At 63.1% G+C, this 52,480-nt stretch carries 68 protein-coding genes, 3 pseudogenes and 1 riboswitch (1 of these 72 only partly in view); of the genes and pseudogenes, 45 read left to right on the top strand and 26 right to left on the bottom strand.

Annotated elements, in window-relative coordinates; translation table 11 throughout:
- Positions 1-284 carry the beginning of an aspartate aminotransferase family protein gene (locus LB553_RS11870; protein ID WP_224513370.1) on the bottom strand. 1,036 nt of this gene lie to the left of the window's left edge, so 284 of the gene's 1,320 nt are visible here — the first part of the coding sequence; it begins with the start codon at positions 282-284; its stop codon lies beyond the left edge, outside the window.
- Between the two features lie 445 nt (positions 285-729).
- Here LB553_RS11870 and LB553_RS11865 point away from each other — a divergent pair, with 445 nt between their 5' ends.
- A complete protein-coding gene (locus tag LB553_RS11865) occupies positions 730-1,716 on the top strand; it encodes a hypothetical protein (protein WP_224513368.1) in 987 nt (328 codons plus the stop codon).
- A gap of 890 nt (positions 1,717-2,606) precedes the next feature.
- Here LB553_RS11865 and LB553_RS11855 read toward each other — a convergent pair.
- On the bottom strand, positions 2,607-3,587 hold the full coding sequence (locus LB553_RS11855; protein ID WP_224513366.1) for a GlxA family transcriptional regulator: 981 nt from the start codon (positions 3,585-3,587) through the stop codon (positions 2,607-2,609).
- 113 nt (positions 3,588-3,700) lie between these two features.
- On the bottom strand, positions 3,701-4,048 hold the full coding sequence (locus LB553_RS11850; RefSeq protein WP_224513365.1) for a VanZ family protein: 348 nt from the start codon (positions 4,046-4,048) through the stop codon (positions 3,701-3,703).
- A gap of 491 nt (positions 4,049-4,539) precedes the next feature.
- Here LB553_RS11850 and LB553_RS11845 point away from each other — a divergent pair, with 491 nt between their 5' ends.
- The 4 genes from LB553_RS11845 (at position 4,540) to LB553_RS11830 (ending at position 8,561) form a co-directional block, all read left to right on the top strand.
- Positions 4,540-5,400: an FAD binding domain-containing protein gene (locus LB553_RS11845; RefSeq protein WP_224513364.1), complete on the top strand. Its 861-nt coding sequence runs from the start codon at positions 4,540-4,542 to the stop codon at positions 5,398-5,400.
- Positions 5,400-5,876, top strand: a complete 477-nt coding sequence (locus tag LB553_RS11840) for a (2Fe-2S)-binding protein (RefSeq protein ID WP_224513363.1) — start codon at positions 5,400-5,402, stop codon at positions 5,874-5,876. Before LB553_RS11845 ends, LB553_RS11840 begins: the two co-directional genes overlap by 1 nt.
- A gap of 2 nt (positions 5,877-5,878) precedes the next feature.
- Positions 5,879-8,143 carry a xanthine dehydrogenase family protein molybdopterin-binding subunit gene (locus LB553_RS11835; protein WP_224513362.1) on the top strand — a complete coding sequence of 755 codons (2,265 nt, stop codon included), beginning with the start codon at positions 5,879-5,881 and terminating at the stop codon, positions 8,141-8,143.
- A 172-nt stretch (positions 8,144-8,315) separates the two neighbouring features.
- Positions 8,316-8,561, top strand: coding sequence for a MoaD/ThiS family protein (locus LB553_RS11830; RefSeq protein WP_224513361.1), 246 nt, complete (start codon positions 8,316-8,318; stop codon positions 8,559-8,561).
- A gap of 356 nt (positions 8,562-8,917) precedes the next feature.
- Here the strand turns inward: LB553_RS11830 and LB553_RS30510 are convergent, their stop codons facing one another.
- From LB553_RS30510 to LB553_RS11820, 3 genes are all read right to left on the bottom strand, one after another.
- Complete coding sequence (locus LB553_RS30510) at positions 8,918-9,049, bottom strand: hypothetical protein (protein WP_263484016.1); 132 nt, start codon at positions 9,047-9,049, stop codon at positions 8,918-8,920.
- A 217-nt stretch (positions 9,050-9,266) separates the two neighbouring features.
- Positions 9,267-9,491, bottom strand: coding sequence for a hypothetical protein (locus LB553_RS11825; protein WP_224513360.1), 225 nt, complete (start codon positions 9,489-9,491; stop codon positions 9,267-9,269).
- Entirely contained in the window at positions 9,488-9,823 is a 336-nt protein-coding gene (locus LB553_RS11820) for a hypothetical protein (protein ID WP_224513358.1), read from the bottom strand. The genes LB553_RS11825 and LB553_RS11820 overlap by 4 nt, the downstream gene beginning before the upstream one ends.
- A gap of 285 nt (positions 9,824-10,108) precedes the next feature.
- Here LB553_RS11820 and LB553_RS11815 point away from each other — a divergent pair, with 285 nt between their 5' ends.
- From LB553_RS11815 to LB553_RS11790, 6 genes are all read left to right on the top strand, one after another.
- Positions 10,109-10,273, top strand: a complete 165-nt coding sequence (locus LB553_RS11815; protein WP_224513357.1) for a hypothetical protein — start codon at positions 10,109-10,111, stop codon at positions 10,271-10,273.
- A 280-nt stretch (positions 10,274-10,553) separates the two neighbouring features.
- Entirely contained in the window at positions 10,554-10,742 is a 189-nt protein-coding gene (locus LB553_RS11810) for a hypothetical protein (protein WP_224513355.1), read from the top strand.
- A 151-nt stretch (positions 10,743-10,893) separates the two neighbouring features.
- A complete protein-coding gene (locus LB553_RS11805; RefSeq protein ID WP_224513354.1) occupies positions 10,894-11,544 on the top strand; it encodes a hypothetical protein in 651 nt (216 codons plus the stop codon).
- Positions 11,545-12,118: 574 nt separating this feature from the next.
- Positions 12,119-12,517 (top strand): hypothetical protein, encoded by a 399-nt coding sequence (locus tag LB553_RS11800; RefSeq protein ID WP_224513352.1) that lies wholly within the window; start codon positions 12,119-12,121, stop codon positions 12,515-12,517.
- Positions 12,518-12,579: 62 nt separating this feature from the next.
- Positions 12,580-12,816, top strand: coding sequence for a hypothetical protein (locus LB553_RS11795; protein ID WP_224513349.1), 237 nt, complete (start codon positions 12,580-12,582; stop codon positions 12,814-12,816).
- 223 nt (positions 12,817-13,039) lie between these two features.
- Positions 13,040-13,315, top strand: coding sequence for a DUF6894 family protein (locus LB553_RS11790; protein ID WP_224513347.1), 276 nt, complete (start codon positions 13,040-13,042; stop codon positions 13,313-13,315).
- A gap of 160 nt (positions 13,316-13,475) precedes the next feature.
- Here LB553_RS11790 and LB553_RS11785 read toward each other — a convergent pair whose 3' ends face one another.
- The 3 genes from LB553_RS11785 to LB553_RS11775 all read right to left on the bottom strand — a co-directional run bounded on the left by LB553_RS11785 (position 13,476) and on the right by LB553_RS11775 (position 18,241).
- Entirely contained in the window at positions 13,476-13,883 is a 408-nt protein-coding gene (locus LB553_RS11785; RefSeq protein WP_224513345.1) for a DOPA 4,5-dioxygenase family protein, read from the bottom strand.
- Between the two features lie 120 nt (positions 13,884-14,003).
- Positions 14,004-16,148 carry an ABC transporter ATP-binding protein/permease gene (locus tag LB553_RS11780; protein WP_224513343.1) on the bottom strand — a complete coding sequence of 715 codons (2,145 nt, stop codon included), beginning with the start codon at positions 16,146-16,148 and terminating at the stop codon, positions 14,004-14,006.
- Between the two features lie 116 nt (positions 16,149-16,264).
- On the bottom strand, positions 16,265-18,241 hold the full coding sequence (locus tag LB553_RS11775) for a putative bifunctional diguanylate cyclase/phosphodiesterase (RefSeq protein WP_224513341.1): 1,977 nt from the start codon (positions 18,239-18,241) through the stop codon (positions 16,265-16,267).
- A gap of 357 nt (positions 18,242-18,598) precedes the next feature.
- On the opposite strand from LB553_RS11775, the gene LB553_RS11770 reads away from it, so the two are divergent.
- The 4 genes from LB553_RS11770 (at position 18,599) to LB553_RS11755 (ending at position 20,913) form a co-directional block, all read left to right on the top strand.
- The gene (locus LB553_RS11770) at positions 18,599-19,747 is read left to right on the top strand and encodes an amidohydrolase (protein ID WP_224513339.1); all 1,149 of its coding nucleotides are present in this window, start codon (positions 18,599-18,601) and stop codon (positions 19,745-19,747) included.
- A 39-nt stretch (positions 19,748-19,786) separates the two neighbouring features.
- Positions 19,787-20,350, top strand: a complete 564-nt coding sequence (locus tag LB553_RS11765; protein ID WP_224513336.1) for a DNA-3-methyladenine glycosylase — start codon at positions 19,787-19,789, stop codon at positions 20,348-20,350.
- Positions 20,351-20,435: 85 nt separating this feature from the next.
- Positions 20,436-20,726, top strand: coding sequence for a DUF2934 domain-containing protein (locus LB553_RS11760; RefSeq protein ID WP_224513334.1), 291 nt, complete (start codon positions 20,436-20,438; stop codon positions 20,724-20,726).
- Positions 20,683-20,913, top strand: a complete 231-nt coding sequence (locus LB553_RS11755) for a hypothetical protein (RefSeq protein ID WP_224513332.1) — start codon at positions 20,683-20,685, stop codon at positions 20,911-20,913. The genes LB553_RS11760 and LB553_RS11755 overlap by 44 nt, the downstream gene beginning before the upstream one ends.
- A gap of 55 nt (positions 20,914-20,968) precedes the next feature.
- Here LB553_RS11755 and LB553_RS11750 read toward each other — a convergent pair whose 3' ends face one another.
- Positions 20,969-21,283 (bottom strand): EthD family reductase, encoded by a 315-nt coding sequence (locus LB553_RS11750; RefSeq protein ID WP_224513330.1) that lies wholly within the window; start codon positions 21,281-21,283, stop codon positions 20,969-20,971.
- 201 nt (positions 21,284-21,484) lie between these two features.
- On the opposite strand from LB553_RS11750, the gene LB553_RS11745 reads away from it, so the two are divergent.
- A complete protein-coding gene (locus LB553_RS11745; protein ID WP_224513327.1) occupies positions 21,485-21,844 on the top strand; it encodes a hypothetical protein in 360 nt (119 codons plus the stop codon).
- A 34-nt stretch (positions 21,845-21,878) separates the two neighbouring features.
- On the opposite strand, the gene LB553_RS11740 is transcribed toward LB553_RS11745, so the two are convergent.
- Together LB553_RS11740 and LB553_RS11735 are read right to left on the bottom strand one after the other, a co-directional pair.
- Positions 21,879-22,478, bottom strand: coding sequence for a dihydrofolate reductase family protein (locus tag LB553_RS11740; RefSeq protein ID WP_224513325.1), 600 nt, complete (start codon positions 22,476-22,478; stop codon positions 21,879-21,881).
- A gap of 1 nt (position 22,479) precedes the next feature.
- Positions 22,480-23,010 (bottom strand): cupin, encoded by a 531-nt coding sequence (locus tag LB553_RS11735; protein ID WP_224513323.1) that lies wholly within the window; start codon positions 23,008-23,010, stop codon positions 22,480-22,482.
- A gap of 80 nt (positions 23,011-23,090) precedes the next feature.
- Here LB553_RS11735 and LB553_RS11730 point away from each other — a divergent pair, with 80 nt between their 5' ends.
- A complete protein-coding gene (locus tag LB553_RS11730; RefSeq protein WP_224513321.1) occupies positions 23,091-23,657 on the top strand; it encodes a hypothetical protein in 567 nt (188 codons plus the stop codon).
- Positions 23,658-23,681: 24 nt separating this feature from the next.
- Here the strand turns inward: LB553_RS11730 and LB553_RS11725 are convergent.
- Positions 23,682-23,927, bottom strand: a pseudogene (locus tag LB553_RS11725) (IMP dehydrogenase); the annotation flags it as partial.
- 106 nt (positions 23,928-24,033) lie between these two features.
- On the opposite strand from LB553_RS11725, the gene LB553_RS11720 reads away from it, so the two are divergent.
- The 3 genes from LB553_RS11720 to LB553_RS11710 are packed head-to-tail and all read left to right on the top strand — an operon-like array spanning position 24,034 to position 27,184.
- A complete protein-coding gene (locus LB553_RS11720) occupies positions 24,034-24,861 on the top strand; it encodes a transporter substrate-binding domain-containing protein (protein ID WP_224513320.1) in 828 nt (275 codons plus the stop codon).
- A gap of 51 nt (positions 24,862-24,912) precedes the next feature.
- Positions 24,913-26,193, top strand: coding sequence for an NAD(P)/FAD-dependent oxidoreductase (locus LB553_RS11715; RefSeq protein ID WP_224513319.1), 1,281 nt, complete (start codon positions 24,913-24,915; stop codon positions 26,191-26,193).
- Positions 26,194-26,212: 19 nt separating this feature from the next.
- Entirely contained in the window at positions 26,213-27,184 is a 972-nt protein-coding gene (locus LB553_RS11710; protein ID WP_224513318.1) for an amino acid ABC transporter permease, read from the top strand.
- Positions 27,185-27,187: 3 nt separating this feature from the next.
- Here the strand turns inward: LB553_RS11710 and LB553_RS11705 are convergent.
- Both LB553_RS11705 and LB553_RS11700 read right to left on the bottom strand, forming a co-directional pair.
- Positions 27,188-28,000, bottom strand: a pseudogene (locus LB553_RS11705) (PfkB family carbohydrate kinase).
- A 38-nt stretch (positions 28,001-28,038) separates the two neighbouring features.
- A complete protein-coding gene (locus LB553_RS11700) occupies positions 28,039-29,052 on the bottom strand; it encodes an SIS domain-containing protein (protein WP_224513317.1) in 1,014 nt (337 codons plus the stop codon).
- 185 nt (positions 29,053-29,237) lie between these two features.
- Between LB553_RS11700 and LB553_RS11695 the strand changes: the two genes are divergently transcribed.
- A complete protein-coding gene (locus LB553_RS11695) occupies positions 29,238-29,969 on the top strand; it encodes a GntR family transcriptional regulator (RefSeq protein ID WP_318011495.1) in 732 nt (243 codons plus the stop codon).
- 37 nt (positions 29,970-30,006) lie between these two features.
- On the opposite strand, the gene LB553_RS11690 is transcribed toward LB553_RS11695, so the two are convergent.
- On the bottom strand, positions 30,007-30,372 hold the full coding sequence (locus LB553_RS11690) for a hypothetical protein (RefSeq protein WP_224513315.1): 366 nt from the start codon (positions 30,370-30,372) through the stop codon (positions 30,007-30,009).
- A 431-nt stretch (positions 30,373-30,803) separates the two neighbouring features.
- Between LB553_RS11690 and LB553_RS11685 the strand changes: the two genes are divergently transcribed.
- On the top strand, positions 30,804-31,001 hold the full coding sequence (locus LB553_RS11685) for a hypothetical protein (RefSeq protein WP_224513314.1): 198 nt from the start codon (positions 30,804-30,806) through the stop codon (positions 30,999-31,001).
- 160 nt (positions 31,002-31,161) lie between these two features.
- Here the strand turns inward: LB553_RS11685 and LB553_RS11680 are convergent, their stop codons facing one another.
- Together LB553_RS11680 and LB553_RS11675 are read right to left on the bottom strand one after the other, a co-directional pair.
- Positions 31,162-31,356 carry a hypothetical protein gene (locus LB553_RS11680; RefSeq protein ID WP_224513312.1) on the bottom strand — a complete coding sequence of 65 codons (195 nt, stop codon included), beginning with the start codon at positions 31,354-31,356 and terminating at the stop codon, positions 31,162-31,164.
- Entirely contained in the window at positions 31,337-31,690 is a 354-nt protein-coding gene (locus tag LB553_RS11675; RefSeq protein ID WP_224513310.1) for a hypothetical protein, read from the bottom strand. The genes LB553_RS11680 and LB553_RS11675 overlap by 20 nt, the downstream gene beginning before the upstream one ends.
- A gap of 418 nt (positions 31,691-32,108) precedes the next feature.
- On the opposite strand from LB553_RS11675, the gene LB553_RS11670 reads away from it, so the two are divergent.
- From LB553_RS11670 to LB553_RS11605, 14 genes and pseudogenes are all read left to right on the top strand, one after another.
- On the top strand, positions 32,109-33,233 hold the full coding sequence (locus LB553_RS11670; protein ID WP_224513308.1) for a phospholipase D-like domain-containing protein: 1,125 nt from the start codon (positions 32,109-32,111) through the stop codon (positions 33,231-33,233).
- A gap of 208 nt (positions 33,234-33,441) precedes the next feature.
- Positions 33,442-33,645 carry a hypothetical protein gene (locus LB553_RS11665; protein ID WP_224513306.1) on the top strand — a complete coding sequence of 68 codons (204 nt, stop codon included), beginning with the start codon at positions 33,442-33,444 and terminating at the stop codon, positions 33,643-33,645.
- A gap of 85 nt (positions 33,646-33,730) precedes the next feature.
- Positions 33,731-33,931: a hypothetical protein gene (locus tag LB553_RS11660; RefSeq protein WP_224513305.1), complete on the top strand. Its 201-nt coding sequence runs from the start codon at positions 33,731-33,733 to the stop codon at positions 33,929-33,931.
- A gap of 140 nt (positions 33,932-34,071) precedes the next feature.
- Positions 34,072-34,299 (top strand): hypothetical protein, encoded by a 228-nt coding sequence (locus LB553_RS11655; protein WP_201415403.1) that lies wholly within the window; start codon positions 34,072-34,074, stop codon positions 34,297-34,299.
- Between the two features lie 199 nt (positions 34,300-34,498).
- Entirely contained in the window at positions 34,499-34,801 is a 303-nt protein-coding gene (locus LB553_RS11650; protein ID WP_224513302.1) for a DUF982 domain-containing protein, read from the top strand.
- Between the two features lie 22 nt (positions 34,802-34,823).
- Positions 34,824-35,108: a DUF982 domain-containing protein gene (locus LB553_RS11645; protein WP_224513300.1), complete on the top strand. Its 285-nt coding sequence runs from the start codon at positions 34,824-34,826 to the stop codon at positions 35,106-35,108.
- A 163-nt stretch (positions 35,109-35,271) separates the two neighbouring features.
- Entirely contained in the window at positions 35,272-36,273 is a 1,002-nt protein-coding gene (locus tag LB553_RS11640) for a L,D-transpeptidase family protein (protein ID WP_224513298.1), read from the top strand.
- Between the two features lie 148 nt (positions 36,274-36,421).
- Positions 36,422-38,857: a GcvT family protein gene (locus LB553_RS11635; protein WP_224513296.1), complete on the top strand. Its 2,436-nt coding sequence runs from the start codon at positions 36,422-36,424 to the stop codon at positions 38,855-38,857.
- A 54-nt stretch (positions 38,858-38,911) separates the two neighbouring features.
- Entirely contained in the window at positions 38,912-40,021 is a 1,110-nt protein-coding gene (locus tag LB553_RS11630) for a mandelate racemase/muconate lactonizing enzyme family protein (RefSeq protein WP_224513293.1), read from the top strand.
- Between the two features lie 111 nt (positions 40,022-40,132).
- A complete protein-coding gene (locus tag LB553_RS11625; protein ID WP_224513291.1) occupies positions 40,133-40,456 on the top strand; it encodes a DUF2934 domain-containing protein in 324 nt (107 codons plus the stop codon).
- A 102-nt stretch (positions 40,457-40,558) separates the two neighbouring features.
- Complete coding sequence (locus tag LB553_RS11620; protein ID WP_224513288.1) at positions 40,559-40,876, top strand: ArsR/SmtB family transcription factor; 318 nt, start codon at positions 40,559-40,561, stop codon at positions 40,874-40,876.
- Positions 40,873-41,358: an SRPBCC family protein gene (locus LB553_RS11615; protein ID WP_224513286.1), complete on the top strand. Its 486-nt coding sequence runs from the start codon at positions 40,873-40,875 to the stop codon at positions 41,356-41,358. The genes LB553_RS11620 and LB553_RS11615 overlap by 4 nt, the downstream gene beginning before the upstream one ends.
- Before the next feature lie 68 nt (positions 41,359-41,426).
- Positions 41,427-41,753 (top strand): annotated as a pseudogene (locus LB553_RS11610) (MAPEG family protein); the annotation flags it as partial.
- A 168-nt stretch (positions 41,754-41,921) separates the two neighbouring features.
- Entirely contained in the window at positions 41,922-42,206 is a 285-nt protein-coding gene (locus LB553_RS11605) for a PRC-barrel domain containing protein (protein ID WP_224513509.1), read from the top strand.
- On the opposite strand, the gene LB553_RS11600 is transcribed toward LB553_RS11605, so the two are convergent.
- The 4 genes from LB553_RS11600 to LB553_RS11585 form a co-directional block, all read right to left on the bottom strand.
- On the bottom strand, positions 42,173-42,319 hold the full coding sequence (locus LB553_RS11600; RefSeq protein ID WP_224513284.1) for a hypothetical protein: 147 nt from the start codon (positions 42,317-42,319) through the stop codon (positions 42,173-42,175). The two genes, LB553_RS11605 and LB553_RS11600, sit on opposite strands and share 34 nt — an antisense overlap.
- Before the next feature lie 80 nt (positions 42,320-42,399).
- Positions 42,400-42,621 carry a hypothetical protein gene (locus LB553_RS11595; protein WP_224513282.1) on the bottom strand — a complete coding sequence of 74 codons (222 nt, stop codon included), beginning with the start codon at positions 42,619-42,621 and terminating at the stop codon, positions 42,400-42,402.
- Between the two features lie 362 nt (positions 42,622-42,983).
- Positions 42,984-43,256 (bottom strand): PilZ domain-containing protein, encoded by a 273-nt coding sequence (locus LB553_RS11590; RefSeq protein ID WP_224513281.1) that lies wholly within the window; start codon positions 43,254-43,256, stop codon positions 42,984-42,986.
- A gap of 134 nt (positions 43,257-43,390) precedes the next feature.
- The gene (locus LB553_RS11585; RefSeq protein ID WP_224513278.1) at positions 43,391-43,966 is read right to left on the bottom strand and encodes a histidine phosphatase family protein; all 576 of its coding nucleotides are present in this window, start codon (positions 43,964-43,966) and stop codon (positions 43,391-43,393) included.
- A gap of 85 nt (positions 43,967-44,051) precedes the next feature.
- A riboswitch (adenosylcobalamin (AdoCbl) riboswitch) is annotated at positions 44,052-44,195 on the top strand.
- On the opposite strand from LB553_RS11585, the gene LB553_RS11580 reads away from it, so the two are divergent.
- From LB553_RS11580 to LB553_RS11560, 5 genes are all read left to right on the top strand, one after another.
- Entirely contained in the window at positions 44,196-44,405 is a 210-nt protein-coding gene (locus LB553_RS11580; RefSeq protein ID WP_224513276.1) for a CbtB domain-containing protein, read from the top strand.
- Between the two features lie 159 nt (positions 44,406-44,564).
- Positions 44,565-45,305 (top strand): CbtA family protein, encoded by a 741-nt coding sequence (locus tag LB553_RS11575; protein ID WP_224513275.1) that lies wholly within the window; start codon positions 44,565-44,567, stop codon positions 45,303-45,305.
- Between the two features lie 150 nt (positions 45,306-45,455).
- A complete protein-coding gene (locus LB553_RS11570; protein WP_224513273.1) occupies positions 45,456-46,031 on the top strand; it encodes a hypothetical protein in 576 nt (191 codons plus the stop codon).
- 113 nt (positions 46,032-46,144) lie between these two features.
- A complete protein-coding gene (locus tag LB553_RS11565; protein WP_224513271.1) occupies positions 46,145-47,050 on the top strand; it encodes a DUF1259 domain-containing protein in 906 nt (301 codons plus the stop codon).
- Between the two features lie 53 nt (positions 47,051-47,103).
- A complete protein-coding gene (locus LB553_RS11560; protein WP_224513507.1) occupies positions 47,104-48,315 on the top strand; it encodes an MFS transporter in 1,212 nt (403 codons plus the stop codon).
- 97 nt (positions 48,316-48,412) lie between these two features.
- Here LB553_RS11560 and LB553_RS11555 read toward each other — a convergent pair whose 3' ends face one another.
- Both LB553_RS11555 and LB553_RS11550 read right to left on the bottom strand, forming a co-directional pair.
- Positions 48,413-48,595, bottom strand: coding sequence for a hypothetical protein (locus tag LB553_RS11555; RefSeq protein WP_224513269.1), 183 nt, complete (start codon positions 48,593-48,595; stop codon positions 48,413-48,415).
- A 484-nt stretch (positions 48,596-49,079) separates the two neighbouring features.
- On the bottom strand, positions 49,080-49,904 hold the full coding sequence (locus LB553_RS11550; protein ID WP_224513267.1) for a Ku protein: 825 nt from the start codon (positions 49,902-49,904) through the stop codon (positions 49,080-49,082).
- A gap of 362 nt (positions 49,905-50,266) precedes the next feature.
- Here LB553_RS11550 and LB553_RS11545 point away from each other — a divergent pair, with 362 nt between their 5' ends.
- A complete protein-coding gene (locus LB553_RS11545; protein WP_224513265.1) occupies positions 50,267-50,602 on the top strand; it encodes a hypothetical protein in 336 nt (111 codons plus the stop codon).
- A gap of 58 nt (positions 50,603-50,660) precedes the next feature.
- Here LB553_RS11545 and LB553_RS11540 read toward each other — a convergent pair whose 3' ends face one another.
- Entirely contained in the window at positions 50,661-50,810 is a 150-nt protein-coding gene (locus tag LB553_RS11540) for a hypothetical protein (protein ID WP_112100506.1), read from the bottom strand.
- Between the two features lie 246 nt (positions 50,811-51,056).
- Between LB553_RS11540 and LB553_RS11535 the strand changes: the two genes are divergently transcribed.
- The 3 genes from LB553_RS11535 (at position 51,057) to LB553_RS11525 (ending at position 51,984) form a co-directional block, all read left to right on the top strand.
- Positions 51,057-51,239, top strand: a complete 183-nt coding sequence (locus LB553_RS11535; protein ID WP_224513262.1) for a hypothetical protein — start codon at positions 51,057-51,059, stop codon at positions 51,237-51,239.
- A gap of 58 nt (positions 51,240-51,297) precedes the next feature.
- Positions 51,298-51,678, top strand: coding sequence for a YkvA family protein (locus tag LB553_RS11530; RefSeq protein ID WP_224513260.1), 381 nt, complete (start codon positions 51,298-51,300; stop codon positions 51,676-51,678).
- 144 nt (positions 51,679-51,822) lie between these two features.
- On the top strand, positions 51,823-51,984 hold the full coding sequence (locus LB553_RS11525; RefSeq protein WP_224513258.1) for a hypothetical protein: 162 nt from the start codon (positions 51,823-51,825) through the stop codon (positions 51,982-51,984).
- Between the two features lie 19 nt (positions 51,985-52,003).
- Here LB553_RS11525 and LB553_RS11520 read toward each other — a convergent pair whose 3' ends face one another.
- A complete protein-coding gene (locus tag LB553_RS11520) occupies positions 52,004-52,156 on the bottom strand; it encodes a hypothetical protein (protein ID WP_224513256.1) in 153 nt (50 codons plus the stop codon).
- Positions 52,157-52,480 lie beyond the last annotated feature (324 nt).

Below are 52,480 nucleotides of genomic sequence, written 5' to 3'. Positions count from 1 at the left end.
CTCAGCGTCGGAGCGCCGAAAGCGGTGCCGAAGGGCAGCTGCTCGACAACAGCCGCGGTGACATCGGGATGCGCATAGCCGTGGATCATCGCGGTGAAATTGTTGATGCAGTCGTAATAGGCATTGCCGTCGACGTCCCAGACCCTGCACCCCTCGCCGCGCGCAGCGTAGATCGGAAACGGATCGACGAAGACCGTGGTGCGCGTATTGCCGCCCGGCATCACCTTCCTGGCGCGCTCGAACAGGTTTTTCGATCCAGGCATGGCGTCGGGATAATGCGGCATGGCTCTCCGAAGGCGAATTCAACTGTTGGAACAGCGACGCGCCGCCCGTCACGAAGCTACGGTTCGTTTGCGCGCCGGCGCAATCGGCCAGACCGGTCATGCGACCCGACCAGGGGTCATTCCGGTCATCATCATTTCGCGGCCGCAGCAACCGGGCGCTTAGACTGCCCGATTGATCATCCCGCCATCGAGAAGTTCTGCTCCGAGACGATCCGTCATGACGTCTAGTCCATTTGGATGATGCGTCCTGCGCCTAAAGGCGCCTGGTATAACCAGCCGACAACTTGGCAAAATACAGGTTGTTCAAGGCTGTAGAATGACTTCAACACGGAGCGAACCGCTAAGACCGAAAATCTTAATTTTGCGCACGCGCAGCCGGTTTGACGCGCTTCTTGAGCATCGCGAGGAATGCCCAGCAGACAAAGGACCGTGGCCAGTGACATTCATGCATGAATCCTACGAGGAGTTCGAGGGCGACCCGCGCCCGGCATGGGTTCGCTTCGGCATGCGCCACTGGAGGTGGAGCGCCGTTCCCGTATGCATCCTCCTCTTGGCGCTGATATCTCCGGCAGACAATAGCGCCGAAATGCAGCGACAGATCGCGGCCACGCGAGGCGAACTGGCGTCGACAAAAGCGCAACTGGGCCAAAGCCAGCACGCCGAGCGCAGCGCAAGCGCGCAGGCAAGAGTGCTAGCCAGCACCTCCGCGGAGCAGGCAAAAGCGTTGAATGATGCGACCCAAAGCAACGAAGCCCTCAAACTCGACCTCGAAGCGGCGCAGCGCGTCATCAAGGGCTTGAAAGCAGAAGCTATTTCCTCGAACGAAGCACGTAACGCCAAGGATGCGTCCTTGGCCGAGGCAAATCAATCGCTTGCGAAAGAGCGGCGTAAGGTCGAACAATTCGAGCACGAACTCGCCATGGCCCGCCAGGCCGGCGAGGCCGATGAGAGGCGCGCGGATCTGGCTGCGGCCGAGCGAGCCACCGCCCTAAAGGACCTCCAGTTGGCGGTTGCTGCCGCAAAGCATGCCAACGAAACATTGGACCTGGAACATGCGCGCGCGGTTTCGGCCGCAAGTAATGCCGATGGCGCCCGTCGGGAAAGAGACGCTGCGAAGCAGGCATCTGTCGACTTGAGCGCAGCGTTGGAGCAAGAGCGTCAAAAGCTGACCGACATGTCCGTGTCCCTTACCGCTGCGCGAAAGGCGATCGACCTTGTCAAAGCGCAAAGCGCGCGCCGCACAGCGCAGATGGAGCGCGCACCCAGGACGCGTCCCGCCGCAGCTTCACTTGCCAGCCAGAATGGCCAGCCTGTCCGCCAAACAGGCTTGCAGAACAAAAACAGAGCGAAGGTTCCAAGATCACCGAAACGGGTTCTGGTGGCGACGACGATTAGTCTCCCCGACGCGTTGCTTCCGACTCCGCCTCGATGATGGTGGCCAGGAGTGCATTTGGATTGGCACGAACGCATGCCGCAGGAGGGTCCTGAAATGGGCAAATACCTGGCGGTCGCCTTGACGATCGCTGCCGCCACCGGACCAGCGGCGGCGCTTGATGTCGGTGGTGGCGGCAAAGCCGGCGGCCTTGGCGTTGCCGCTGGAGTGAGCGCAGGATCAAAAGGCATTTCCGCGGGCGTGGGGGCACGTGTCGGCGGCTCGGTCGGCGCAAACGTTGGGGCATCAGCGGGCGCGGGCGGCGTCGGCGTTGGCGCTTCAGTAGGCGCAGGTGGGACAAGCATTGGCGGGTCCGCGAACGCCGGCACCGGGTCAGTCGGCGCGGGCGTTTCGGCTGGTGACGCTCCGGACAACGCAAGCGCGGGCGTTTCGACAAGTACCGGCACGGCAACATCCGACACCGTAGGCACCGCGCCGCCTGACAACCCGCCCGTTTCCTCTGCCAAAAGCGCAAGAACCGCGATCAGCCTACCGTCCATTCTCAAACCTTCCAGCACAGGTGGCGGGGAGTTCGGGCGGTTTAGAGCGGGTTATCCTTTTGCGCCCCTTCTATCGCTGAAAGCGAAGCCCGGCACCCCGCGCAAAATCGTGAGCGCATGCCGCGCGGCGATCATGTCGGCGGCGATGCCGCTTGGCGCTGTGCGCGTAGACGCGGTCAGCGCCGGCCCGATGCGCCAACGCAAAGCCGGTCCGGCGGCGCCGATCGAGGTGCGAATAAACTATGCGCTTCGAGGTGGCATCCGAGTGCGACAAGCGAAAGTCCTATGTCGCCTCGGTGCGACGGGAAAGGTCATCGCTGTAACGTAGCGGCCGGCCGTCATTGGCCTGGACACCGGCGCCAGCTTTACCGAGCCGTGTACAGGGGACCGCTACTTGGCAACGTCACTTGCCAAAACCCGATTTGGGTGCCTGAGATGGGTCGGCGTGATGCCAGTCTGCTGGCGGAAGACGCGGCTGAAATGGCCGGCATTGGGGAAGCCGCAGCGATAGGCGATCTCGCCGATCGCGAGATCGCTGCCCTCCAGCAGCGACTTGGCGTAATGCACCCTCAGCGCCAGATAGGCGGCCATCGGGCCGATGCCGAGCTCGGCGCCGAACAGGCGCTCGAGTTGGCGGCGCGAACAGTTCTGCCTGGCGGCGATTTCGGCGACCGAGAGCGTCTCCTGGAGATTGCTTTCCATCAGGAGCAGCGCCCGCTTCACCGCGCGGCTGGCGGCCGCGGGAAAAAGGTCGCCGACCGGCTGAACGTCGCGGCTGGAGCGGATACGGTCGAGCACCAGGATCTTGGCGGCCTTCTCCGCCGCCTTCTGGCCGATGAATTGCGAGACGAAGTAGCCGGCAAGATCGGCGGCACCCGTACCGCCGGCACAGGTGGCGCGGCCGCGGTCGACGGAATAGAGGCTGTCGGCATGGGCGTTCACATCGGGGAACTCGGCGCGGAAATCCTTGATGTGGAACCAGCTGACCGCGGCACTATAGCCGTCGAGCAGGCCATAACGCGCCAGCACGAAGCTGCCGGTGCAGAGCGCGGTGAGCGGTACGCCCTTTTCGGCCGCGCGCAAAAGGAATGCTTCCTTTTCCGAGCTCAGCTTGCGGCTGGTGTCGAGCAGGCCGCCGACCACCACGACATTGTCGAAATCCTCCGGATTGCCCATCGCCCGCGTCGGCAGCAATTCGACGCCACAGCTGGCGCGGATCGGCAGGCCGCGCTCGCCGACGATCTCCCAATCGAACTCGATCCTGCGGCTGCGGTCACCCTCGTCGCCCGCCAGTCGCAGCGTGTCGATGAACAGCGACAGCGGCGACAAAGTGAAATCGCGCACCAAAAGAAATGCGAACTTCTTGGCCATCTTCCTCCGGGACCGTCCTCGTTCAACCGGACATTATGCGAAAATCGCTGGGCCAGGCCTTCTGAATCCGACCTTCATCCGGTCGAAACATCATCGAGCCGCGACCGCGGGGGCTAGCGCCGCTCGGCGGCCCTGCTCGTCAACGCGATGAGAATGCGCGCCAAGACAATCCCCACCACACCCGCCGCCGCCTTGACGAGGGCATCGACAACCCGCGCATGCCGGCCAGGGTCCAACAGCTGCAGGAACTCGAGGACGCCGGCCACCGCGCAAACGAACAGCACGGTCTGCGTCAAGCGGGACGGAAACCCGATCGCCAGGGTCAGCCCCAGCAGGACGTAAGCCAGCGCGCGTTCCATGTTGGCGTCGCCCAGATGCGGCCGCAACTGTATGGGCGACAACGTTGCGAAGGTGATGAGAGCCAGCAGGGCGAGTGCGGCGAGACGGGAGATGGAGGTCATGTCCGCTCTTACAGGCCGCTGGCTGTGATAACAATATCGCCGGTGCCCAGCCGTGAATTGGTCCGCGCGGGCCCGAAACCGACCTGCTCCGCAAGAGATCGGGAGCGCTGAGGTGTTCAAGCTGCCGATGCGGCTTCCCCGTCTTCGTCAATCACCTGTTCGTCGAGCGGGTGCGCAAGGCCGGGCTGCGCAATGTGTCGTTCGAGCCGGTATGGACATCGGGAACCGCGATTGCTCGAGGGGAATAACAGTTTTGCGGTTTGCGGCGGGAACGGGCAATGACCAACGCCGGCGCCGCGCCTCATCCGCCCTTCGCGCACCTTCTGCCCGCATAGTGACGAGGAGACGGGAGAAGCTGCAACACCTTGGCCCGCCCTCTGGGCGCATCTGGAACAGGGCTCTGGCCCAACCCGGACATGCACGAACGGGATGGCCATTATAACCAGAGGCTTTATAACGGTCGCTGACAAAGCGATCACCAAGGGGAGACGATGCGTTACATACGTCCGCTTTCAATAGAAGACGCCGTTGGCGAGCTCGCCAAGGCGGTAGGCCCGGCCGCGATTTTGGCCGGGGGCAGCGACCTTTTGGTCAGGATGAAGGGCGGCTTCATCGAGCCCGAGCTGATCGTCGACATCAAGGCAATCGGCGGCCTGGCCGACATCACCGAAACGGCCGACGGTTTTCGGATCGGCGCCGCGGTGCCCTGCGCGGTGCTGGGCGAGAACAAGGCGCTCAAGCAGGCATGGCCCGGCGTGGTCGAGGCGGCCAACCTGATCGGCTCCAAGCAGGTGCAGGGACGCTGCACCATCACCGGCAATCTGTGCAATGCCTCGCCCGCCGCCGACAGCGTGCCGGCGCTGGTGGCGGCCGGCGCCAAGGCGGTTGTCGCCGGACCATCGGGCAAGCGCACGATTGCCGTGGAAGCCGTGCCGACCGGACCCGGCCGCACGTCTCTGGCAAAAGGCGAGATCATCGAGGCGATCCTGCTCGACAAGCGGCCTGACCATGCTGGCGACGCCTATCTGCGCTTCATTCCGCGCACCGAAATGGACATCGCGGTGGTTAGCGCGGGCGTCAACCTGACGCTGGATGACAAGGGCGCGATCAAGACCGCCCGCGTGGCGCTGGGTGCCGCGGCGCCGACGGTGCTTCTGGTCGAGGAAGCCGGGCAAGTGCTGATCGGCTCGAAGCTTGACGAAGCGACGCTCCAGCGGCTGGCGAAGATCTGCTCCGGTGCCTGCCGCCCGATCGACGACAAGCGCGGCACCATCGAATTCAGACGGAAAGTTGCGGGCGTGCTGGCACAGAGAGCCGCAACGACCGCTTACAAGCGTGCGGGAGGCAAATAATGGCCGGTGTAGCTGTATCAACGACGATCAACGGCGATGCCGTCGAATATCTGTGCCAGCCCGACGAGACGCTGCTGGACGTGCTGCGCGATCGGCTGGGCCTGACCGGCGCCAAGGAAGGCTGCGGAACCGGCGACTGCGGCGCCTGCAGCGTCATCGTCGACGGAAGACTGGTCTGCTCCTGCCTGGTGCTTGGCGCGGAAGCCGAAGGCCGCAAGGTCGAGACGATCGAAGGCATGGCACATGGCGACCAGTTGCATCCGCTGCAACAGAAATTCCTGGAGCATGCGGCCTTGCAATGCGGCATCTGCACGCCAGGTTTCCTGATTGCGGCGAAGGACCTGCTGGAGAAGAACCCCTCGCCCACCGAGGAGGAAATCCGCTTTGGGCTCGCCGGCAATCTCTGCCGCTGCACCGGCTATGACAAGATCGTGCGCGCCGTCCAGGATGCGGCCAACGTGATGAAGGGAGCCTGATCATGAATTTCGATCCGCGCTACTCCGGACGCAATTTTTCCTCGGTCGGCACGCGGCCGATCCGCCCCGACGGCATCGACAAGGTGACCGGCCGCGCCCGCTACGGCGCCGACTTCAACATGGCCGGCCAGCTGGTGGGCCGGATCCTGCGCAGTCCGCACGCGCATGCGGTGATCAAAAGCATCGACACCTCGAAGGCGGAGAAGCTCGCCGGCGTGAAGGCGGTGATCACGGCGAAGGACCTGCCGGACCTCACCGACGGCGATGCCGCCATGTACGACATCCTCGACAATTCGATGGCGCGCAAGAAGGCCCTCTATGACGGCCATGCGGTGGCCGCGGTTGCGGCGATCGACGCCCGCACCGCCCGCCAAGCGCTGAAGCTGATCGAGGTCGAGTATGAGGTGCTGCCGCATGTCACCGATGTCGATGAGGCCGCGCAGCACCACGCGCCGCTGATCAACGATCAGGTCTTCACCGAGGGCCTCGAGGAAAAGCCCGCAAAACCCTCCAACGTCACCAAGCGCACGCAGTTCGGGCATGGCGATGTCCATAAGGGCTTTGCCCAGGCCGATTTCGTGATCGAGCGCTCGTTCAAGACCGAGCAGACGCATCAGGGCTATATCGAGCCGCATGCCTGCGTGGCGAGCGTCAACCCGGACGGCACGGCGGACCTGTGGGTCTGCACGCAAGGCCATTTCGTCTACCGCCAGCATTGCGCCCAGCTGCTGGGGCTCGAAGCCTCGAAGCTGCGCGTCACCTCCTCCGAGATCGGTGGCGGTTTTGGCGGCAAGACCCATGTCTGGGCCGAGCCGGTGGCGCTTGCCCTGTCGCGCAAGGCCGGCCGGCCGGTAAAACTGGTGATGACCCGCGACGAGGTTTTCCGCGCCTCAGGCCCGACCAGCGCCACTTCGATCGACGTCAAGATCGGCGCGAACAAGGACGGCACCATCACCGCCGCGGAAGCGACGCTGCGCTACAGCTGCGGCCCCTACCCCGGCTCGTGGGCCGAGATCGGCGCGATGACCGCGTTTGCCTGCTACAAGCTCGAGAACGTCAAGACCGTCGGCTACGAAGTGCTGGTCAACCGGCCGAAGACCGCGGCCTATCGCGCGCCCTCGGCGCCGATGGCGGCCTTTGCCGTGGAAAGCGTGGTGGACGAGCTCGCCAAGGAGCTCGGCATGGATGCGGTGGAGTTCCGCATCAAGAACGCCGCGCAGGAAGGCACGCGCTCGTCCTACGGCCCGGTCTACGGGCCGATCGGCATCGGGCCGACGCTGGAAGCGGTCAAGAGCCATCCGCATATGAAGGCGCCGCTGAAAGCCAACCAGGGACGCGGCATGGCCTGCGGCTTCTGGTTCAATTTCGGCGGCCAGACCTGCACGGACCTGAACATCGGCATGGACGGCACGGTGTCCCTGGCCGTGGGCACGGTCGATGTCGGCGGGTCCCGCGCCTCGCTGTCGCTGGTGGCGGCGGAAGAGCTCGGCATCGATTATTCCCAGGTCAAGGCGATCGTCGCCGACACGTCCTCCCTCGGCTACAACGACATGACCGACGGCAGCCGCGGCACCTTCTCCTCCTCGATGGCGACGATCTCGGCTGCGGGCAATGCGATCAAGATCCTGCGCGAGCGCGCGGCGCAGACCTGGGACATCCCGGTGGAGGACGTCGTCTGGGAAAAGGGCCATGCCATCGCCAAGGGCGAGAAATACGGCAACCTCGCGCCGCTGTCGCTGAAGGACATCGCGGCCGCTTCCGGCAAGACCGGCGGGCCGATCGCCGGCCATAGCGAGCTGGTCGCCGATGGCGCCGGCGTATCCTTCGCCACCCATATCTGCGACGTCGAGGTCGACCCCGAGACAGGCTCGACCCGTGTGATCCGCTACACGGTGGTGCAGGATGCCGGCAAGGCGGTGCACCCGACCTATGTCGAGGGCCAGTACCAGGGCGGTGCCGCGCAAGGCATCGGCTGGGCGCTCAACGAGGAGTATATATACGGCAAGGACGGGCGGCTGCAGAACCCGGGCTTCCTCGACTACCGCATCCCGGTCTGCTCCGACCTGCCGATGATCGACACGCAGATCCTGGAAATCCCCAACCCCAACCACCCCTATGGCGTGCGCGGCGTGGGCGAAACCTCGATCGTGCCGCCGCTGGCGGCCATCGCCAATGCGGTGTCGAACGCGGTCGGCGTGCGCATGACCCACATCCCGATGTCGCCGCCGCGCATTCTCGCGGCGCTCGACGCGGAACGGGAAGGCTGAGGTATATCCAAGCTAGGACAGGGTGTGTTGAGATTCAGGTCAGGCCGAGCCGAGAATGATGGCATCCGAGAACCGGAGCAGAGCGTACTTGAAGTACGTGAGCACCGGAAGCGCAGGAAGCCGTCATTCGCAGGCCGGCCTCGCCTGAATATCGACGCACGTTGAGGCGCTGATGGTCGAGGTCACCCTTTGGGGCTCGCTCAGCGCCGTCGCCGGAGGCAAGGCCAAGCACGACATCGAGGCCAAGGACATAAGGGAGCTGTTCCGCAAGCTTGCGGAACAGTATCCCGGCATCGAGCCGTGGATCGACCGCGGGATCGCGGTCGCGATTGATGGCACGATCTACCGCGATACCTGGTCGAAGGAGCTACCGCCGGGGGCGGAGATTTTCCTGCTGCCGAGATTGGCTGGCGGGTAAGCGAACCGGCTGCTGGCCACTAATGCGCCTACAGATATGGCTGGCGACCCTTCCGGCCGCTTGGGGCGGCCCTTATCGTCTAAGCCCGAAAAAGCTCAAGATGGCGAGAATGACAACGACGAGGCCGACGAGATAGATAATGCTGTGCATGGCAGGTCCTCCTGTGGAGGAGCACTCGCTAATGTTCCGCCGGATGACTGTTCCAGGCGTCCTTCGTTCGGAGGGCGATGACTTTAGCATAGGCTGATACAACAATATCAGCCGGCGCCCTGTATCTAGTCCGTGCCCCCGCCGGTCAGGCCCGGCTCGTGGGCAACCCCCGCTTCGAGCCGGGCCGCTCAAGATTGTCGGGCTGGTTATCGGTTTGGCCGGTCTTCGCGGACGACGTTGTAGAGAAGAAGCCCCGCGGTCAAAGACACGACAGCGCCCAGCATGTCGTGGCCGGTCAGCCCCGAATAATACACAAAAGCAAATGCCAATTCGGCCATGGTTCCACCTGGGTGTGCGATCCTTGCTGAGAGAACCCTTAGGGCGCGCTAATGTTCCTATGGTTCGGCGTCGATCCAGAGCATGATCCCGAACCTGGGAACCGGCTTCCGGAGAAGATCATGCTCCAACAAAGAGTTAGATCAGGATGGCGATTCAACGAAAACGTCATCCCGATCCAACGTAGCTCTCCAGGGAGTATGGACGACCATCCGACAGTTACGGTTTGCCGGGGTCCTTGGAGCCGACTATCGCCGCCAAGATCGCCTCGTATGCGCTTCCGACTTCCTCTTCGATCTCCTCCTCGGAGACACCTGCCGCCTTGGCATCGGCGAACAGCTTGGCCGTCAGCTCGGCCACCGAGACGATGTCCGCGCCTACATTGCCGCGCATCACATTATCGGTGATCCATCGGCCAAAGAACTCCGCGCCACGCTCGCTCATTCGCCCTGCTCTTTCAGGAAATGGGCCTCCCGAAGGAGCGAATCCCAGCCGGTTCCGGTTGATTCGATCAGCTCGCCGGCCTGATCCAGGGTGATGCCGGTTTCCCTTGCCAGGCGCCCCGCAAGCAATTCGAAGACAGCCTGGTCGCTCTCTCCCAAGCTGCCTTCGCGATGCTGCAGCGCCTCGAAGATCACTTCAAAAACGCTGTCGAGTTCTTCCTTGATCTCGCTGGCCGGAATGCCTTCGCGCGCGGCCGCCTTCATCATCTCGTCGGCAAGATCGCCCACCGCGAGGGGATACTCCGTCATCACGTTCGGCAGATGCTCCGCCATCCATCGGTCGAAGAAGTCGAGACCGCGCCTGCTCATGTGGCCATAAGCGCGCGAAGAACATTAGGTTCCGCTGATACGGACTGAGGTCCCATTCGCCGGCGCATTGGTCCATCGGGTGAAACCTAAGCCCTGCCATCTCATTAGGGCTGCGCTGACGAGCAATCAGTCCCTTCAATCGTCAGTTGGCTGGATCGCCCGCCACCTGCCCCCAGGTGGCGGGCGTCCGAAGAAGAACAAGGGCTGGGGCAGAGGTGGACAATGTCGATTTCCGAGGAGTTGCGGGACGTGAGTCTTCGCTATGAATGCCCAAATTGCCACCGGCCGATCATCAGGAACGGCTCGTGGTTCAAGGCGGTGAGCACCTTCCATTGCGAGGCCTGCAAGGCCAAGCTCAGGCTTGGCTATTCGGCCAAGCTGGCGCTTTTCGAACGCCACGGCAAGGCGGCGTGACCTATGCGGATGAGTTCCCGCGAACCTTTTCGCAAGGCGCGGCTTCCCTTCCGGGAGCGGCTCGAGGTGGCCGCAAACGACAACGGCGCGCTCCACCACCGCGATCTTTCCAATCTCGTCCCCGCCGATGACGGTCTTGCAAGGATCGCCACGAAAGCCGAGCGGATGGGCATTGCGGCGGCCGTGGGCATAGCGATCAGCCTTTTCATCGGGCCGGTGGTATTCACGTGCCTGATGCTGGGCGTGTGGAACGCGGCCTTGGAGAATAACGGAGACAAGCATGATCGAGACTTCCAGGACCCTGGAAACCAAGGTGGCGGGTTTGCAAGACAGGCTGAGAGAAGCCAACCTCAGCATGGATGACATGTTGGCCTTTCAAAGGGTGGCGGACGTGCTGGACAATGGCCATGGCGGCATCGACGTCGACGATTTGATCGCGCTTTCCTTTGTGGTGCCGGAGGAAGGTTGAGGGCCGGAAGGGTCTGCCTTAGCTTGCCGACATCACCCGCTGTGGCGCGCTCGGCGCCGTCGCCTGGGCAAAGCCAGGGACCATATCGAGGCAGAGACCCTGTTACGCTGCTGCTGCCAATGCAGCCCTCAGCCGCTATTCGTCGCGCCAAATGACACGCCTTTCCCATCGTTTCCTTCAGGCGCCGAAAACAGATGGTCACAAGCTCCTGCCCATAGGCATGAAAGAGTTCGGCGGACATCCACTCCCGCTTGCCGCAGACCTGACAACGTGCCTTTTCTCGCACCTGCTCGATGGCGACATTGCCGATCACCTCGCGCAACTCCATCGGTTTGTAGTGGCGTGTGATATGGCAATGGCCGCAGGAGATGCGCGCGATTTGCCGCTGGCTACGAACCAGACGGACAAGACCCTGCTTGCCGGATCGTACTCGGTTTTCCTGATCGAGGTGATGGCATGGCACACCCGCTGGTTTGCAACCCAAACGATCGCAACGAGGATTTTGTTGCGGCGCAAGATCGCGGGCTGGCGCGCAACTAGAGACTTCCGGAGAGCTGCTGAAACGCTGCACCTAAGGGTGCGAAGTCATCACCCTTGGGCAGGACTACTTTTTCAGCAAAAGCGCTTCGCGCACCAGCGACGGCAGATTGCCCACGCCGAGCAAGTCAATAAGTTCATGGGCCTGTGTATGGGTGATGCCAGTTCTGTCTACAAGCCAGTTGGCTTGCTTTTCCTTAGCAGTCTGGAACTCGCGGCCGCTCTCGCTGGACATGGCTTTCCTCCCGTCGGGGCGAAAGCCTGATCGTCTCTTCCAAGCGTCCGTTGCCAAGGATATATGCGCGGGCGACCAGATGAGCCTACGCCCTAACCAGACCCATGGCTAGGCTTCATGAATCCTCGTGGATGATGGCAGCCGAGCTCGGCAGTCAGTGGCCGTGGATAGTAACCGCCTATTCACTTACGCCTGGCGTGCCCTGCGCACACTGCCTCCTAGTGCATGAAAACCTACCAGGTCGAAGAGGTGGCCGGCGAAACGCCCGTTTCCCGCCACATCGTTATAGCCAACACGCCGTGGGAAGCGGCGATCGGAACCAAGAAAGAGGTCAGGCGCGCAGAGATGAACGGCTATGGATGCGCGTCACTGAGGAAAGCAACCGCGCGGTGTATAAGTACGCGTTCAAATAGACCTGTGGATAGTAGCCGCCTGTTCACCATGTCGAGGCATCCTAATTGAAGCTGCCCCCAACGCATCTAATTTCCCCCTGCGTCGTTTGAGACGCGCCCCGCCCAAAACTGGCGGCCGATGCTTTTATGTACAGACCCCGAATCCAGGTATGCGTCGGCCGCCGTCCTTTTTTCAACGGATGCAGCCATCAATGACTGCCAAGCCGGCCACCGGCGTGATCGTTGTGCCTCCTCGCTTGTGCGTGGTCACGCCCAAGCTCGTTGACGATCTGGCCGAGGATCTTCGCGCAGCGCTGCCCGGCTACCGGTTTCAAATCGTGCCGGACTACATAGGCCGGCAGAGCCATGAATTCTTCGTCGTGCCGGATGGCGAGATGCCGGATGAAGCGATCGAAGCGCTGGAGGCGGTTCTGGCTCGATACGGTGACAACAACGCCACGGTGCGTGGTCCCTCCTGTGCCGCTTGGCTCAAGATTCCAGAGGGCTTCCGTGCTCGCCGGTTGAGAGCCACCTGTAATCTTAGCGCGGCGAGCAAAATTGTCACAGGAATGGATGAATCCGCATGGCCCATGCGGCACAACAAATGTTAATGCCGATTGTTCCTGGCTAGAAGAGCCAATACGGGCGGACGGTTAACGTGAGCTCAGGGGCGATGAAGATGCGGCACAACGGTTCTGCCACACCGGAACAGCTTGCGATACTCACGGAAGCGCTTCAGCAACTTGGAGTCGATCTACCCTTGGACAGCCCCGAGCGCGAGACCTTGGCGACAGAGATCATGACGCTGTTTGAGAACGGAATCGAGACGCTGGACGGGATAAAGGCAGCGCTCTCAAAACGACAAAAAAGCCCGCCAGCCGGAGCCAGCGGGCCTTTGATTCTCGGATGAAATCAGGCCGGCGGCGGTGCCGACGGGGTAGCGACGATTGCGGAAAGCTTAGCTTTCCGAACCAGTGTGGGCTTTTTGTAGGTCTTCTTCATGGGTACCCCGGTTGCTCCTCAAACGAGGAGAAACTCGCCCGCGCTATTGCTGGTTGTCAAGTCGGAAGCATTCCTAAGGCAACAAAGCCGTTCCCTGAGAGTTGTTCTCCTGTTCAGCAGGCTACAGCAGCATGCCCATCTACTACTTCCACGTCGACAACGGCACATTCATCCCAGACAACGAAGGCGTCGATCTTCCGGATTTGGATGCCGCGCGGCAAGAGGCCGTGCGCGCAGCCGGCGAGATGATAAACGAGAGCAAGCAGTCCTTCTGGGAGCATATGACGCCTTGGATCATGAACGTGACAGACGGCCAAAATCGTCTCCTGTTCACGCTTAAATTCGCGGCAAAAGTCCCTTCAGGGGACGCTCTGTACATTCCGCGCAGGGCGTCTGAGCGAGGCTAGGACGGAATGTCAGAAATATCTGAGAGTGCTCCTAGTCCTCGCTCTCGTCTGAGAGTCGGGGACATCAATGCAAAGAAGTCCGTATGACGAACTTTGGGTTAGCGTTTGATTTCCCTGTGGTTGCAAGGCATCATGGCAGCCAAGCCCTGCGGAGTGCACCTCACACCCCCAGTGTAGGCTCGGTATTCACCTCCAGCGCCTCTTCGGCCACATCCTCCTCCCCCAGCACTTCCCCATGCACGCCGAGGGCCCGGCCGATCCAGATCGGGTCGATCAGGTGGTCGCGCTTGGCGTTGGTGGTGTTGGGGTGGATGAGGATGCTCAGGCCCCCATGGTTCAGCATCAGCCAGGGGACCAGCGTGGCGAAGATCTCGGTGGCGAAGGAGACCTGGTACATGGCCTGCTCATGCGGGCCGACCGGCTCGTCGCGCCAGTTGCCGAGGCGCACGCGAAAGCGCTCGGCGATGCGCTCGCGCAGCCATTCGGCCTGCCGGCGCTCGTCCTCATCGCCGTAATAGATGTGGGCGTGATAGCTGGCGATCTCCGAAAGCGGCCTGACTTCGCTCATTTCGACGCTTCCCTTCGATGATCGCGCGCCGGCCTAGTCTAGCCGAAGCACGGTCGCCTTGTCTGCAGTCGCGTTCCGGCGGCGCTCAGAAGCGCCTTCTGTTCGCCCCGGAGCGCCGCCCTACCCTTTGCCGCCATTCACGCCGCTGCCCCACAGCGCGCGCTGGATCAAGCCGCGTTTCTTCTTGCGCGACACAAGCTCCACATCGCTCACCAGCCGCGCCCCGCCCTCGCGCCTCTCCAGCGTGATCTTTCGCGTGTGGAACGCTTCCAGCTCGGCGCGGTGGGCGACGCTGATGATGGTGACCCTCGGCAGTACCTGGATCACCGTCTGCATCATCTTGTCCTGGCTCTTCTCGTCCAGCGCCGAAGTCGCCTCGTCGAGCACGACGATGTCGGGCGCATGCAGCAACAGGCGGGCAAAGGCCAGGCGCTGTTTTTCGCCGCCGGACAGCGTCTGGTCCCAGGGCGCCTCCTCCTCCAGCCGGTCCTTCAAATAGCCGAGGCCGACCTTGTCGAGGGCGGCGTCAATCTCTTTCGTCTTCCAATTGTCGGCGGCAGCGGGATAGGCGCTGGCGCGGCGCAGCGTGCCGGACGGGATATAGGGGCGCTGCGGCAGCATGAAGAGGCGCTTGCCCGGGTGAAAATCGACGCTGCCGCTGCCCCAGGGCCACAGGCCGGCGATGGCGCGCACCAGCGTCGACTTGCCGGTGCCGGATTCGCCCGAGACCAGCACGCGCTCGCCGGGCTGGATCTCCACCTCGGTCTCCTTCACAACCGAGGTGCCGTCGTCGAGCGTCACGCAAAGATTCCTGAGGCTGAGCATGGCGCCGTCCTCGGTCTCGCCGCGCTGGATGCGGCCGAGCCGGTCGTTCTTCTCAGCGCGCTCCAGCCCGTCGAGCGACATCATCAGCGAGGCAATGCGGTGGGCCGACGCATTCCAGTCGGCGAGCCGCGGATAATTGTCGACCAGCCAGCCAAAGGCGCCCTGCACGATGGCGAAGGCGGAGGCCGCCTGCATCACCTGTCCAAGGCTCATCGAGCCGTCGAGGAATTTCGGCGCGCATAGCAGCACCGGCACGACCGGTGCGAACAGGCTGGATCCTTGCGAGACCAGTGCCGTGCGCATGTGCTGGCCGGTCAGCCGCGCCCAGCGGCCGAGCACGCCGGCGAAGGTGCGGTCAATTCCGGCATTCTCCTCTTCCTCGCCGCCCAGCAGCGCGATGCTTTCGCCGTTCTCGCGCACGCGCGTCAGCACGTAGCGGAACTCGGCCTCGGCCTGGTTCTTGTCCTCGGAAAGCTGGACGAAGCGGCGGCCGATGGCGAACATCGAGGTCGAGGTGATCGCGGCATAGATGACCGCGGTGACGACGAGGAAGCCGGGCACGGTGATGGTGGAACCGTCCAGCGAAAAGCTCAGCGCGCCGCCGATGGTCCACAAGACGACGATGAAGGTCGAGGCCGACAGGAAGGCGTTGAGGACGCCGGCGACGAAATCGACGGGCGATTCAGTCGCGATGCGCAGATCCTCGGTCAGGCGGGCCTCGGGGTTTGCGTGGTCGCCCTTGACGAGGTTGAGCTGGTAGTAGCGGCCGCTGGCCAGCCAGCGCTGGATGACCGCCGTGGTCAGCCAGGAGCGCCAGCGTCGCTGCATGGTCATGCGCAGATAGACCTGGGCGACGACAAGGCTGATGCTGCCGGCGACCAGCGGCAGGAAGATGGCGCTCAACCAATAGACGGTATGGGCGTCGCGCTGCTCGATGGCGTCGAAGATCGCGCGGTTCCAGCGGTTGATGCCATATTGAAATCCGACATTGACGCAGATCAGCGTGAACAGCCCGATCGTCAGCGGCCAGGCGAGCCTGTCGCCATGCAAACCCCAATAGCCGCGCCCGCTGATCCAGAAGCGCCGCAGCAGATATTTCTTGCGCGCCCGCTCGGCCTCTTCGGGCGAAAGCGCGGGACCGGGCTCGATCGCCTCCGGCGGCGGCGATCCGGCATGGCCGATGGCCTCCGGCGCAGCATCGGTGGGCTGCTTTTCGGGCGCGTTCTTGTCGATCAAAGCCCTCTTTCGCTGGGCCTTTTCGTCTCTCGGCTTGTCTTCTTGCGCCCTGTCTTCTAGCGCCTTGTCCGGGCGTTGCTTGGGCGCGCCGCGCGGTTTCGACTGGCGCGTCTTCTCATGGCGCGCCTTCGCCGGAGGCGGCTTGCTTGCGCCGCGCTGCGTGGCGCTGTCAGCCGGTCTCGGTTTGCGCTTGGCCGGGGGCATCGCGCCACAACGGCCCAAAAATCAAAAAGTTTCATGCTGGGGGCGCCCTTCGCGGCTACCCGTCCTTCCGACGCCGGTCGCCCGCTGGGTCAATGAATGCCCTTGCCGGTGGTCGATCAGGCGGCGTTGCCGCTCTGAGGCGTGCGCCGCGGCTCGAAAAGGGCTTCGGTGGCGGAACTAGCGTCGAAGGCGAGCGCATCGCGCATGGGGAGCGCGGCCGAGAAAAGATAGCCCTGCCCAATCACGCAGCCCAGCGAGCGCAGGATCATGCGGTCGGCGTCGGTCTCGACGCCCTCGGCCATTACCTCGATACCCAGCGTCCGGCCGAGGCCGATCACCGCCCCGACCAAGGCCTGGTCCTCGACGGATTTCGCCAAGTTGCGCACGAAGTCCTTGTCGATCTTGATCTTGCGGATGCGGCTGTCCTTGAGTGAAACCAGGGTCGAGAAGCCGGTGCCGAAATCGTCGAGCACGATCGATATGCCCGCATCCGCCAGGCGCCCGACCTTTTCGTCGACCCTGTCGCGGTCCACCGGCGACTCCTCGGTGATCTCGATCTCGAGCATCGCGGCAGGCACATGCTTGGCCTTCAGGCCGTCGAGGATCATGTCGTCGACATTGCCGGCCTCGAGCTCGCGCGGCGAGAGGTTCATCGCGACGCGGACATCTTTACGCCCGTGCTTCACCAGCTCGCCGACCATGGCGCAGCAATTGAGGAAGACCGTCTCGGTCAGAAGCGAAAGCAGGCCGGTTTCGCGCGCGGCGGTGACGATCTCGGGCGGCGAGATGGCGCCATGGACACCGTGATGCCAGCGCAGCAGCGCCTCGAAACCAACGACCGCGTTGGTGTCGAGCCGCACCAGCGGCTGGAACCAGGAGCAGAGGGCGCCGGCTTCGATGGCGCCGCGCAGGTCGCGCTCGATGCAGTTCTTGCGTTCAAGCGCGGCGTCCAGACCGGCGTTGAAGAGACAATATTCGTTCCTGCCGCCGCGCTTGGCCGCGTAGAGCGCGAAATCCGCCTTGAGCAGCATCTCCGTCAATCGCGGCTTTTCCGATTGGTAGATGCCGATCGAGGCGCCGACGCGCACCGAATTCAACTGCGGATCCGGATTGGCGATGGCCGCGATGATGGCGGATGCAAGCTCGCCGGCCGCTTGCTGCGACCTGCCGGCGGAGAAAAGCAGCACGAACTCGTCGCCGCCGATGCGGGCGATCGTGGCACCTTGCGGGGCGTGGTCCTCGATCCGGCGCGCCACCTTGACCAAAAGGTCGTCGCCGATGTTGTGGCCATAGGTGTCGTTGACGGATTTGAAGCCGTCGAGGTCGATCAGCATGGCCACGAACGGGCCGTCGGAGAGCCCTAGCTTGGCGATCGCCTGCTCCAGCCCATAGCGGTTGAGCAGATTCGTCAGCGGGTCGCGCCTGGAATTGCGCTCCATCTCGGAGGCGAATTCGCGCGCCTCGTATTTGAGACGGCTCGTCTCGCGGAAGCGAGACTGCCCGAGCAGCGCACTCCTGATCATGCCGCCAAAGAAAAGCAGGATGGTGAAGGCGAGCACGTCATTTTCAATGCCGCCCTTGGCAAGCACGCAGCCGGCGGCGGTGAGGAGCGGCAGGGTGATGAAATTGATCGAAGCCGGCGCATAGCAGGTCCCGTAGGTGACCGAACCGGCCGAAATGCCGGCAAGCACGATGAGATAGAGCGGCGCCTGGCTGGTCGTGTATCCGTCGCTCAGCAGCGCCAGAAACGACCAGGCGACGCCCGAGGCAAGCGCCATCCGGCCATAAAGGGAAAGCCGGGCGTCCACCGCCCCCTGCCTGTTGTCGGCGGCTTCCGATTGGGCCACGGCAAGCACCACGCGCGCGCCGTTGATCAGCGCGATCGCCACGAACCACAGCACCGCGGCAAGGCCACCGCCGGACAAGAGCTGCACCGCCAGGATCAGCGCCGAGAGCACCGTACCGATGGGCATCGAGATGAAGACGCCCTTGCTCAGATCGGCAAGCTGGTCGCGCAGGATGCCGGCTTCCACGGCTTCGCTCCTTTCCTCGGAAGAGGGACCCGCCACCAGCCGCTCGTCATGCCTTTCCATGTCTCTAATGGGTAGGCGAGCGGAATGAAAATCGTGTTAAGGATTCCAGCGGTTTACGGCGCATTTCTCCCTTGAGTCTGGCCTATGCCGGGAGCTGGGAGAAAACCTTGCGGCGGCTCCGTATCGGGACGGGACCATCGGGCAACGGTTCTGAACATTTGCGGGGCGTTACGGGTGGACCGGACGAGCGTCGGCTTTCGTCCGATCAGCCGCGACCTGCCGCAGGTGAAGGTGGGGAGATAGCGGTATTGATTTTGCGGGGGCCGATGGCCTATCCGAATTGATCGCCATGGCACGGCGCGAGAAAAAACCTATCGTGCTTGTGTGACCGGAAAAGCCCAATCGGAGTCTCAGTCCATGACCCTGAGCAATCGAGACATCGTCGAACTCACCGAATGGCGGCGCAAGCTGCACCGGCAGCCGGAAATCTCGAATGAGGAGGAAAAGACCGCGAAAGAGGTGGTGAATTTCCTCGCCGATACCGGGCCGGACAAGGTGCTGACAGGGCTCGGCGGTCACGGCGTGGCGGCGGTCTATGACAGCGGACAGGCTGGACCGACGGTGCTGTTCCGCTCGGAGCTCGACGCGCTGCCGATCGAGGAGCTTTCGGGCGTCGAGCATGCCTCTGAGGTGCCGGGCAAGTCGCATATGTGCGGTCATGACGGACACACCGCGATCCTGGCCGCTCTCGGCCGCCAGTTCGGGCGTGACAGGCCGGCGCGCGGGCGCGTCGTCCTGATGTTCCAGCCGGCCGAGGAAACCGGCAACGGCGCGGCCGGGGTCGTCGCCGATCCGCGCTTTGCCGAGATCCAGCCGGACTTCGCGTTTTCGCTGCACAATCTGCCGGGCGTGCCGTTCGGCGAAGTGCGGCTGAAAGCCGGCACCGTCAACTGCGCCTCGCGCGGCATGCGCATCGTGCTCGAAGGCAAGACCGCGCATTCCTCGATGCCGGAGACAGGCGTATCGCCGATGCCGGCGGTGAGCGAACTGATGCCGGCGCTGCCCGCGCTCGGGCGCGGCACCTTCACTGATGAGGATTTCGGCATGGTGACCGTGACCCATTGCGCGATGGGCGAAGCCGTGTTCGGCATCGCGCCCGGCTATGCGGAAGTGTGGGCGACGCTGCGCACCCGCCGCGACGAGCGCATGGCCGAGCAGGTCGCCGCCGCGGAGGCGCTCGCCGCAAAGATCGCCGCGAAGCACGGCCTCGCGGTGCGCTTCGACTATCACGAAATCTTCGTCGCCAGCGTCAATGCGCCGGACGCGGTCGAGCATCTCAACCGCGCGCTCGACGAGGAAGGTGTTGCGCGCAGCGAGGAGGCGCTGCCGATGCGCGCCTCGGAGGATTTCGGCGTTTTCGGCCACAATGCGATGTCGGCGATGTTCTTCCTTGGGGCCGGCGAAAAGCACCCTTCCCTGCACAACCCCGATTATGACTTTCCCGACGACCTGATCCCGATCGGTTCGCGGATCTTCATGCGCACCGCGCGCAACCTGCTTGGATGACAGAACACCAGCCATAGCCTCTCCGGTGACGTCTACACCATGCCAGTTGACACTCGTTGTGCTTCAGATTTCTTCGCGCGCGACGCCCTCGCGGTGGCACGCGCGCTGATCGGCGCCAGGCTTGGGCTCGGCGGTGTCGGCGGCATCATCGTCGAGACCGAGGCGTACCGGCCCGACGATCCCGCATCGCACAGTTTTCGCGGCCGCACGCCGCGCAACGCGCCGATGTTTGGCGCGCCGGGCGACGCCTACGTCTATCGTTCCTATGGGCTGCATTGGTGCCTGAACGCGGTGTGCCTGCCGGGCAGCGCGGTGCTGATCCGGGCGATCCAGCCGCAATCCGGCATCGGCAAGATGCGCGAGCGGCGCGGCACCGACAACGACCGGCTGCTCTGCTCCGGTCCCGGCAAGCTTTGCCAGGCGCTCGGCGTCGACGCCTCGCATAACGGGCTCTCGCTCACCGCGCCGCCCTTCGAATTCACCCATTCCGATGCGGATGCGGCCGCGATCCTCGTCGGCCGCCGGATCGGCCTCACCAAGGGCGTGGAAGCCGAGTGGCGCTTCGGCCTCGCCGGGTCGGCCTATCTCAGCCGCAGGTTTTGAGCCGCAACCTTATCCGTTCCCTGTCCCTGTTACGGATCATTCGCGGTCAGCGCGCGTTTGAAGGCAGATGACGGAGGATCAGACAATGGCGACCGACAAATACGAACGGATCAAGCGCCGCGCCTATGAGATCTGGCAACGCAGCGGCGAAGCGAATGGCCAGGACGAGGAGCACTGGCATCAGGCTCGTGAGGAAATTGAGCGCGAAGACAACGGCTTGGGCGAACAGCCGGGTGCTGCGATGCCCGGCGCGGTCACGATACCGGCCGGCCAGCCGGACCCGGTGGCGGCCGAGGCGCTTGCGCGCAAGGCCTTAGAAAATCGCCCGGCCGATGACGATCCGGCGCCGAAGAAGCGCAGCCGGCGCAAAGGCTGACCCGGCCATGGTTAAAAATGTCGAACAGGCATTGGACGACGCGTTGCTCGCCATGCGCATGCTGCGCAAATCGATCGCCGATCACGGTCATCTGGAAGCGATGGCCGATCTGGATGCCGTGATGGAAACCGCGATTGCCGCGGCGGAGCAAAAACGCACCGACATCGAGCGGGGAAAGTCGACGTGAGCAGCGATGCGGCCGCGGCTCTCGGCGGACGGATCGTCCGGTCTCAGCCGCAGCCTCAAACTCCCCTGCTGTCGAAGAGGAAAATCTGGACTCCGGATTCATCGGGCGCATACAGCCGGCGGTCGACCCCGGCCGCCTTTCCCTGCGGGCTTGCGAAACCCCTCTTCATCGCTTCGAGATCGTCAAAATAAAGCGTCCCGATCAGGTAGATGTCGGGTGGTCCGGCCACCACCGTTATCGGCCCCTGGCTGACCTCGTATTTCCTCAGACCCGGTATCTTCTTGGCCAGCGGTATGTGCGTCTCGAAATAATGCTTTTCGAACGCTTCCGCATCAGCCGGCTGCTTGTAGATCACGACCATTCCAGCCATAGCGGTTCTCCTTTTTCGCGGCGGATAAAGCAAAGACGAAACCGCGGATGGAAACGGAACGGGACGTTGAAAAAGAGTTAGGAAGCGCAGACGGACGACGATGGCGGCTGTCCCGCCCTGCCCGTTGCTTTTCGCCGCTCTCTCGCTTGTGCGAAGCGGCGTTCTATGTTCTCTCCGCCTTAAATTAGCAGGGACTCAAGGATGAGAATTGCGGTGATCGTCGCGCTGAGCGCGGTAGTGGCGGGATGCGTGTCCTCTCCCGTCGACTATGGCGCTTCGCTGTCGAAGCAGGATCCGAAATGGGCATCGCCGCAATGCCAGCAGGTCCGTACTGCCGCCGCTGACTATGCCCAGCGCGAGAAGGACCATCCCGGCTGGGGATTCGGGGTTCTGCTTGGGCCTTACAGCATGGGAATGGTTGCGGCGGTGAAGGAGCATGAGCAGCAACGGCGGCGGCTTCTCGCTCGCCAGATGCATCTGCAGTGCTCAAGCCGGCCGCTGCCGAAGGAGCTCGATTTCGATCCGGCAACCTACGCGCCGAAGAAAACGCAGTATCCTTAGGCGGGCGACCGCGCGTCCCGGTTTACTCCGGCCGCTACGCCGCGACCTTGCCGTCAAATGCATAAGTGAGGATCGCCACGCCCGTTGCGGTCGCGATCTGGCCGGACAGCTTCAGCGTCGAGGGCCCCTGTCCGGGCTCGAAAAGGCGCGAGCCTGCGCCCAGCACCAGCGGGTGGACCATCAGCACCAGTTCATCGACAAGCCCGTGCCGCATCAGCGCGCGCAACAGCTTGCCGCTGCCGAACATGACAAGCGTCTTATCGTGACCTTGCTTGAGCTCGCGCACTGCTTCGGCGGTATCGCCGGTAAGCAGCGTCGAATTTTCCCAGCGCGCTTGATACGCAGCGTCGTGCGAGGCGACGAACTTCTGCGCCCCGGTCAGCGCCCTGGTCATCGGATTGGCCGGCTGCCTGACGGCCCAGCCTTCGTGCAGGTCTTCATAGGTCGTCCGGCCGGCAAGCAGCGACCAGCCTCCGGCCATGGCGCGGCCGATGACCTCCTGCATCTTCGGGTCGCTGCCTGGAATCCCCCAGCCGCCATGCTCGAAACCGTTGCGCGTGTCTTCATCGGCACGCGCCGGCGCCTGGAAAACACCGTCCAGCGTCAGATGCTCGATGGCGACGATCCTTGTCATTTCATCCTTCGCTCCACGCCTTCAGCAGCGGCCCGTCGCCGCCGAAGAGCGGATCCTTGTCGGGCCGGCCGACCGTCGGGATGGTGCGCAGCGCCTCGGCATGCTGCTCCGGACTGCGACACAGATCGTATGTGCCGAAAGGCGGATAGGCGCCGACCACCAGAAGGTCAGCCGAGCCGGACAGGCGTTGGTGGCCTGTGCCTGCCGGCAGCACCGCCACGTCGCCGGCCTTGACCTGCAGCACCTTGCCCTTGTCGCCGCCGAAGCGGACCTCGGCGGCGCCGCGCGCGATGCCCAGCACCTCGTGAATGCGCGAATGGTAATGGACGAAGCCGTAGATGCCGTTGCGCCAGCTGTCGCCCCAGCCATTGGCGCCGAAAATATCCTCGAAGACGGCGGCCGGATCGACGTCGTCCGGCAACGGCACCGCGCCGGGATAGACGAGCATCGGCCAGCGCGGATGATTGGGAACCAGTCCGTCATCGGCGAAGCGGAAGGTGAGAGGCTCCTGTTTGTCGACGGGTTGCGCCATCTTTGCCGCTCCTGCAATCTTACCGTCTGGTCTAACGGCTTGTTGCGCGTTTTGCTCCGGTCAGTTCCAAGGAGGTCAGGATGAGTGCATTTCGCCTTTCGACAATCGGCTTTCTTGCCTCAGCGCTTGTGTCGGCCCTTTTCGTTGCCGCTGGCGTCAGCGCTATCGCGGCGCCCGCATCCGCTACGACGCCGGCCGCGACCGCTAACGCGGCGCTCGCGCAGAACCTCTACAAGCTCTGCCGCCAGGTGAAGAACGACGACACGGTCCGCCCCTATTCGCACGAGCTTTACGGCGGTACGGTCAAGGCGTTCAAGAAGCTGTTTCCAGACGCAAAGGGCACGCCGTCGGAATCGGAACTGCAGACGCAGGCCAATTACCGCTGCATGAACGGCAAGGTGCTGGCCTGTTTCGTCGGGGCCAACCTGCCCTGCGCGAAAATGAACGCGGCGCGCGACAATCCCGGCGCGGACGAGTTCTGCAAGGCCAACCCCAATGACGACATCGTACCGGCTTTCGCGACGGGGCACGACGTCGTCTATTCCTACAAATGTCAAAACGGCAAGGCGACGGTTGCCGGCAAGTCGTGGCAGCTCGACAAGCGCGGATTTGCGAAGACGCTATGGGCGGTGGTTCCCGAGCCTTAAAACGGTTCGGAGCCGGGCCGGCGGCTACACCTCGAGCATGACCTTGATGGCGCGGCGTTCGTCCATCGCGCGGTAGCCTTCGGCGACCTCGGCCAGCGGCAGCTTGAGGTCGAAGACCTTGCCGGGTTTGATACGGCCTTGCAGCACGCGCTCCACCAGGTCGGGAAGGAAGCGGCGCACCGGCGCCGGACCGCCCAGCATGCGCTTCTGGCCGAAGAACAGTCTCTGGCCGTCGAAGCTCACGCCACATAGGCCAACGCCGGGACGCGCATCGCAGGCCGAAACTCGACGATGCGCAGATAAAGACGCTTGACTCATCCTCTCCCTTCCGGACAAGTTGCGTTGTCAGACATCTTACATACGAAAGGGAGGTTTCGTGAGGAGATTTATCACTTGTTTCGCGCTGACTGCCGGCGCGCTCGCATTCGCGTCGGCAGCGTGGGCGGGAGAAACCCTGGACCGCGTCACAACCAAGAAGGCCATGGTGGTCGCGACCAACAGCGGATGGCCGCCGCAGAGCTTTCTCGACGAGAGCAACCAGCTGGTCGGTTTCGATATCGACGTCTCGAAAGAGATCGCCAAGCGCCTAGGCGTCGAGGTCAGCTTCGAGACGCCCGATTGGGCGACCATGACCGGCGGCCACTGGCAGGGCCGCTATGATCTTGGCGTCGGCTCGGTGACGCCGACCAAGGCCCGGGCCAGGGTGATCGATTTCGCCGGCATCTATTATTACAGCCCTTATGTCTATGTGGTCCACAAGGACAGCAAGGCAAAATCGGTGGACGATCTGAACGGCAAGGTGATCGGCGTCGAGACCGCCACCACGTCGGAAGATTTCATCCGCCGCCAACTGGAGATCGACGCTCCCGGCCTTCCGCCAGTCGAATACAAGCTGCAGCCTGGCGAGATCCGGACTTTCGCCGATTCCATGCTGCCCTTCGACGATTTGAGACTTGGGGACGGCGTGCGGCTCGACGCGGTCATCGCGCCCGAGCAGACCGCTCAAAACGCCATCAAGAACGGTTATCCGCTGCGCATCCTCGAGGGCGACTACGCCTTCCGCGAGCCGCTGGTGGTGATCGCCGACAAGGGCGATGCCGAGTGGACCACCAAGATCGGCGGCATCATCGACCAGATGAAGAAAGACGGCACGCTCGCCACGCTGACCACCAAGTGGTACGGCAAGAACTACAGCGCCGATTGACGCTCATCGCGGGCGGCCCCTCAAGGCCGCCTGCTTTCATCAGAACCCATCATGACCTATCCCGATACCTATTATCGCCGCACACTTGCCGACGAGAAGGCCAGACCACCGCTCGCGGGCCCGGCCGAATGCGAAACGGTCATTGTCGGCGGCGGACTGGCCGGTCTGACGACGGCGCTGCAGCTGGCGCGTGCCGGGCAGCAGGTCGTGCTGCTCGAAGCCGAGAGCATCGGCTTCGGCGCCTCGGGCCGCAACGGCGGCTTCGTCAGCCCGGGCTTCGCGACCGGCAGCGACAGGATCGCCGCGATGGCCGGTGCGGCAGCGGCACGAGAGCTGCACCGGCTGTCGATCGAAGGCGTCGATTTCGTGCGGCAGACGATCAAGGACCTCGACATCAAGGCAGCGAAGCCTCGCCCCGGAATCATGGGCGTGCTGCGCCATGATGGCGGTGCCGAACTGAAGGCTCATGCAGAGAAGCTGGCGCGGGATTTCGACTATCCGCTCGAATATCTCGAGCGCGACCAGGTGAGCGCTGTGCTGCATTCCGAGCGTTACTACCAGGGCCTGCGCGATGCCAACGCCTTCCACATGCATCCGCTGAACTATCTGCGCGCCATCGGGGCGGAGATCGAGCGGCTGGGCGGCAGGATTCACGAGGGCTCCAGCGCGATCGAGGCCAGACTCGACGGCCCGCACAAGACCATACGCACCGCAAGCGGCGAAGTACGCGCGCGGCAAGCGGTGTTTGCCACCGGCGGCTATACAGGACCGCTGATCGGCCGGCTGAAGCGGGCCATGTTGCCGATCGCGACCTATGTGATGCTGAGCGAGGAAGCCCCCGATCTCATCGCCGGCGCCATCGCGACGACGGATGCCGTCGGCGACAACCGCCGGGCCGGCGACTACTACCGCGTTGTGGAGGATGGAAACCGGCTGCTCTGGGGCGGGCGCATCACCACGCGGGCTGCTTCGCCGGCGGTGCTGGCCAGGGAATTGCGCCGGGAGATGGTTGGAACCTACCCTCAGCTCGCTACGCTCAAGACCGAACTCGCCTGGTCGGGACTGATGGCCTACGCTCGCCACCTCATGCCCCAGATCGGGCAGCTGCAGCCAGGCGCCTGGTATCTCACCGCGTTTGGCGGGCACGGCATCAACACGACGGCCATAGCCGGCAAGGTGGTTGCCGAGGCGATACTCGGCCAGTCGGACCGCCACCTTCTGTTCGCGCCGTTCGGACTGGCCTGGGCGGGCGGGCCGGTAGGGCTTGCCGCGGCGCAACTCACCTATTGGAAGCTGCAGGCGCAAGATTGGTGGCGCGAACGCCCCCGCTAACCAGAAGGGATATCGACAGGTGATCGGCAGACTGCTGCTCAACTATCCGGACGCCGCCCGCCGCATCGGCCTGTGCCTGGCGCTCGCCGCTTTCGCCGCGGGCCTCTACGGTCTCGGCATCAAGGCAGACTGGATCGGCAAGCTGATCCCGAGCTCGATCGAGTGGCTTGCGGCCAATCCCGCGGTGGCGCGAGCCGTCTCGGCGGTGCTGATCGCGCTGATCGTGGCCGCCAACTGGAAGGCGCTGCAGCAACTCGGGCGCAAGCAGCAGATCGTGGCCGTTTGGATCGAGCTGTTCGTGCTGCTGATGCTGTTCTTTTACTCCTTCGACCTGTCCTTTTCTTTCATTGCCAGGAAGATCGGGTTCCTCATTTCGCAAGGCGTGGTGACCACGCTCTACATTTCCGCCATTTCGATCGCCATCGCGACGGTCATCGCCTTCATCGGCGCCATAGCCAAGCTCTCCAAGAACGGCATCGTCTATGGGCTGGCAACCTTCTACACGTCGCTGTTTCGCGGGCTGCCATTGCTGATGCAGATCTACATCATCTATCTCGGCCTGCCGCAGGTCGGTTATGTGATCGGGGCCGTGCCCGCCGGGATCATGGCCCTGTCGCTTTGCTACGGCGCCTATATGACCGAGATTTTCCGGGCCGGCATCGAAAGCATTCCGCGCGGCCAGACGGAGGGAGCCACCGCGCTTGGGCTCAGCCCCAACCAGACGATGTTCCTGGTGATCCTGCCGCAGGCGATGCGCGTCATCGTGCCTCCGACGGGCAATCAGTTCATCGCGATGCTGAAGGATTCCTCCCTGGTCTCGGTGGTCGGGGTCTGGGAGATCATGTATCTGGCGCGCACGCAGGGCCAGACCGAGTTCCGGCACATCGAAATGCTGATCACCGCCTCGATGATCTATTGGCTTTTGTCCATCGGGCTCGAATTCCTGCAGTCCCGCATCGAGGAACGGTTCGGCCGCTCACTCAAACGCTGAGCTTCAATGGGGCATCCCCTCCTGGGGAAAGCCGCCGAGATGGCAGCAGGCCAGAGCGGCATGATCGCGGCCGCTTTCGAGGCACAGCAAGAGCGGCTTCCTGGCCAGCCAGGCATGCAGGAAACCGGCGATGAAACTGTCGCCGGCGCCGGTCGTGTCGACGACCTCGACCGGGCGGATGCCGGTCTCGGCGCGCTCGCGGGCCGTCAGCGCCATCGACCCCTCGGCACCGCGCATGACGACGGCGCAGCCTGCGCCGCGCGACAGGAGATCCGCGGCCATCGCTTCAGCCACGTGGCGATTTTGGCCGGTCTAGCAGAAAACTATGCTCAAACCCTCCACACCGAGATCGGCGGGATCGGCGTTGACCGAGATATCCTGCGAGACGCTGACCCCGGCCCGCGACAGGCGCCTGCGCAAAGCGCCGCCGTCATCCAGCCAGCCGATATGGACGTGATCCATCGTCCCCAGGATCGCCAGTTCGGCCTCGTCCGGCGCATAGCCGGCGCAGGCGCCGAAATCCTCGGCAGCGATCAAACGCTCGCCGGACGGCAAGACTTTGATGTCGGTCCAAGCGGTGTTGCGCTGGTCTAGGCGCAGGTGCTTGACCGCCACGCGATTGGCTTCGAGCTCACCGCGGGTGCGTTCGCCCTCGGCGTCGCGGCCGACCGCGCCGAAATAGAAGCTGTTATGGCCAAGCCGCGCGAGCTGGACGGCAACGTTGAGCGCGTTGCCGCCGACCAGCGAGCGGCCGATCGGCGCTCCGAGGCGGTCGATGCAGTTGTCGCCGACGGCGGCAAATCGAAAGCTGCTCATATCCTGCGCTGCGATCAAGCTGACGCCGAGAGCTAAGCTCAATAGGCAACGCGCCTATAGTAGCGGCGCGTCGTCAGCGGGTGGTTACGGATCACCTCGAGATGCGCGCTGACCCGTTCGAGGGCGGTCGCGAGCACGATCGGCGAAACCAGCGCGCGCACATCTGGCGAAATGCCGGGCAATTCGAAATCGGCCGTGTAGAGCACCGTCAACTTGTCCGTATAGTCAGGCGCGAATTTCTCGACGCGATCGGCCAGCGGCCGGGCGCTATCCTCGCCCTTGAAGAGCACGACACTGACGTCTTTGTCCACCAGCTCCAGCGTGCCATGGAAAAAGTCGGAAGCATGCACGGGGCGGGTCCGGATCCACTGCATCTCCTCCAGGATGCACATGCCATAATACCAGGCCTGCGGCCAGACATTCCCGGCGCCGGTTATGATGTGATAGTCGGAGGCGGCCAGTTTGTGCGCGAAGCCGGCGGCTTCCTGTTCATAGCTCCGCTTCACCTCCAGCAACAGTCGCGGCAACTGCTCCAGTTCGGCGAAAATCCGTTCGGATTCGGCGAGCTCGCCGCGATGCTTCAGCACTGCAAGCGCGATGAAGAGCGACTGGAGATAGAAGGATTCGCAGGACGTGTCGTCCTCGGCGAAGTTGACGAAGACATGGTCCCCGCCCTTGCCGAGCGGCGTCTCCTCATGTCCGACCAATGTGATCACCGTCGCCCCGACGTCCTTGATCCGGGACAGCAGTGCCACGCTTTCCTTGGTCGTGCCGGAGAGCGAGGGCAACACGACGATCGATTTGTCGGTCAGGTGCACGGATTGGACAAGCTGCAGCTCGGCGGTGATGTCGACGAAGGCCGGAAAGCCAGATCGGCGCTGCAGCAATTGCGCCGCCGGATGCATCAGGATCGCCGCACCGCCGGTGCCGAGAAAGAAGATGTTCTGCGCCCCGGCGGCGAGGCACTGCGCCACAACGGCTTCAATGCGCTCGCGCAAGGCCACCGCCCCCGATTGGATGCGCATAAACCGGGCTTCATCGAAATTGAGCATCGTTCCCTCGATCAATTCAGTTGTAAGACAACTGACATCTGCGGGAGCACATTTCAAGAGAAATTTTGCGGATAGGTTTGCATGCGTTGCCTATACGACATGCGATCGCCACCGCATGCCTCCGCTTGACCTGGGCGCGATTGTCCGACAACAAAAGGAGAGTTGGCATAATGGGGAAGAGGGACTTGGACGAGCCGCTTCGGGATGCGCGCACATTGGCGGTTCAGCTGCGCGACCGCTTGGCCGACCTCATCAGGACCGAAGGGCTCAAGCCCGGCGACCGGCTGCCAACGGAATCGCAGCTGACGCAGCGCTTCCGCATCTCGCGCCCTGCCCTACGCGAAGCGTTGAAGCTTCTCGAACAGGACGGCATCATCTCCGTCACCCATGGTCTCGGCCGCTTCGTGACCGCGAACTCCGCCGTCCAGGTCGACCGTCCAATCACGGTGTTCGAAAGCGTGACCGACATGTCGCGCCACTATGGCTACAACACCGTCAACAAGGTTCTTTCCATCGCCGAGGAAACGCCCGATCCATTTATCCAGCAGCAATTGCGGCTAGCGGACGGAGAGCGCGTCATCCGGCTTGAACGGCTGCGGCTGCACAACGATCTGCCCCTCATCTATTCGCTCGACTACGTACCGCGCAGCTTTTTGCCGGGGCGCCTTTTCGACATCGAATGGAGCGGCTCGCTGCTCGCGCTGTTGGAAAAGCACCGCCATCAGCCGCGTATGTCGGCCGCCTCCGTTGCAGCCGTGACGCTGCCCGACGAAATCGTGCAGCGCAACGACCTGCGCGACTTCGGGCCCGCCCTGCTCATTACGGAAACCTGTTTCGATGGGACCGGAACCCCGGTCGTCCATGCCGCCGTCTATCATCGCGGCAGCCATTTCGCCTTCAGCTTCGCACGAAAGTGAACGCGCAAACGGTGGCGATGATATCGAGGGCCGGTGACTAGCGGGGAAGCAGCCGCGAGACTTTGAGGCGCGGCGCGAAGAAGCAGCGCAGATAGGGCTGGTTGGTTATCACGTAATGGTTCTCGCAAATATGATAACGGCCGTCCGGGGATTCCTGCACGCGGTCTCGCGGAATGTTGAAACCATCGGGCAAGTAAACGTAGCCGCCGTCGGCCCTGGACTGCACTGAGGATTCCGGGATGGGGCGGCAATCCGTGCCGCCGCAACATTTGAAGTTCGTCACCGGGTCGAACTTGTTCTCGTACCAGTCATGGGCATCGGCGCCTGTCGCGGCGGCAATCCACATGGCTGCGACGATCACCCTTCGCATGGCATTCCTCGACGGTGCGGAGGCGCTGCTCATTCGAGCATCATCTATATTAGCGTTCCCCCGGAAACGCCATGTTTAGCGGAAGGTCTGGCAACAACGATGCCGGAACTGATCGATGGCGACAAATGAGGCCGGAGCTTCAAATCGAGGCTCCGGCCTGGTCCGCTCACACCAGCCTTTGTCCGCCGTCGATGTGGATGGTCTCGCCGGTCATGAACTCGTTCTGCATGAGATAGAGATAGGCCGGCGCGATGTCGGTGGGATTCGGAGATCGAGCCGGGCTGACGAGTGGCTCAGGAAACCTTCCTTCGGCTCGGCCTGGTCTACCCGCCGGAAGCGATCCGCCAGCGCAAGGTGAAGGCGTTTCGCGACTGGCTGTTTTCGGAGATCGAGCCGGGCTGACGAGCGGCTCAGGAAACCTTCCTTCGGCTCGGCGGTTGATACCGATCCGAGCGAGGTCATTCATGGCGAGACGAGATGCAGCGACAGCCCAACACTCCAAGCGGCCGCGCTCGCGTCCGCTGAAGGGCGAAGAGACGGAAGTGAAGCATATCGTCGAGACGCAGAATCTATCGCCCGCGCAGGCACGGGAGCTGGTGCGGCGATACGGCAACGATTGGCGCAAGATCGAGGAAGCCGCCAAAACCTACAAAGGCGACTAGGCCCGCACGACGGGCTGAAGCAGCCCGGATATCGATGCGAGCGGTCTCGCCGGCGGCTAGATCAGATCTCAACCTGAGCGCATTACGCCAGGCTCGCCGGCCTCGTCCCCTTGACCGGGACGCTGTCGGCCGGACACCAGATCCCGGAACTCGATGGTCGCTACCAGATAGCCGGCCTCGTCATATATATCTTGGTCATCCAGAAGGTCGGGTCTGAGCCTCCGACAATGCCGTCAAGCATGGCTTCCTTGGCAGCCCGTTTGGCCTCGGCTTTCGCGGTTTCGAGGCTTTCCATTTCGACGTAGATCGGTGGCAGCGCCGTGGATTCGAGGAACTCAATGCGGAATTTCGGCATTTGGCTCCCCGTTTCCAGCGGCAGATGGCGCAGGTGAGATCGATCCATGAACATCGCCGCCGCCATCGCTTTGCTTCTCCAGTACGGTCTCGGCGATATATTCCTTGAGGTCGCCAACTTCTTCGCTGATCTCGTCGGGCCCTATGCCCTCGTTTTCAGCGTCGGCGATGCATTGATCCGCCAATTCCGCGGCAACGATTTCCGCCGGGAGTGCTGCCGGAGCTTCAGCCTTGTGTTCATCGATCCATTCGCCCACGAAATGCGCCGTTTTGTTCACGAGGATATCCGCCTCCTGAGAGGCTTCGGCTACCGGCACTTTCATCTTTGCACCCATGCAAACCATCCTGAACATCTTCTTCAACGCCGGTTGCTCGCAAAGGATGCAGCGTTCTGTGGATAGTGCAGTTGGTCCAGAGATCGACTGGATGAGGCGCAGGTCCGGCACTCGCCGCACGCCCGGCCGGGAACCTGAACCAGGGTCGAACATTCTTGCTGTTGAAGACCACCAGAACTGACCCGGGGGACGAAATAGGTGAGGTCTCTAGGCTTTAGAGCGTCACTGGCTCGCAAAAAGGCGATCGTGGCCGGACGCAAGGCCGGCTATTGGCTCGACGTCCTCAAATATGTCGCCGTTGCGATCGTGGCCGGCGTGTTCACTCTGGCCGCGGTAAACCTGACCCCCGAGCCTCATGTCATCCGTACGATCGTTCCTCATCGTTTTCGATGCGGAGGACCCGCAATTCGTGCGAAGCATGAGCAGCTATTCGCAAGGGCAGATGTCCGAACGGAACAACGTGCAAACCCTGGTCAATGGCGACGAGATTTTTCCGGCGATGCTGCAAGCGATCGGCGCGGCGCAGGCCAGCGTGGACATGGAAACCTACATTTATTGGTCGGGCTCGGTCGGTTATCAGTTCGCCACGGCCCTGGCCGCGAAAGCCCGGCAAGGCGTCGAGGTTCGAGTGCTCGTCGACTGGCTCGGCAGCCTGCCTTTCGACGAGAACCTGATCCACATCATGACGGGCGCCGGGGTGCGCTTCCAGCGCTACCGGCCCATCTACTGGTACACGCTTGACCGCGTGAACAACCGGACACATCGGAAGCTGCTCATCGTGGACGGGCGAGTCGCCTTCACCGGCGGGGTCGGTATCGCGGACAACTGGCTGGGCGATGCGCGCAATCCGAGCGAATGGCGTGACACCCATTACCAAATTCAAGGACCTTCGGTCGCCGCTTTCCAGGCGGCCTTCGCCGAGAACTGGCTGGAGACCGTGGGCGAAACGTTGCAAGGAGAAAAGTTCTATCCGCCACCCGAACCCGCAGGTGCGCTAAGCGCCCAGTTGATCCTTTCATCGCAACCGAACGGCTCCGAGGACATGGAGCTGATGATGCTGGCTGCCATCGCCGCGGCCAAGGATCACCTGCGCATCGGCATGGCTTATTTCGTGCCGGACGAAATCGCGCTGCAGCAGATACTTGACGCCAGGAAGAGAGGCGTAGCCGTCGACGTCATCGTGCCCAATTCGCTGACCGATGTACCCATCGTGCGAAAAGGCTCGCGCCACTTCTGGGGCCAACTGCTCGAAGGGGGCGTGCGCATGTATGAGTTTCAGCCGACGATGTATCACCCCAAGCTCCTGATCGTCGACGACGTCTGGGCAAGCTTCGGTTCCACCAATCTGGACGAGCGTTCGTTGCGGCTGAATGACGAAGCCAGCCTTAATGTCTACGGTAAGGATTTTGCGCAGACGCAAATCGACTTGTTCAACGAGGACCTCAAGCGGTCGAGGCAGATCAGCCTGGCGGAGTGGCAGGCGCGCCCGATGAGCGAGAAGTTTACCGACTGGCTGGCCAGCAGGCTTCACGTGCAGTTATAGCATATCATCGCGGGAAAAGGTGGGGCGGCGGACGTCTGACAGCTACCTTCCGCCAGCTCGATTCACATAGGTTAGTGCGCATCATCTGCAAACATGCAGGATCGTCGTGCCAAAACGTTGAGATTGGCCAAGGCGGGCCTTCGGTCGCTGTGTCACGAACATGTCCGCTGGCCGGGTTTCCTTTGGGTTCAGGGCGATGGAGGCGGCAATGCCGATCACAAGACTGTCGAAAGGTGCGTTCACGCCCGATGAGGTGAGCTTCCTCGGTCGCGTTCTCGAGCTCAGCGCCGGCGCCAATGAAACCGAGGAGCAGCGGGAACGACGGGCCTTGCGCATCATCGGCAACTACATGGCGGGAATTACCGACGAGCGGGAGCTGGCGGAGCTTTCGCGAAGACCGCTGGGCAGATAGTGCCACCGCGGAGCGGCTAGCCAAGCAAAGCCGCATTGAAACTTTCGACGGTCTTCCCAGTTCGGTTGGAAGGAGGATCTTTGATATGACTGAACCCGGTGAAAGCAGTTCCCACGGCCGAATTGACGACAAGCAGCTCGTCATTCTGCTGAAAGAGAAAACCGGCATCTCGGAGGCTCAAGCCAGGAGGCTGATAAAGGCCGTCGGGCGCGACCGACCGTCGCTTCTGCGAGAAGCACGGATCATCAGGGCGCGTGCTCAGACGTCCACCTCAAGCCGCGTGTGATCGGCTGAATGCGGCGGATGCCCGCCGGATCTCGCGGCGGCGTTCGCGACGGGCTGCTTCGAAGATCGAGCCGGCTGAAGCAAAGCTCGTCGGAAATTCCCTGCTTGCGAAGACGTGCTTGTTGCGCGATGCTCCGCAAAATGGCTGGCGAATATCTGGACCACAAACTGGAATGCCCGTTTTGCGGCACCATCCGTCTGCATATCCCGGCCGATGCCCAGCCCGCAACACCGATCCATTGCGCCGAGTGCGGCGCATATCTCGGCACCTGGGACGAGCTTCAAACCGACTTCGAGCAGCAAGGCGGCACCGATGGCGTATTCCGGCTGGATAAGGGACGTATCCAGAAGCTCAATTCCAGTCGCTGACGAGCTCGCCACCGCCGGCTCGGGTGCCGGCTGATCGACCGAACAGCGCGCGGAACATTGGGCCTGCGAAATAGGACAATGACGGCATGCGCCAAGTCCTTGACGGCTCAAACTCGTAAACCCATATCCCATCCCAGGCGCGGACCGCTGATCCCCGCCCGTCCCAAATTCAAATTGTTCGTTCGATTTGGAGGATCTTATGAACGATCGGATGTTCGACAGCCCTGTTTTCGTCAAGAGCGGAGACAGCCTCATCCAGGAAATCGCCTGCCTCGAAGACGCCCTGGAATTTCTCTATGAATGGCCCAGGAACCGGCGTGGGCCGATCTATGAAACGGCGCTGCGCGCCTGCCAGCGGGCATTCGACAGCGGCTTTCCGCTGACGGCTGCCAGAGAGGCATTTTGCGGTTTTGCGAAGTCCGCCAGGATCCAGGAAGACGTGAGCACCACCTTGCCTTGGATGATCAGCAAAGGCGGCAAGGGCGGCGGGCTGACCGCCTAGTCGCGGATCGAGGAGGTTCGCGATGCTCGCCAAACCGTTCGAAAAGCCAATCCATGTCTGGGTAGGGCTGGGATTTCCGCGTCAGTTGAACACCGTGGCGGACGCCTATCAATTTGTCATCGACTGGTGCGGCAACAGCCCCGAGCAGAAGGCCGCGATCCGCGCCTGCAGGGCCGCCCTGGCTGGGGATGTGGATGCGGAAACAGCGAGGGGTGTTTTCGTCGCCTTTGCTCGCAAGAAGGATATCCTCATCGAGGATGGTGTCATTCCCCCCATCCCGGGAATTGCTCAGTCGAAACATGTCTGATGTGATTGAGGCGGCGGCCAGCGCCGCCTCAATCGTCTTCAGCCGCGATCGCCGCTAGCAAAGCACTTGCGACGGTCTTCGCTCCGCCCGCTCCCGAGAGGAACCAGATCGGGGCTGCCGCGTCATAGAGGCAGGCCCTTGTCGCGGTTCCGGAGTGATGTCGATGATCAGGCTCGTTGTTTTCGTTGCGGTGATGGCGCTCGCGCTTGCGTGCGGCGGCGCGCAGGCAGCGAGGCTGGAGCCCGACGCCGTCAACCAGGCGCAATTCAGCGAGGGCGAACCGAACGGCGTCAGCCCCATGCTGCTCAAGGCGCAGGTGCTTCTGGATCGCGCCCGCTTCTCCCCCGGCCTGATCGACGGCCGCGTTTCGGAGAACTTCACGAAAGCCGTCGCAGCCTTTCAGGCGGCGAACGGGCTGCCCTCCGACGGCAAGCTTACGCGAGATACCTGGGACAAGCTCGCTGCAACCTTCGCCGGCCCTGTGCTGACGACATACGAAGTCACCGCCAAGGATGTGCGCGGCCCCTTCACCAAGCGCATTCCAGCCCGCATGGAGAGCATGGCGCATCTCAAGCGCCTCGGCTACCGCAACGCACGCGAGAAGCTGGCGGAGCGGTTTCATGTCAGCGAACAATTGCTGAGGATGCTCAACCTCCGCGCGAAATTCAGCAAGGCCGGCACGACCTTGGTGGTGCCCGATGTCGGCCGAGGCGATCCTCCTTCACAGATTGCCAGCGTCGAGGTCGACAAGGCATCCCGCCAGGTGCGCGCCCTCGATGCGTCGGGCAAGGCGATTGCGGTCTATCCGGCTTCGATCGGCAGCGAGGAAAAGCCGGCGCCGAGCGGCACGGCCGAGGTCAAGCGCGTGGTGCACAATCCGACCTATCGCTACGATCCGAAATTCGCCTTCAAGGGGGTGAAAACCAAGCATCCCTTCACCATCGCCAAGGGGCCCAACAATCCCGTCGGATCGGTGTGGATCGACCTCTCGATCGAAAGCTACGGCATCCACGGCACGCCCGACCCGGGCAAGATCGGCACCACCTTCTCGCATGGCTGCATCCGGATGACCAACTGGGACGCCGAGGACCTCGCCGCCATGGTCAAGCCGGGCACCAAAGTCGACTTCAAGGACGAGACGGCGCAGGACGGGCAAGTGCAGTGAGATGCCGGCAGGTCGCGATCCGCCAATCGCGGATCGCTGCATAAGCGCAATTTATCGTCATCCTCAGTTTTTCAGAACGTTACACCGCCTTGCCTCGCCTGTAGCTTCGACGGCGCGCTTTTGAGAATGGTCCGGATTTGGTGGTTCGATGCAAACACATGCGCGGGTAGTGATCGTCGGCGGCGGATGCGTCGGAGCGGGTATTCTTTATGGCCTGGCCAAGCGCGGCTGGACCGATGTCGCGCTGCTCGAGCGCACGCAGCTCACCGCCGGCTCGACCTGGCATGCGGCGGGGCTGATTCCGTCCTATTCCCGCAACATCAATGTTGGGCGGATGATCAACAAGACGATCGAGATCTATGAGGGGCTGGAGGCCGAGACCGGGCAGCCGGTGGGCTGGCACAAATGCGGCCAGCTGCGCATCGCCAATTCCAGGGATCGGCTCGACGAATTCAAGAGCTACATCAGCGTCGCCGAGGTGCAGGGCATGCGGGCGCAATTGCTCACCCCCGACGAGGCGCGCAAGCTCTGGCCGCTGCTCGACAACAAACAGATGCTGGGCGCGCTCTACCACCCCGATGACGGCCATATCGCGCCGGCCGACGTCACGCATGCCATGGCCAAGGGCGCGCGGGATCTCGGCGCCAAGATTTATCTCAATACGGAGGTCACCGGGTTCAAGCGGACAGCCAGCGGCGAGTGGCTCGTCCAGACCAATAACGGTGATGTCACCTGCGAGCATGTGATTTGCGCCACGGGCAATTATGCGCGCCAGACCGGGGCGCTGCTCGGCCTCGACATCCCGGCGATTCCGATCCTGCACCAGTACTGGATCACCGAAGCGGTGCCGGAAGTCGTGGAGCGCAAGCGCGCCGGGCGGCCCGAAATGCCGATCCTGCGCGACGAGGGTTTTGAAGGATATCTGCGCGAAGAGGGCGATGGGCTGATGTTCGGGCCTTACGAACGCACCCAAAACCTGAAGCTGTTCGCCGAGGACGGCGTGCCTGCCTGGTTCGGCGCCGACCTGCTGGAAGAGGATTTCGAGGCGGTTTCGTGGAACTGGGAGCAGGCGCTGCAGCTGGTTCCGACCTTGGGGCGCGTCGGCATCAAGGCCAATGTGCGCGGACCCTTCCAGATGACGGTAGACGAGCTGCCTTTGATGGGACCGGCCTGGGGGCTGCCCAATGCGTGGCTGGCCGAAGGCGTGCCGGGCGGCATCCTGTGGGGCGGCACGATCGGCTATTATCTGTCGGAGCGGATCGTCGAGGGCGGCAACAGCCTCGACACGTCCGATCTCGACCCGCGTCGCTTCGGCGACTATGCCAACAAGGCCTGGACGCGCGAGAAGGTGCGCGAGGCCTGGGGCACGCATGCCGAACAGAAATATCCCGGACAGGACATGCCCGCCGCCCGGCCGCAGAAGACCGCGCCCTCCTACGACCGATTGACGGAGCTCGGTGCCGTGTGGGGCGTGCTCAATGGCTGGGAGATGCCCAACTGGTTCGCACGCGACGGCGTCGAGGCCAAGGACCAGTATAGCTGGCGCTGGACGCCCAAGGGGAACCTCGTCGGCGAGGAAGTGCTGGCGGTGCGCAACGCCGTCGGCCTCGTCGAGATGACGCCGATGACGAAGTTCGAAGTGTCCGGCCCGAATGCGGCTGCCTGGCTGGACGGGATCATCGCCAACCGCCTGCCGTCTGTCGGCAAGGTGACGCTGGCGCATCACCTCACCGCCAGCGGCGGCGTGCAGGCGGAATATATGGTGGCGCGTCTCGGCGAGGACCTGTTCTACCTGATCTCGACGCCGCGCGCCGAACGCTGGAACTTCGACGATCTTTCCAGACTGCTTCCCGCCGACGGCAGCGTATCCTTGAAGAACGTAACCAACGATCGCGGCTGCTTCACGGTCGTCGGGCCGAACGCGCGGGCCGTGCTGCAGCCACTGACCGAGATCGACCTTTCCAACGAAAGTTTTCCGTGGTTCGGCGTGAAGACCGGCGGCATCGCCTTGGCAAGCGACGTGCGGCTGCTGCGGGTGAACTATGAAGGCGAACTCGGCTGGGAGCTCTACCATCCCCTGCCCTACCAGCGGCAATTGCTCGACGCGATCCTCAAGGAAGGCGAGAAGCACGGCATGCGGCTGGTCGGGTTGCATGCGCTGGAGTCGCTTCGGCTCGAAAAATCCTATCGCGCCATGTATCGCGACATGAACCCGGAGCTCAACGCGCTGGAGAGCGGGCTGGAGCGCTTCATCCGCCTCGACAAGGACTTCATCGGGCGCGACGCGGTTCTGAAATACAAAGGGCGGAACGATCGGCGGCGCTCCGTGACGCTCAGGATCGACACCGATGGCGCAAGCACGCTTGCCAATGAAGGGCTCTATAGCGACGGCGCGCTGGTCGGGCGCATCACGTCGGGCGGCTACGGCTATGCGCTTGGGCATGACGTGGCGCTGGCGCTGCTGCCCGAGCGGTTTTCGAAGCCAGGCACCAAGCTCGACGTCGCGGTCCTGGGCGACTGGAAGATCGCTGAGGTTATTGCGGATTCGCCTTACGATCCGACCTCGGCCAGGGCTCGGATGTAATAGGCGGGGCCAGCAAAGGCCCCGTTGCCGACGTGTCCTTCGGAGGGAGCCCGTATGCGCATCGATCGGATCAACGTCTATTCGGCGCAACTGCCGGTCAAAGGCGGCGTCTACCGCATGGCCAGCGCCGATGTGGAGGCTCTGGACTCGACGCTTGTCGAGATCGTCACCGATGACGGCTTTGCCGGATGGGGCGAGACCTGCCCGATCGGCCCGGTTTACCAGCCGCATCATGCGCTGGGCGCCCGCGCGGCGATCGCCGAGATCGCGCCGGGGCTGATCGGCTCGGAGATCGCCTCGATCAGGCTTCTGGCCAAGCAGATGGACGAGCGGCTCAACGGCCACGGTTATGCCAAGGCCGCCTTCGACATGGCGTTCCTCGACCTACTCGGCCAAAAACTCGGCGTGCCGGTCTCGACGCTGCTGGGCGGCGCGCTGACCGACCGCGTGCCGGCCTATTATTCGCTGATCGTGGGTGCCCCGGACGAGACGGCGAGGATCGCCGCCGATAAGGTGAAGGCCGGCTATCCGCGCCTACAGGTGAAGATCGGAGGCCGCAACCTGGAGGAAGACGTCGCCGTCATCCACAAGGTCTGGGAAGCGGTCGGTTACAAAGCGCGCATCGCGGTCGACGGCAACCGGGGCCTGACGGTGGCCGCCGCGATCCATCTCGACCGGCTCTGCCAGAAAATCCCGTTCATCTTCGAGCAGCCCTGCAACACGATGGACGAGATCGCGACGCTGAAAGGCCGCGTCACGCATCCGGTCTATCTCGACGAAAGCACCGAAGACCAGAACGCGGTGCTGAGGGCAATCTCGCTGGGGATTGCCGATGGCTTCGGCTTCAAGGTGACACGTCTGGGTGGCCTGACGAAGATGACGACGGTGCGCGATCTCTGTGCCATCCGCTCCTTGCCGCACAGTTGCGACGACGCCTGGGGCGGCGACATCATCGCGGCGGCCTGCGTGCATCTGGCCGCCACGGTCGAGCCGCGCCGTATGGAAGGCGCCTGGATAGCCCAGGAATACATCAAAGGCCATTTCGACCAGAAGCACCCGGTCGTCATCCAGCAAGGCCACATCGCCGTGCCGCAGCGGCCGGGGCTCGGCGTGAAACCCGAGCCCGGCATGTTCGGCAAAGCGATGGCGATATACGGGCCGTAACTCCAGGCGCAAACCTGCGCGTGGGCCGAATTTTGCCCGCGATCACTTCGTGAACGAAGCGGATCGTTCCGCCCTGCCCTGCGTTCTTGTGACACGCTAGGAGGAACGGCGATGGACGACGATCGGACCGAGAAGATCAGGCAACGTGCCTATGAGATCTTTCAACGCGAGGGTGGCATCCTCGGCAATCATGAACGGCACTGGCATCAAGCCGAAATGGAGATCGACCGCGAAGCGGCCCTGCCGATGACGGCGGACGACGCACTGCCCGAAACGCGCGAGATCGACAGCGCTGATGTGCTGACGGTGGAGGCACTTGCGGTACGCACCGGCATTTCGGGTGAGGAGGCGCAGGAACTGCTCGACAGGCTGGGCAACGACCGCGCGGCGATCGAGCAGGCGGCACGCGATCTGCAGACCAAGCGTCGAAGCTAATCCGCCGGCAAAGTCAGCCGGTCGGATTTCGACCCGCTGCAGGCCGCCCCATAACTCCGTTCCGGGTTGACAGGCCAGACGCGTCGCCTTAATTTCGCGTTAGTGTCTACTAACGCGAAATATTGGACGGCGCTCGGCGATCCGACACGGCGCACGATCTTCGAACTGCTGGTCGACCGACCCAGTTCGGTGAGCGGGCTCGCCAATGTGTTGCCGGTCACGAGGCCGGCGGTCTCGCAGCACTTGAAGGTTCTCAAGGATGCCGGGCTGGTGGCCGACACGCGCTCGGGCAAGGAACGCATTTACCGCATCGATCCGGGTGGCCTCGCGGCCTTTCGGGCTGAGATCGACCAGTTCTGGGTGAAGACGCTTGCCGCCTACGCGCAAATTGTCGAGCAACCGACAGAGGACGAAACATGATCAAGCAACCGGCCCCTGCTCCCGTAAGGCATTCGGTCGTGGTCGCGGCGCCGATCGCGCGCGCCTTCAAGGTGTTCACCGAGGATTTCGGCAATTTCAAACCCCGCGAGCACAATCTGCTCGCCGTGCCGATCGCGGAAACGATCTTCGAGCCGCGGGTCGGCGGCCACGTCTACGATCGCGGCGTCGACGGCTCGGAATGCCGCTTCGCGCGTGTGCTCGCCTACGAGCCGCCGAACCGGCTGCTTCTGAGTTGGGACATCAACCCGCGCTGGCAGATTGAAACCGACCCCGCCAAGACCAGCGAGTGGGAAGTCCGCTTCACGGCCGAGGCGGAAAACCGGACCCGGGTCGAAATCGAGCATCGCCATATCGAGCGCCATGGCCAGGGCTGGGAAAGCGTGCGCGGCGGCGTCGACGGCGATCAGGGCTGGCCGCTTTACCTTCAGCGGTACCAGGAGCTTTTTGCCCGGGCGGCCTGACGGCAGCGCCCCGGATCGCCGAACGGCCGCGGCCGACATGGCCACAGCGACGAGGAGGAGAGCAGACCATGGAATCCTACTGGTTGAGCGTTCTTGGCGTGCTTGCGCTCTGTCTCCTGTCGGTGGCGCTGGCGATCTATTCCGGCTCGTCCAAGGGATTTGCAGGCAAGCTTGCGGGTCCGGTCATCCCGGCGGACGACGATAATCCGCTCTACCGCATCGACCGCGTCCACATGAACTCGGTCGAGGCGCTCGCGCCCTTTGTTGTGCCCGCTGTGTTGGCGATGATGGCCGGTGTCGGACCGGGGACGCTGGCCGTGCTCGTGTGGATCCACCTTGCGATACGCCTCATGCACATGGCGGTCTACTTGCGTGGCGGAAACGTCGCCAAGGGCGGCAGCGTCAGGACGATCCTCTATGTCTCGGGCGCGCTGGTCACGCTTATCCTCATCCTCGTGAGGGATGGGCGGCGCTTCGCTGAGCAGCGCTCCCTTTTCGCTCCGACGGCGGAACCCTCGCCCCGATCGGAGGTTCATCCCCTGTGCAACCACAGGAGATGCGCCATGGACCACACCAGCCACGTAAGACTGACCAATGCCGAGCTCACGCCGGACATCCTCGAGGGCGCCACCATCTACGGCCCCGATGACGAGAAGATCGGCTCGGTCGACCACCTGCATGGCAGCCAGGTCGTCATCGATGTCGGCGGCTTTCTCGGCATCGGCGCCAAGCCGGTGGCCGTCGCCGCCAGCCAGCTTGACTTCATGCGCGACGAGGACGGCGATGTCCATGCCGTCACCAGTTGGACGAAAGATCAGTTGAAGGCGATGCCCGAGCATCGCGACTGAACCGCTTCGAGCAGCTCGCGCTCGGCCGCCTGCATCTGGCCGTCGTGCTCAACGAGACCGGCGGTCGACAAATAATAAGAGGCGGTGCCGCCCTGGCCGGCGGTTCGCCCCACGCCGTTTCCCGAAGGCAGTCCCGGCGAAAAAAAGCCCGCTTCGGCATGCCGAAGCGGGCGGGAATTTTAGGACAGCAAGCTTACTTGCAGTCCTTCAGCATCTTCAGCGCCTTTTCGGCATTGGCTTGGGACGTGTAGGCCTTCGTCCCGGCATCGGTCAGTTTCTTGCCGTCCGGCTTCGTGGAAACCACGGAGCATTTCTTGGTGGTGGCGTCTTTTGCCACCCAATACTGCGTGGCCGCAAATGCCGGCATGCTGAAAAGCGAAACAACCGAAGCTGCAACCAGAACCTTGCGAATCATAGCGTTCTCCCAAGTTGAATTCGACTCGGCCCGTTCATCCGGAAGTACCCATCACGCGGATAGCCGAGCCGAACCGCTGGCGAGCCGTATCGCGAATTAACCGCCGAGGGCAATTTACAAAAATGTAAAGTTCGGCCGTCCGCCTACACGCTGCGCCCACGCTTTTTTCGCGCCATGTCGGCGTGACATCGGCCGAATACCGCAAGCGCTTGGCCGGCATCGCGGGTATCGGCGCACACGGCACATTGAGGCGACCTGGATCAATCCGGCGGCATCTAGGCGACCCTCTCGCCGTCTTTCTTGACGAACTCGCGCACCGGATTGTCGAGCAGCAGCGGCACCGCTTCGATGGTCGGGGCGCGTCAGTCCTTCGGCGCGTTGCTGTAGAGCGCCACGCCGACGCGGTCGTTGCGCCGCCACCGCACGAAAGCGCGATAGACCGTGTCGTCAGCCGGAACCTCGAGCAGGAAGCGTTCGGGGATGCCCATATCGGCGGCCACGCGCAATTCCGCACCCTGCTCGTGCTGGTTTCTGATCGTGCAGCCGATCCGGACGCCGTTGGCGATGATCGTGGCTTCCTTGAGCACGAATTCGCGCGCATGAAGACGGCGCTCGGTCTCGGGATATTCGGCCATGGGCAGCGGACTCCTCGGGCAAGGCTCTCCTCGCCACGGGGCCGCACCATAGCAGCGAGGCGTTTCCGTTCCGTTAGCGATTGCTGAAACGGCGAGGCTCGCCCGCTGGTCGGCAGGTGAGCGGTTATCCAGCGTTATATTGCGCCGGCGACCACGCCGCTCGCGTGCAGCACCCAGCGGCGGCCGTCGCTGCGAAATTCGGTGAGCGACAGCGGCTCGAGGTCGATCTTCCAGACCGAGGAGAGCGGTGCGCCCAGCACATGCACGATGGCGGCGCGGATCGGCACGGCATGGGTGAGCGCGATGGTGTGGCCGCTCTCGGCAGCCAGGCGCTCCAACAGTGCCGCGCCGCGCAAGGCCACCGCGGCAAGCGACTCGCCGCCATGGGGTGCGGCATCCGGATCGGAAAGCCATACCGCCATGCCTTCCGGATCCTCCGCCTGCACCTCCTCGAAACTTTTGCCGGCCCAGCGCCCGAAATCCTGCTCGGCAAGCAACGGCTCGACCGTCGCGTCAAGGCCGAGCGCGTCGGCCGTCTGACGCGCGGCCAGCGCCGGGCTCGTCCAGACGCGGTCGGCGCGGCGCAGCGAAGCGGCCAGCGCGCCGGCACGCTCGAAGGCCCGCGGCTCCAGCGCCTCGTCAGTCGGAAAACGACCCTTGCGCGTGGCCTGCGTCGCGCCGCTTGCGATCATCGTCAGGCGGGCGAGCATCCCAAAACTCCGTGGTCTAGTGAAATTTCGGCCGTGCGAAGCCGTATTGGCTATTGCATGTCGTTGACAGGCGAACGAAGTGCTGACAAGTGTTTTAGCGCTATACGGGATTGGAAGCCGGTGCGAGTCCGGCACGGTCGCGCCACTGTGATCGGCACCAGCCGAAAGTCAGGCCTTATTCCGCAGCATTGTTCGATCAACGGGACGCAGTATCCCACGGGAGGTCAATATGTCCGACACCACCTTCGCCCCCAGCTACGGTCCGGTTGCGATTCCGGTTCGCGAGCTTCTGCCGTGGGCCATCTTCGCCGGCCTGATGCTGATGATGGCGATCTATTTCGTCGGCGCGGAAGAAGGCGCGACGTCGCTGATCCGTGGCACCTATGTGCACGAGTTCGTGCATGATGGCCGCCACCTGCTCGGCTTCCCCTGCCACTAAAGCGGTTCAGCATCGCTGAACCCCTTTCGATTCTGATCTACGCATTCCGGACGGAAAACCGCTAAGCACTTTTCCTGGAATTGCTTGGTTGGCTTAACGCAATTCCGGACGGAAAACCGCTAAGCACTTTTCCTGGAATTGCTCAGAAGGATTAGTGACATGGTCGGAAAACTTTTGCTGCGCGGCATGCTTGTCGGGCTGGTTGCGGGGATTCTGGCGTTCGCCTTCGCGCGCGTCTATGGCGAGCCGCAGGTCGACAAGGCGATCGCCTTCGAGGACCAGCAGGCGCAGGCAGCCGGTGTGGCGCCGGAACCCGAGATGGTCAGCCGCACCACGCAGGCCGGCATCGGTCTCGCAACCGGCGTGCTGGTCTATGGCGCCGCCCTTGGCGGGCTGTTCTCGCTGGTCTTCGCCTATGCCTATGGCCGCCTGGGCTCGCTCGGTCCGCGCGGCACCTCGGCGCTGATCGCGCTGCTCGGCTTCCTTGCCGCGATCGTGATTCCGAGCCTCAAATATCCGGCCAACCCGCCGGCGGTAGGCATTGCCGAGACCATCGGCTACCGCACCGAGCTGTTCTTCATCATGATCGTCGTCTCGATCGCGGCGATGGTGGCGGCGGTTGGCCTGGCGCAGCGGCTGTGGAACCGGCTCGGCGCCTGGAACGCCTCGATCGTCGCGGGTCTCGCCTTCCTCGTCGTCTTCGCGCTGGTGAAGGCGGCGCTGCCCGACATCAATGAAGTGCCGGAGAACTTCTCGGCGACCGTGCTGTGGCAGTTCCGCGTCGCCTCGCTCGGCATCCAGCTGGTGCTGTGGACCGTCGTTGGGCTCGGCTTCGGCGCGGCTGCCGAGCGCGTGGTCGCGGTGCGCGACCAGCGCAGCCCGGCACGCCGCTACGCCTGAAATCCGATGCGTTGGCCGCCACGGTTTCGCGCCCTGGCGGCCAAAGTGGCTCACCGGTCGGTACGACCGCCGAGCCACTTTGGTTCTTTGTTTTCTCGCAATTCCGGACGGAAAACCGCAGCACAGTTTTCCTGGAATTGCTCGGTTTCGGTGCTGCTCGCACTTCTGGCCGCCACATCCGCGCAAGCGCATAGCGGCTCGTCGGCCCCGCCTCCCCCAGGCATACAGATCCCCAGCCTGACCCACGGCCAGATGGTGGTGATTGCGCGCTACCGAGGCGACATCCTGGACCTTGCCCAACGCCAGACCGTGACCGACCCGACCTTCTGGCGGCTCTACAATCACGGCAATCTGCAATTCACCTACTGCCTCTGGGGCCTGATGCCGGGAAGTCTTGGCGAGGAAGAGAGCCCGTTCAACGAATGTAGCCACGCCTATCTCGCCACCGCCAAGGCGCTGCTCACCTATATGGCCACGATGCCCTCTGCCGAACGCAACGCGAAGGCGCTGATCTCCGACATCGATGCCGAGATGGTGCGCAGCAGCGCGTCGTGGATCCTGTGCCAGTATAGCGGCGAGGCCTTCAGCACCGGCGCGGTCATCGAGCCACGCTGGCGGGACATCTTCTTCCACCTGCCGAGTCTCGCGGTGCTGCTTGCCACGGCAGCGGCGCTCACCGCCGCCGCATGGTCGATTATCGGCGCGCCGCGTAGCCGCATGGCCTAGGGCGTTCACGTTCACGGAAACCGGGCGCGCATCACAATTCCGCGAGCGCGATGTCATCTCGGAACGGCAGACGTTTTCCATTTGGGCACCTGGGCTGAACACAGGAGCAAATCATGCATGGAAAAATCATAGCTGGCCTCGCGTTAGCAGCCTCCCTTGGAATTGCCCAGCCCTCCCTTGCCGCACCCGACTGGAAGGCGGTAGCGCAGGCGCTCGGGAAATCCGGCACAGAAGCACCAGGGGGAGTGTACCGCGTCGGGCTGCCTCGTTCCGATCTGAAAGTCACTCTCGACGGCGTGGAACTCAAACCGGCCCTGGCGCTCGGCTCATGGCTCGCATTCAAACCCGGGGGCGATCACGACGCCATGGTCATGGGCGATCTCGTGTTGACCGTGCCTGAGATCGACCCGGTAATGATGAAACTGATTGAAAGCGGCATCGAGATCACGGCCCTCCACAATCATCTGCAGAGGGCCCAGCCGGAGACGATGTATATGCACGTCCTTGGGCACGGCGATCCGGAGAAGCTGGCTGCGGCGCTGCATACGGCGTTGCAGCAGAGTGGAACGCCGCTTTCGGACGCACCGGCGAGCGCCGCCGCTGCTTCGAAAGCGATCGATCTTGATACGCAAACCATTGACCAGGCGCTTGGCCACAAAGGCAAGGTCAATGGCGGTGTCTATCAGGTCAGCATCGCGCGTGCAGAAACCATCAAGGACGATGGCATGGAGGTGCCGGATGCAATGGGCTCTGCGATTGCCATCAACTTCCAGCCGACTGGAAACGGCAAGGCCGCGATCACCGGCGATTTCGTCCTGATCGCCTCTGAAGTGAATCCGGTGCTACGAGCTCTGCGGGAAAGCGGAATAGAGGTGACGGCTGTGCACAACCACATGCTCGACGATCAACCCCGGCTGTTCTTCATGCATTTTTGGGCAAATGACGATGTCGGGAAGTTGGCCAAAGGGCTGAAGCTGGCGCTCGATCAAGTGCATCTTAGGACGGGTAGCGGACTTTGACGCAGGCCCGGCGAAATTCCGAAGGCGGCGGCATTGGCCCGGCCGGCGCCGAACTGCCGGGCTACCAGCCAGAAGGAGGCCGCGCTGCGGACATCTACGCGGCGCGCGCCCTCCGGGATTTTGGGGACGGCTTCGCCGCAGTGCTGCTGCCGGTATATCTAGCGTCGATCGGGCTTGGACCGCTGGAGATCGGTGTCGTGGCTACCGCTGCACTCCTTGGTTCGGCATTGTTGACGCTCGGCATCGGCTTCCTGGCGGTGCGCGCAGACCGGCGCACCCTGCTTCTGGCTGCGTCCGGCCTGATGATCGCAACCGGGCTGGCCTATACGCAGTCAAGCACCTATGCACTTCTTCTGCTCGTGGCCTTCCTGGGCACCATCAATCCTTCGTCAGGAAGCGTGAGCATCTTCGTTCCGCTGGAGCATGCAGTCCTGTCGCGGCTCGTCGCCGATGCGGACCGCACCAGGGCGTTCGCGCGTTACAGCCTGTTGGGTGCGCTGGCGGCAGCGTTTGGCGCCCTTGCCGCAACCAGCCCGGACTTTCTGGTTACGATCGGGATGTCGCGATTAACGGCGCTGAAGGCGATGTTCGTCCTCTATGCATGTCTCGGCATGGCGGGAGGCTTGGTCTACGCGCGCATTCCAGCCGGTCCCAAAACCTCGCCCAAGGACCGGCCGGCAGCGGCGCTTGGGCCGTCGCGTGGCATTGTTTACAAGTTGGCGGCCCTGTTCAGCATCGATGCGTTCGCCGGCGGGTTTGCGGTGCAGTCGCTCATGGCTTTGTGGTTGTTCAGCAAGTTTGGACTTTCGCTGTCGACTGCCGGGGTGTTCTTTTTCTGGTCGGGTGTTTTATCGGCGGTCTCATTTCCGGTCGCCGCATGGCTGTCGAACCGCATCGGGCTTGTGAACACGATGGTGTTCACCCACATCCCGTCGAGCATCTGCTTAATCCTGGCCGCCCTGGTGCCGAATCTTCATGCCTCCCTGGCATTTCTTCTTGTACGCGCAGCACTGTCCCAGATGGACGTGCCGACCCGCTCCTCATATGTGATGGCGGTCGTCACGCCGCCGGAGCGGCCCGCGGCGGCGAGCGTCACGTCGGTTCCACGCAGTCTCGCGGCAGCGGCGAGCCCGGCCATTGCCGGGGCGCTGTTTGCTGCGGGGTTCGAAGCCTGGCCGCTGGTGATCTGCGGTGCCCTCAAGATCCTCTACGATTTGGCCTTGCTTTGGACTTTCCGCCACGTCAAGCCGCCTGAGGAGCTATGAGGGGCTACGCCTGTCTGCAAGAAGGTGACAATCAACCCGATTTCGGCCTGCGCAGGGCAGAGTTCAGCCACCTCTGAATTGCAAAAACCAGCGATTTTCAAGCGACCAAGACCTGGCGCAAAGCCGCGCCGAACAGGAACAACCCGGTGCCGATCTCCAACAGCGTCGAGATGCAGGCGGCATTAGAGCCAAACCGGTCGAAGATGGCGACGGAGCCTTTTCGCAACAGGACCGTAAGGGCGACGACGACCCTAAGGGTAATCGCCACACCGGCCATCATGGCGGATCTCACGTTGATATTCGAAGAGTGGCTGTATCATCCATTCACGTGCTCATGGGGATCGCCTTCCGGCTCGGCCATGACGAAGGACAGATCCTCGCTGTCGGGACCCGCAGCCATTGCAGCCTGGCGCTGAACTCGTGCGGCTCGGCCGGGGCGACCAGGCTTTGCAGATAGTGGTGATCGCCCCCGACCGGAGACAGCGGCAGGCTTTCGACCGCACCGTCCGCCCTTTCGCTCGGCGTGGCGCGACAGGCGCAGCCGCATGCGCTCGCCCTGCGGAGTGTCGATGATCTCAAGCAACCCGCTGGCGAGCTTGCCCGAGACCAGGAACGGATCGGGCGCATGATGGTGGCGGCCTTCCGTCCGTGGCTCGGCAAAGCGCACCGTGGCGGCGTCGAGCGCAGGAATGTGGGCGAAGAGCTCGGTCTTGAGCGATGCGGCGATGTTGTTAGCGGCGGCAAGCAGCAGCCGGGCTGGTTGATCAAGCCGACTTGCGGGCAGGCCTCGCCGTCGACGGCGCCTTGATCCCTTCCTTGGCAAGGCTCTTCCTCAGCACCGCAGCCAGATCGATGACGTTTTCCTTCGGCTTGGGCGCCGCCTTCGGCAGCTTCTTGCCCTTGCGCTTGGCATCGATCATTGCAATCAGCGCATCCTCATAGGTGTCCTCGAATTTCGATGGGTCGAACTTGGTCACCTTCTTGTCGATCAGGAGTTCGGCGATCTCCAGCAGATCCTTGTCGTATTTCGGCGACTTCAGGCCCTCGAAGACGCTTTTTTCCGACACCATCTCGTTGCGCGTGCGCAACTCAGTGAGCAGCATGCCCTTGCCGAAGGGCTGGATCACGACTTCGCGGCCACGCTGGTAGAGCACCACACAGGATCTTGCGGCGACACGCTTCTTCTTCATCGCCTCACGCAATACGCTGAAAGCCTCAAGCGCGGCACCATCGGCGGGGACGAGGTAATAAGGCTTTTCCAAATAGCGCGTGTCGATGTCGTCCAGGGCGACGAACTCGTCGACCTCCAGTGTGTGCGCCGAGGTGAGTTTCAGCTTCTTGATCTCGTCCGGCTCAATCTCGATGTAATCGTCATTCTCCAGTTCGAAGCCCTTGGTCTGGTCCTCGGCCTCGACGACATCGCCGGTCTGCTCGTCGACATAGGCGCTTTTCACCGGCAAGCCATCCTTACGGTTCAGTATCTTGAAATGCACCTTGCCGGCCTCGCTTGTGGCGCCGACCAGCTTGATGCCGCAAGACACAGAGGCGACCTTCAGAAAACCCTTCCAAACCGCGCGCGGCGCAACCATGTGGCATCCCCATTGTCGTTGCGATCAACAGGAACATCTGTCGACCCGCGGGGTTCCGTTCGCCAAGCTCCAGCAGTCGAGCAGCCAAGACGGCATATGCGACGCGCCGCTCGGCCTTGCGGTCGATCAAGGCATGCACATCCCTTCCCGAGGCCGTTGATGGCGCCTCCCGTTTATGGCGACCGGACGCGGTATCTGCCGCGAAATCCTGGCGTCATGTGATCGGCGGGCCGTAGCGGAGGCAGCGCAGAGGCAACCAAACGGCTTGTTTTCCCGTTTATTTCAGCAGCTGCCGACACCGGTCGTGTCGTCAGCCAATTGGCTCCAGGGCGATATTGGCGCGGAGCAGAAGGGAGGCCGCAATGACACGGCCCGTTGTTGAAATAGGGGATAGGGTGGCGGTGCTCGCGACGGTGACCGAGCGCGTCAAAGACCGCGTCATGCTGACGCTCGACGGCGACAGCCACAATTATTCGATGATCGAGCCCAACGCCAAGGCCGGCGACAAGCTCAGGCTCGAGGGCGACGTCGTCCATGTCGACGAGGATCTCGGACGCACGACCGTGCAGGTGCTGGGACGCGTGACCGTCGACACCAAGTCGGTCGAGATGATCACGCGACGCTGCGACCTCGACCATATCGCCTCCAACGTGCCTGGCCACCCTCTCCCGCGCACCCCGCCGCGACCGCATGGGTGAACAAGCGGATCACGGCCCTTCTTCGCGCGTCCCCGCGCTGCGTCAACCTTGAAGCTGCCTAATGGCGCTTGAAATACTGCACTTCGCGTTCGTGCTTTTCCGCGGCTTCGCGCGACTTGAAGGTGCCCAGATTGCGGCGCTTGCCGGTCCTGGGATCGATCTTGCGCGAATAGAGCCGGTATTCGCCGGATTTCAGCTTGCGGATCATCGCTCTCTCCTTGTGAACCAGGATTCTAACCCGGCTGAGATCGTCACGGTTCCAAGCAGGCCATCCCGCCCTCCTGCGGCCCGGCAGCAAAAAAGCGCTGCTGTCGGTGAACCATTTCACGGACGCAAACGACCCAATGTCGGAATCCACACCGCAACGACACGATTTGGTCGGATTATTTGTATTCAAATGACTTTCGCAACGTTATGCGGATGTCGCTGAAGTGCCGGAGCTGAGGAGGATGAGATGGTTACGGCGAAGCTTCATGGCGTGGAACTCGTCAGGGGCCAGAAGTGGACGGTCCGCGTCACCGCCTACGGCACCACGCTCGTCTTCCCCTTTGAGGCCGAGCAGCATGCGCGCTCCTATGCCGACGGCCAGGCCTTCCGCCTCGGCGTCGACGTTGTGGAATTGAAGGATTGCGCCTGAGCGAACAAGCCGTCGACCACCAATGGCCCGAAGACCCGCGCGCCCGAATATAAGCGGCATGTCTATGCTCGATGCGGCAAAGCAGTGGGCGCGCAAGATCAAGCGCGATGTGGTAGCGCTCTGGATTGCCGCCCGCGATCCGCGCGTTCCCTGGTACGCAAAAGCGGCCGCAAGCGCCGTCGCGGCCTATGCGCTGAGCCCTGTCGATCTAATTCCGGACTTCATCCCGATCATCGGCTACCTGGACGACCTGCTGATCGTGCCTGTCGGCATCATGCTCGCGGTGAAGCTGGTTCCGGCCGATCTGATGCGGGAATTCCGCGAAGAAGCCATGCGACGCGAGAAGCCGGTGGGCAAGGCCGGTCTCGCCTTCATGATCGCGCTCTGGGCGCTGGCGGCGCTGGGGCTCATCTGGTTGTTCTGGCCGAAGCCGGCTTGAATGCTTCGGCCCGCGTGGCCGCGCATGCCAGAGCATCTCACCCGGCAGGTAAATTAGCTATCACTTGTAATTCATGCAAATCAGGGCCATGCTCTCCATGCTCGTGAAAAGACACGCGCAATGGTGGGTCAATAAGGGTTAAGCATGATGGAGTTCGCAGTGTGCTACGATCACAGCGGGTTCGATCTAGTGCGGTCCGTCTTCCTCGATGCCCCGGCATTCTTCGCGCTGATGGTGCCATGGGCGATCGCCCGGCTGGTCGAGATATCGCGCGAAGATGGCGCGGCCCGACTGCAGGCCGCCTGAGCCTGAAAGCCGCAAAGACCTAGTCGTCGCGGATGACCTTTCGGATCGGCAGGTCGCCGAGCAACGCCGAACAATCGATCTCCTCCTGGAAGTGCGCCTGCGGATCGAGAACCAGCCACGAAGCGTGGGTGCGAAGGTCCTTCAGCTTGGCGTTCTTTTGTGCGCGCGCCAAGCGCTCGGCCTCGGCAACCGAGGCCTGAAACGGCCTTTCGACCTTGGGATGATGAGAGATCCTCGACATCGCGGCGGAAAACGCGCCTGCCCGCTTTTCGTTCCGTCGCACGAGGACGATCGGACGCCTGCCATCCCAACGCGTCTCCTGTCCGAGAGGGACGCGCGCCCGGTCTTCCATGCGTTACAATGTCCGCGCGGCACGCGCATTCTTTGCATTTGCGCGGTCTCTCGGGGATATGGAACATGGGAGAACGCCGGATCGGCAATTGGGGTAGCCCGGCTTGCCTTGGCGGCAAAGAGTACGGCTCTTTGACAGGCAAGC

Source organism: Mesorhizobium sp. CA8 (assembly GCF_020164955.1).
GTDB lineage: Bacteria > Pseudomonadota > Alphaproteobacteria > Rhizobiales > Rhizobiaceae > Mesorhizobium.
Note: the sequence above shows the minus strand (reverse complement) of the source record. Positions and strands in the feature narration are given on the sequence as shown.

Excerpts from the sequence above, each read along its gene's own strand:
- LB553_RS11865 (WP_224513368.1), top strand. The coding sequence starts at position 730 with ATGCATGAATCCTACGAGGAGTTCGAGGGCGACCCGCGCCCGGCATGG.
- LB553_RS11855 (WP_224513366.1), bottom strand. The coding sequence starts at position 3,587 with ATGGCCAAGAAGTTCGCATTTCTTTTGGTGCGCGATTTCACTTTGTCG.
- LB553_RS11850 (WP_224513365.1), bottom strand. The coding sequence starts at position 4,048 with ATGACCTCCATCTCCCGTCTCGCCGCACTCGCCCTGCTGGCTCTCATC.
- LB553_RS11845 (WP_224513364.1), top strand. The coding sequence starts at position 4,540 with ATGCGTTACATACGTCCGCTTTCAATAGAAGACGCCGTTGGCGAGCTC.
- LB553_RS11840 (WP_224513363.1), top strand. The coding sequence starts at position 5,400 with ATGGCCGGTGTAGCTGTATCAACGACGATCAACGGCGATGCCGTCGAA.
- LB553_RS11835 (WP_224513362.1), top strand. The coding sequence starts at position 5,879 with ATGAATTTCGATCCGCGCTACTCCGGACGCAATTTTTCCTCGGTCGGC.
- LB553_RS11830 (WP_224513361.1), top strand. The coding sequence starts at position 8,316 with ATGGTCGAGGTCACCCTTTGGGGCTCGCTCAGCGCCGTCGCCGGAGGC.
- LB553_RS30510 (WP_263484016.1), bottom strand. The coding sequence starts at position 9,049 with ATGGCCGAATTGGCATTTGCTTTTGTGTATTATTCGGGGCTGACCGGC.
- LB553_RS11825 (WP_224513360.1), bottom strand. The coding sequence starts at position 9,491 with ATGAGCGAGCGTGGCGCGGAGTTCTTTGGCCGATGGATCACCGATAAT.
- LB553_RS11820 (WP_224513358.1), bottom strand. The coding sequence starts at position 9,823 with ATGGCGGAGCATCTGCCGAACGTGATGACGGAGTATCCCCTCGCGGTG.
- LB553_RS11810 (WP_224513355.1), top strand. The coding sequence starts at position 10,554 with ATGATCGAGACTTCCAGGACCCTGGAAACCAAGGTGGCGGGTTTGCAA.
- LB553_RS11805 (WP_224513354.1), top strand. The coding sequence starts at position 10,894 with ATGACACGCCTTTCCCATCGTTTCCTTCAGGCGCCGAAAACAGATGGT.
- LB553_RS11800 (WP_224513352.1), top strand. The coding sequence starts at position 12,119 with ATGACTGCCAAGCCGGCCACCGGCGTGATCGTTGTGCCTCCTCGCTTG.
- LB553_RS11795 (WP_224513349.1), top strand. The coding sequence starts at position 12,580 with ATGAAGATGCGGCACAACGGTTCTGCCACACCGGAACAGCTTGCGATA.
- LB553_RS11790 (WP_224513347.1), top strand. The coding sequence starts at position 13,040 with ATGCCCATCTACTACTTCCACGTCGACAACGGCACATTCATCCCAGAC.
- LB553_RS11785 (WP_224513345.1), bottom strand. The coding sequence starts at position 13,883 with ATGAGCGAAGTCAGGCCGCTTTCGGAGATCGCCAGCTATCACGCCCAC.
- LB553_RS11780 (WP_224513343.1), bottom strand. The coding sequence starts at position 16,148 with ATGCCCCCGGCCAAGCGCAAACCGAGACCGGCTGACAGCGCCACGCAG.
- LB553_RS11775 (WP_224513341.1), bottom strand. The coding sequence starts at position 18,241 with ATGGAAAGGCATGACGAGCGGCTGGTGGCGGGTCCCTCTTCCGAGGAA.
- LB553_RS11770 (WP_224513339.1), top strand. The coding sequence starts at position 18,599 with ATGACCCTGAGCAATCGAGACATCGTCGAACTCACCGAATGGCGGCGC.
- LB553_RS11765 (WP_224513336.1), top strand. The coding sequence starts at position 19,787 with ATGCCAGTTGACACTCGTTGTGCTTCAGATTTCTTCGCGCGCGACGCC.
- LB553_RS11760 (WP_224513334.1), top strand. The coding sequence starts at position 20,436 with ATGGCGACCGACAAATACGAACGGATCAAGCGCCGCGCCTATGAGATC.
- LB553_RS11755 (WP_224513332.1), top strand. The coding sequence starts at position 20,683 with ATGACGATCCGGCGCCGAAGAAGCGCAGCCGGCGCAAAGGCTGACCCG.
- LB553_RS11750 (WP_224513330.1), bottom strand. The coding sequence starts at position 21,283 with ATGGCTGGAATGGTCGTGATCTACAAGCAGCCGGCTGATGCGGAAGCG.
- LB553_RS11745 (WP_224513327.1), top strand. The coding sequence starts at position 21,485 with ATGAGAATTGCGGTGATCGTCGCGCTGAGCGCGGTAGTGGCGGGATGC.
- LB553_RS11740 (WP_224513325.1), bottom strand. The coding sequence starts at position 22,478 with ATGACAAGGATCGTCGCCATCGAGCATCTGACGCTGGACGGTGTTTTC.
- LB553_RS11735 (WP_224513323.1), bottom strand. The coding sequence starts at position 23,010 with ATGGCGCAACCCGTCGACAAACAGGAGCCTCTCACCTTCCGCTTCGCC.
- LB553_RS11730 (WP_224513321.1), top strand. The coding sequence starts at position 23,091 with ATGAGTGCATTTCGCCTTTCGACAATCGGCTTTCTTGCCTCAGCGCTT.
- LB553_RS11715 (WP_224513319.1), top strand. The coding sequence starts at position 24,913 with ATGACCTATCCCGATACCTATTATCGCCGCACACTTGCCGACGAGAAG.
- LB553_RS11700 (WP_224513317.1), bottom strand. The coding sequence starts at position 29,052 with ATGCTCAATTTCGATGAAGCCCGGTTTATGCGCATCCAATCGGGGGCG.
- LB553_RS11690 (WP_224513315.1), bottom strand. The coding sequence starts at position 30,372 with ATGAGCAGCGCCTCCGCACCGTCGAGGAATGCCATGCGAAGGGTGATC.
- LB553_RS11685 (WP_224513314.1), top strand. The coding sequence starts at position 30,804 with ATGGCGAGACGAGATGCAGCGACAGCCCAACACTCCAAGCGGCCGCGC.
- LB553_RS11680 (WP_224513312.1), bottom strand. The coding sequence starts at position 31,356 with ATGCCGAAATTCCGCATTGAGTTCCTCGAATCCACGGCGCTGCCACCG.
- LB553_RS11675 (WP_224513310.1), bottom strand. The coding sequence starts at position 31,690 with ATGGGTGCAAAGATGAAAGTGCCGGTAGCCGAAGCCTCTCAGGAGGCG.
- LB553_RS11670 (WP_224513308.1), top strand. The coding sequence starts at position 32,109 with ATGAGCAGCTATTCGCAAGGGCAGATGTCCGAACGGAACAACGTGCAA.
- LB553_RS11665 (WP_224513306.1), top strand. The coding sequence starts at position 33,442 with ATGCCGATCACAAGACTGTCGAAAGGTGCGTTCACGCCCGATGAGGTG.
- LB553_RS11660 (WP_224513305.1), top strand. The coding sequence starts at position 33,731 with ATGACTGAACCCGGTGAAAGCAGTTCCCACGGCCGAATTGACGACAAG.
- LB553_RS11655 (WP_201415403.1), top strand. The coding sequence starts at position 34,072 with ATGGCTGGCGAATATCTGGACCACAAACTGGAATGCCCGTTTTGCGGC.
- LB553_RS11650 (WP_224513302.1), top strand. The coding sequence starts at position 34,499 with ATGAACGATCGGATGTTCGACAGCCCTGTTTTCGTCAAGAGCGGAGAC.
- LB553_RS11645 (WP_224513300.1), top strand. The coding sequence starts at position 34,824 with ATGCTCGCCAAACCGTTCGAAAAGCCAATCCATGTCTGGGTAGGGCTG.
- LB553_RS11640 (WP_224513298.1), top strand. The coding sequence starts at position 35,272 with ATGATCAGGCTCGTTGTTTTCGTTGCGGTGATGGCGCTCGCGCTTGCG.
- LB553_RS11635 (WP_224513296.1), top strand. The coding sequence starts at position 36,422 with ATGCAAACACATGCGCGGGTAGTGATCGTCGGCGGCGGATGCGTCGGA.
- LB553_RS11630 (WP_224513293.1), top strand. The coding sequence starts at position 38,912 with ATGCGCATCGATCGGATCAACGTCTATTCGGCGCAACTGCCGGTCAAA.
- LB553_RS11625 (WP_224513291.1), top strand. The coding sequence starts at position 40,133 with ATGGACGACGATCGGACCGAGAAGATCAGGCAACGTGCCTATGAGATC.
- LB553_RS11615 (WP_224513286.1), top strand. The coding sequence starts at position 40,873 with ATGATCAAGCAACCGGCCCCTGCTCCCGTAAGGCATTCGGTCGTGGTC.
- LB553_RS11605 (WP_224513509.1), top strand. The coding sequence starts at position 41,922 with ATGGACCACACCAGCCACGTAAGACTGACCAATGCCGAGCTCACGCCG.
- LB553_RS11595 (WP_224513282.1), bottom strand. The coding sequence starts at position 42,621 with ATGATTCGCAAGGTTCTGGTTGCAGCTTCGGTTGTTTCGCTTTTCAGC.
- LB553_RS11590 (WP_224513281.1), bottom strand. The coding sequence starts at position 43,256 with ATGGCCGAATATCCCGAGACCGAGCGCCGTCTTCATGCGCGCGAATTC.
- LB553_RS11585 (WP_224513278.1), bottom strand. The coding sequence starts at position 43,966 with ATGCTCGCCCGCCTGACGATGATCGCAAGCGGCGCGACGCAGGCCACG.
- LB553_RS11580 (WP_224513276.1), top strand. The coding sequence starts at position 44,196 with ATGTCCGACACCACCTTCGCCCCCAGCTACGGTCCGGTTGCGATTCCG.
- LB553_RS11575 (WP_224513275.1), top strand. The coding sequence starts at position 44,565 with ATGGTCGGAAAACTTTTGCTGCGCGGCATGCTTGTCGGGCTGGTTGCG.
- LB553_RS11565 (WP_224513271.1), top strand. The coding sequence starts at position 46,145 with ATGCATGGAAAAATCATAGCTGGCCTCGCGTTAGCAGCCTCCCTTGGA.
- LB553_RS11555 (WP_224513269.1), bottom strand. The coding sequence starts at position 48,595 with ATGATGGCCGGTGTGGCGATTACCCTTAGGGTCGTCGTCGCCCTTACG.
- LB553_RS11550 (WP_224513267.1), bottom strand. The coding sequence starts at position 49,904 with ATGGTTGCGCCGCGCGCGGTTTGGAAGGGTTTTCTGAAGGTCGCCTCT.
- LB553_RS11545 (WP_224513265.1), top strand. The coding sequence starts at position 50,267 with ATGACACGGCCCGTTGTTGAAATAGGGGATAGGGTGGCGGTGCTCGCG.
- LB553_RS11540 (WP_112100506.1), bottom strand. The coding sequence starts at position 50,810 with ATGATCCGCAAGCTGAAATCCGGCGAATACCGGCTCTATTCGCGCAAG.
- LB553_RS11535 (WP_224513262.1), top strand. The coding sequence starts at position 51,057 with ATGGTTACGGCGAAGCTTCATGGCGTGGAACTCGTCAGGGGCCAGAAG.
- LB553_RS11530 (WP_224513260.1), top strand. The coding sequence starts at position 51,298 with ATGTCTATGCTCGATGCGGCAAAGCAGTGGGCGCGCAAGATCAAGCGC.
- LB553_RS11525 (WP_224513258.1), top strand. The coding sequence starts at position 51,823 with ATGATGGAGTTCGCAGTGTGCTACGATCACAGCGGGTTCGATCTAGTG.